This window comes from Siminovitchia sediminis (genome assembly GCF_042680885.1).
In the GTDB taxonomy this organism is placed as follows: Bacteria; Bacillota; Bacilli; order Bacillales; family Bacillaceae_C; genus Siminovitchia; species Siminovitchia sediminis.
Genome location: NZ_JBHUEO010000116.1, coordinates 1 through 57,671, shown reverse-complemented (window position 1 = coordinate 57,671; position 57,671 = coordinate 1). Strand labels below are relative to the sequence as shown.

Sequence of the window (57,671 nt, the reverse complement as noted above, 5' to 3'; positions counted from 1 at the left end):
AACATGAACTATATCTCCTTTCACTTCGGACGTGCCTATAAAGAAGCATATGCACGCCAGTGAAAGAGTAGACTTACAGCTGAAGTTCCAGAACGGCGCTCTATAGCGGGGTTATGGTTTTTCCTGAGTAATCTTTCTATGTCCGGCTGCCTTCTCAAGCCGGTTCATAATTGCATGTCCCATGCCTTCAACAGGAAAAACTTCTGAATAAATTAAATCAAGATCATATTCATCAAAGCTTCTCAATGCCTGATAAAGATCTTGGGCCACGGCGGATAAGTTGTTTCTGCTGCCGCAGACGGAGACAGCATCCGCACTGTAAAACGGAGCGGATTCTGAGGTAGCCAATATGCCGACTTTTAATCCTGATCCTCTTTTTTCATCTATCTTTCTCTGTATCCATTTATTATCACCATCCAATAAATATACCGGAGCAGCAGGAGCATAATGACGGTATTTCATTCCTGGTGATCTTGGCGCAGAATGCGCATGTTGAATCGCAGGATCCTGTTCCACTTGTCCCACTGTCTTTTCAATCTCTTCTTTCGCCAGCCCGCCGGGCCTTAATATGACAGGAACAGGGGACGTACAATCGAGAACAGTTGACTCCACTCCTACACCTGCCGGTCCGCCATCTACTACACCGGCAATCAAACCACGAAGATCATCCAGCACGTGATCAGCTGTCGTAGGACTGGGTCTTCCAGATTTGTTGGCGCTTGGTGCCGCGACAGGAACATTTGCCGCATCAATCAATGCTAAGGCTATCGGATGATCCGGCATCCTTACAGCAACGGTATCCAGACCTGCGGTTACAAGTGATGAGACTGCACCCGGCTTTTTTTTGAAAATTAATGTGAGCGGTCCCGGCCAAAATTCGCTGATTAATAATTCAGCTGTTTCCGGAACGTGATCTGTCAGGAGGCCGAGCTGGTTTCTTTTTGAAATATGGACTATGAGCGGATTATCCGCGGGCCTTCCTTTTGCAGCAAAAATTTTTGAAACAGCAGTATCGGATAAAGCATTGGCACCTAGTCCATAAACCGTTTCTGTAGGAAAAGCAACCACCTCTCCCTCACGCAGCAGTTTGGATGCTTCCACAAGTTGTGGATATTCCTCTTTGTTATTCACACAATTATCCACAGACCAATATTTTGTCTCCATCTTTTCCACCTCTTTTTTCCTAACTGCTCAACTTAATCCATAGTGCTTTTTTCATCAGTTATTCAATTAATCAAACATTTAATTAAGAGATTATCAACATACTGGGGATAAAGCAGTTAAAACTGTGGATAAAAATCCGCTTCTCTGTGAATAAAACATATCACAAAAACAAAAAATCTCCCCTTCGAGAGATTCATTGTTTTACAGCAAGCCACCAAATAATTCTTTTAAGAAAAATTTAACCTCTACTTCTTCCTCTTCTTCCCCAACAATAACAGGTTTCGTTTCAGGAAGCGGTTCATCCTTTATTTCTTCAGTCATGACCGTCTCGTCAAGTTGGCTGGCCTCTTCCTCTACTCCCTCTTTTACCGCAGTACTGTTTGAAAAGTCCAGGAAGCAAAGCGGTGGAAATAAAACACACCACCAATTGGCCCCTGTTCCTTCACCAAGCGTAATTAATACAGCTTCGTATGTCCCTGCAGGATATAAATATTGCCCATACAGTTTTGTCGGGAATTGGACATTGCCAAAATCAATGGTAACGGAGTAGTCCAGGCCTTTCTTTTCCAGTTCTTCCCTGGCGATACTTTCAAGCTCGGGCAGTCTTGAGGAGATTATTTCCCGCGCTTCTTCAAGAGAAGTTAACTGTTCCACCCATTCGTCTATTTTTTGTGTAACTGCATCACGGACAGCTCTTTTGACCTCTTGGTCTTTTTCACTGTCACTGTTGGCTAATATTCTTAACCGGATAGCTTCTTCCGGTATAACTACCATTTGTTCCGCAGCCGCTGATTCCGTCTCAGGAACATATACATTGACAACAGCCCCGAGGATCAGAATCAAAATGTATAAACTTGCGATATATGTTTGATAGAATTTTTGTTTGCTATATTTCCTCATATTCCCCACCTGTCCCTTCAATAGGACAGTATGGACAACAATCAGATTTTATAAACAAACGAAAAAATAGCCCTTGGAATTTGATCTATTGTACAATCGTTACAATCCGTTCTTTCCCATTGATATCCCTTATCACTTCAATCTTTGCATGCGGAAAGCCTGCCGAAAATATTTTTTGCACTTCTTCACCTTGACCATTCCCAATTTCAAAAGCTGCAACTGCCTGTTCCTTCAGAACGAATGGCAAGACTTGTGAAAACCGGCGATAAAAGTCCATCCCATCTTCTCCTCCAAATAGAGCAGAATGAGGCTCATGCCCGGAAACTACCTCTGACAAGTTTTCTCCTTCAGGGATATAAGGCGGATTGGACACGACCATATCCAGTTTAATCCCTCTATCCACAAACGGCTGGAGCAGATCCCCTAGCAGAAATACAATATCTGCACCCAACCGGCCGGCGTTATTCTTTGCGGTTTCGAGCGCCTTTTCTGACAGGTCTGTTGCATATACAGACAGTTCGGGTTTTTCCAGCTTTAAAGTTATTGCAATAGCACCGCTTCCCGTTCCAATGTCTGCCGCCTTTAAGCTTGAAAAAGACCCCTCGAATGACTTCTCCATTTTTCCCAGTAATGCAACAATCAGTTCCTCTGTCTCCGGCCGGGGAATCAAAACATCCGAATTAACCATAAAGGTTCTTCCAAAAAACTCTTCAGATCCGGTGATATGCTGTACAGGCTTTCCCTCTGCGTGTTCTTTTACAGATTTTTCAAATTGATTCCAGTCCGTACCGCTTAAAGGTTCCCTCAGTTTTGCCAGTAAGGCCGAGCGGCTCATATTTAACTGAGCCCTCAGAAGAATTTCCCCTGCATTGGAATCTCGTCCATATTCTTTTAAAAAAGAAGAAGCCCAGGAAAGGGCTTGAAAAATGGTATGCTGTTCAGCCAATTATTCTTCCACGCTTTCAAGCTTTTTGGATTGGTCTTCAACAATTAAGGCATCTATAATTTCATCCAGCCTGCCTTCCAGAATTTGATCCAGCTTCTGCAGTGTCAAACCGATCCGGTGGTCCGTTACACGGCTCTGCGGAAAATTGTATGTCCGAATTCTCTCTGAACGGTCACCCGTGCCGACAGCCGACTTGCGACTTGCATCATACTCTTCCTGTGCTTCTTGCTGGTACTTGTCGTAGATGCGGGCACGCAAGACTTTCATCGCTTTTTCTTTATTTTTGATTTGAGATTTCTCATCTTGGCATGAGACGACAATGCCTGTTGGAACATGGGTTAAGCGTACAGCAGACATCGTTGTGTTAACACTTTGCCCTCCCGGCCCGCTTGAAGCAAAAGTATCGACACGAATATCTTTTTCATGAATATCCACTTCCACCTCTTCAGCTTCAGGAAGAACTGCCACAGTGGCTGTGGATGTATGAATACGGCCGCCCGACTCCGTCTCCGGTACACGCTGTACCCGGTGTGCACCATTTTCATATTTTAATCTGGAAAATGCACCTTTTCCGTTAATCATAAAAATAATTTCTTTAAATCCGCCCAGCCCTGTGGAGTGCTCCTCGATGACTTCAGTTTTCCACCCCTGAGCCTCGGCATATCTGCTATACATACGGTATAAATCTCCGGCAAACAAAGCCGCTTCATCGCCTCCTGCAGCCCCCCGGATTTCCATAATGACGTTTTTATCATCGTTCGGATCTTTGGGAAGCAGCAGAATTTTTAGCCGTTCTTCCAGCTTCTCAATGCGGCTCTCCAATTCATCGATCTCATCCTTCACCATCTCGCGCATTTCCGGATCAAGCTTGTCATCCAGCATTTCCTTCGCGTCACTGTATTCTGATTTTACCTGTTTATACTCTCTGTAAACTTCCACCGTCTCGGCTATGGAAGACTGTTCTTTCGAATATTCCCTTAGCTTTTCAGAGTCGTTGACAACATCTGGATCGCTCAACAATTCATTTAATTTTTCATAGCGGTCTTCAACCGCCTGTAGTCTATCGAACAAAAGTCTTCACCTCAAGTATCCATTCATGCTCTTTTTATAGTACACCGTGCACTTTCTGCAAAGCAACTTTTTTATCAGAAACGCGGAGGGGGCTGCCTAGGGGCGACAAGCGCTGGCCGCCGACAAACGCCACATCCTGTGGCGTCGGTGGCACTAGGACGTCCTGTCCGTCGGAGGCAAAACCAGCGAAGGCGTAGTTTGCCTTCATTGGTTTTGTTGAAAGTGCCTCGAGCCCCTGCCGCCCCAGGCTCGACAACAGAAAAGCGGAGGCGCCTTGATTAGCCCCGACATGCATAAGACTGCCGCAGAAGAAAGCGGTCTTTGCCTTCGCTGGCGACCTCGAGCCGAGGACGGCGTTTATCATATACCCACAAGTTTTGTTTTCGTCTTTTTATTCACATTCTGGAAATTTTCCACTGCTGCCGGTTCATATATCCACATGTGGATAAGTATGGTGGAAACGCACAGTTCTGCAGGGATATATAAAATAAGTTCTCATCCTGTTGCCAATTGCTCCCCGTGATAAATAGCAGTCAACAAGAAGCCGATGTTGGTCAAAAAGCCTCCAGCAGACACAGCACTTATACTTCATACGTGTACAGCGAGAAACGCTTGCATCTTCATTTGGACAGGAGGAATATTTATCCTGAATTACCTCGGCAGGCAGCTTGTCTCCTCAGGTTAAAACATCTGGGGCTTCGCTGCACACGCCTTCCGGTCAGCCGCCGCCAAAATTATATAAAACAAAACCGGCTGCAAGCCGGTTTTTCAGTAATCGTTTATTTTCATTTCCTGAACTGCAGCCACATGTTCGCTTTTTCCGGGAGGAACTTCGTGATGCCGGCGGCATCTGGCTTCGTAAGCTTCCGATGCGCCTACCAATATGACGGGATCCTCATCACCCGCTGGTTTCCCATCTATGAGCCGCTGTGTCCTGCTTGCTGGTTCTCCGCATACAACACAAACCGCATGTAGCTTAGTCACATATTCCGCCATCGCCAATAATTGCGGCATGGAGCCGAACGGAGTTCCGCGAAAATCCTGATCCAGCCCTGCCATGATGACTCTGTGGCCGGAGTCAGCCAGTTGATTGGCCACAGTAACAATCTCTTCATCAAAAAATTGAACTTCGTCCACCGCCACGACGTCCACTTCCGCATGAACCCTATCCAGTATATCACGGGAACGATCTACAGGTTCTGCAATGGCTGAAAGGCCATTATGGGAAACAACTTCATTTACGCTATAACGGTCATCCAATCTGGGTTTAAATATCATTAAATGCTGCTTTGCATATTGAACTCTTCTGATTCTTCTTATCAGTTCTTCCGTTTTACCGGAAAACATACTTCCACAAATGATCTCTATTGACCCTTTTTGATTAGTCACATCCACAGATCCGCACCTCCGCGACAAAACGTTGCACTTCTTCAACAGTATGTATATCTTATCCACATCAGAGAAATAAAAAAACAGGCAAGCGCTCTTGCCCGTTTTTCCCGTAATTATTTAAGACCGTATTTTTTATTAAAGCGATCTACACGGCCATCTGCAGATGCAAATTTTTGACGGCCTGTATAGAATGGATGACATGCTGAACAAATTTCAACACGAATGTTTTCTTTGACAGATCCGCTCTCAAATTCGTTTCCACATGCACACTTAACCGTTGCTTTTTTATATTCCGGATGGATTCCAGCTTTCATTCCATTTCATCTCCTTAATGCCCTGAATCATTTGCTGAAACAGAGTTCAATATTACCACGCAGACTTGTCTGCAGTAACTTCAAAAAGCACATTTTTTATTATAACAAGGCTGCTTATAAAATGCAATTCCCAATATAGAAAACAAAATTATTATTTTGTTGACAGCACCTCAAAAAATTCTTCATTTGATTTAGTTTGCTTCAGCTTGCGTATAAATTTCTCCGCAAAATCAGGCGTGTCGGACATTGCCTTACGAAGTTTCCACATTTTCTCAAGCTGATCTTTCGGAATAAGAAGCTCTTCCTTCCTTGTCCCGGAACGCCGAATATCGATAGCGGGAAAAATTCTTCTTTCCGCCAGCGAACGGTCCAAATGCAGCTCAAGATTTCCTGTTCCTTTAAACTCTTCATAAATCACGTCGTCCATTCGGGAACCCGTATCCACAAGCGCCGTTGCCAAGATCGTTAAGCTTCCGCCTTCTTCTATGTTTCTTGCTGCACCAAAGAACCGTTTGGGACGGTGGAAGGCAGCAGGATCAATACCGCCCGAAAGCGTCCTTCCGCTTGGCGGAATCACGAGATTATACGCACGGGCAAGTCTCGTAATACTATCCATTAAAATAATGACATCTCGCTTATGTTCCACGAGCCGCATGGCCCGCTCCAGAACAAGTTCAGCCACTTTTATATGATTTTCCGGAACTTCATCAAAGGTTGAGCTTACCACCTCTGCATCTACCGAGCGCTCAATGTCTGTTACTTCCTCTGGCCGTTCATCAATCAACAGTACAATTAATTCAGCTTCGGGATGATTTGTCGTGATTGAGTTGGCAATGGACTTTAACAGCATGGTTTTACCGGCTTTTGGAGGGGCTACAATCAAGCCGCGCTGCCCAAAACCAACTGGGGAAATCAGGTCCATAATTCTGGTAGATATGTTAGATGGGGTTGTTTCCAATCTAATTTGCCTATCCGGATATAGAGGCGTTAAGGCAGGGAAATGCACCCGCTCTTTTGCACTTTCCGGGTCATCGCCGTTGACTGCTTCTACATGCAGCAATCCATAATATCGTTCATTTTCTTTAGGCGGCCGTACCTTCCCCGAAACTTTATCACCATTCCTCAAATCAAACCGGCGAATTTGCGAAGCCGAAATATAGATATCTTCGGAGCTTGCTGTATAATTAATCGGTCTTAAAAATCCAAAACCTTCCGACTGGATAATCTCCAGTACACCTTCCATGAAAAAAAAGCCTTCCTGCTCTGCACGAGCTTTTAAAATGGCAAAAATCAATTCTTTCTTTGTCAATTTACTGTAATAAGAAACTTTATATTCTCGAGCCAGTTCATATAATTCTTTCAGTTTCATATCTTCCAAAGAAGAAATGGTTAATGCAGCCATATTCACACCACACTTTATTATTTTATTGTACGTCCTTTTATACATGCATTGTTCTCACTTATGCTGTTCATCCTGCTATGTTCTTCTTGTTATAAATCCTCGTGAAGTTGAAAGAGTAAAGTATTTATGTTGAGAAAGTGGAAGGATTTTCATTGAGTGCCATTTCACTTGAAGAATAGGAAGAATGAATCCGTGTATAGCCCAAAAATTAATGATTGATAACCACCTGATAACCAGCACTAAGTTTAAAGCCGTCGCTTGATGGCGCATGACGACCCAACAGGAGACGCCCGGTTTCTAGTGGTCCGCCAGAATGATTCTTGAAGACCCCTCTTACAGCGAAAGGTCTAGGAATGTTGTCTTGAATGGTTCATAACAACCAAACCCTGCCCCAGGCCTGCCTGAAACAGTTGTCTAAAATAAAAGTCAGGAAGGAGGGACCGTGTCCCTCCTAAAAAATTAATTTTCTACAACCATATTGGGTTTTTTACTGAGACTGTGCCGTCCCTCTATAAAGCGGATCGTCCCTGATTTAGCCCGCAGGACCAGAGAATGTGTGGATCCATAAGACCCTTTAAACTGAACGCCTTTAAGCAATTCGCCGTCTGTAACTCCAGTCGCAGCGAAAATAGCATCATCGCCCTTCACCAAGTCTTCCATCCGGAACACTTGATGGATATCGATGTTCATTTTCTTGCAGCGTTCCATTTCCGCATCATTGGAAGGTACAAGCCTTCCTTGAAGTTCTCCGCCCAGACACTTCAGTGCTGCAGCAGCAATGACGCCCTCAGGGGCACCGCCTGTCCCAAACAAAATATCTACACCTGTATGGTCAAAAGCTGTATTGATGGCACCAGCTACATCGCCATTATCAATTAGCTTGATACGGGCGCCGGCTTCGCGCAGTTCCGCAATAATTGCATCATGACGCGGGCGATTCAATACTGTCGCTACTACGTCTTCTACATTTTTATTTTTGGCTTTTGCCACCGCTTTTAAATTGTCTGTCACAGAAGCATTGAGATCAATTTTCCCTACGGCCTCAGGTCCGACAGCAATTTTTTCCATATACATGTCAGGAGCATGAAGGAGTGTTCCCGTATCGGCAATTGCGATCACAGACAAAGCGTTCCATCCGCCGGAAGCCACAATGGATGTACCTTCCAATGGATCTACTGCCACATCTACTTTCGGTCCTTCGCCTGTACCCAGCTTTTCGCCAATATACAGCATGGGCGCCTCGTCCATTTCTCCTTCGCCGATTACCACTGTTCCCTGCATAGGAATGGTATCAAACACTTTACGCATGGCAGTGGTAGCTGCATCATCCGCTTCGTTTTTCATTCCACGGCCCATCCATCTTGCAGACTTCAATGCCGCTGCTTCCGTCACCCGAACGAGTTCCATTGACAAACTTCTTTCCATCGACTTTCCTCCCGTCATTGGCAACAATCCTGCTTGATTGCCCTGAGGTAAAAGTATACCATATTTCAGCCAATTACTGTATGGTCTTTTACAGAAAAATGGGAATGATGATCAAGAACTCTTTAATTGTTCAATCTCCTGGTCCGTCATTTTCTCCCGCCAAATGGTTGCCCCAAGTCCGTTCAATTTCTCTACTAAACCACTGTATCCCCTGTCGATGTGCTCCAGTCCCGTTACTTCGGTAATTCCTTCAGCCATCAGTCCGGCAATCACAAGAGCTGCACCCGCTCTTAAGTCGGATGCTTTTACTCTGGCCCCCTGAAGGACCTTAGAGCCATTTACAATGGCCGAGCTTCCCTCTACCTTAATGTTGGCGTTCATGCGCCTTAATTCATCAATATGTTTAAAACGGGCAGAATAAATAGTGTCCGTGACAATAGAAGATCCTTCAGCTCTTGTCAGCAAAGCTGTAAAAGGCTGCTGCAAATCAGTTGGGAAGCCTGGATATACAAGCGTTTTAACATCAACTGCCTTTAAATCTCCGCTCTTGCCAATAAACACCTGCTCATCGCCTATTTCCACCGGAACCCCCATTTCTCGAAGTTTGGCGGTCAGTGATTCAAGATGATGAGGTATGACATTATCAATTAATACGCCCTCACCAATCGCGGAACCTAAGATCATAAATGTCCCTGCTTCGATCCGGTCAGGAATAATCGTATGCTGGCATCCGTGCAAATGTTCCACTCCATCAATTCGAATAACATCCGTGCCGGCCCCTTTGATTTTGGCTCCCATGTTTGTAAGCAACGTAGCCACATCTATAATTTCTGGTTCCTTTGCAGCATTTTCAATTACTGTCCGCCCTTTGGCTTTTACTGCAGCCAGCATAATATTGATCGTGGCACCAACACTCACAACGTCCAGATAAATCCGGGCTCCCTGCAATTCATCCGCCCTTAAATAGAGTGCGCCCTGTTCATTGGTCACTTTCGCCCCCAAAGCTTCAAAACCTTTAATATGCTGATCGATTGGCCGAGGTCCCAGGTGGCATCCCCCCGGCAATCCGATAACCGCTTTTTTAAACCGTCCGAGCATAGCTCCCATCAAGTAGTAAGAAGCCCTGAGCTTCTTGACTTTTCCGTTTGGCAAAGGCATCGAAATCATCTGACTGGGATCTACATGCATCCGATCATTATGTAGAGTTACTTTCCCGCCAATTTCCTCCAATAAACTGCTCAACGTATCTACATCTGAAATATGGGGCAGACCCTCTATGATTACAGGGGAATCTGCCAAAATCGTAGCCGGAATCAGTGCAACTGCACTGTTTTTGGCTCCGCTCACTTTTATCGTTCCTTTTAACGGGTATCCGCCAGCAATCTTTAGCTTCTCCATTTTTGACTTCCTTTCAAGCCTTTAAGGTATAATTGTGGAAAAAATAGGCATTATACCTTTTATTATAAACAAAAGTTGGCGAAACATGTAGACTTCAGAGGATAATTATAAAATTGTTTTATTTGTTTTTCCTGGCTTCCCAGTCACGCATGAAAGATTCAATGCCCCAGTCCGTTAATGGATGTTTGAACAGCTGTATAAGCACTTTATATGGAAGGGTCGCAATATGTGCGCCGCTTAGTGCTGCTTCTGTCACATGCTGCGGATGCCGGACAGAGGCAGCAATGATTTGCGTATCAATATTGTGAATGGAGTAGATGTCTCGGATTTCACCAATGACATCAGCTCCGCTATGGCCAATATCATCCAAACGCCCCATGAATGGAGAAACGTACGCGGCACCTGCCCGTGCAGCAATAAGTGCCTGGTTAGCGGAAAAAATCAGTGTAACATTTGTTTTAATATTTTCTTTTGAAAGGATGTTTACAGCTTTCATCCCATCATGTGTCATAGGGATTTTGACTGTGATATTTGGAGCGATGGATGCCAGTTCCATTCCTTCTTTTACCATTCCATCTGTATCAAGCGCAATCACCTCAGCACTGACAGAGCCGGGTATGATTTCCGTAATTTCTTTTAGGCGATCTTGAAATGAAACTTCCTCCTTTGCCACCAATGAAGGATTGGTTGTTACTCCGTCAATCAGTCCAAATTCAACGGCTTTCTCTATTTCATTTAAATTGGCCGTATCAAGAAAAAATTTCATTTGGATACAACTCCTTTTCTTTTAGTTGACTGCAGATGTCATGATTAGTTTTGTCCGGTGGATCCCGGACCATGCAAAATCCGCTGTAAATGTAAATAAGTTGTTCCTCATTTTCCCCATTGACATGAAGAAAAACCGTCCATTCTTTTTTTCTATATAATATGGAGAAACCGCCATAAAACATCTGGCGGTTTCATTGCTTGATTTCATCAAAATACATGCGTTCCCGGCCCCGGTCCTGCTGAAGACCCGGAAACAGATGCATCGGATTTTTATGCTTTTCCTGAAGATCCGAATTCACGCATTTTTCCGATCACCGTTTCTTTAATAGCTTCTCTCGCGGGTCCCAAATACTTACGCGGATCATACATCTCGGGATTTTCAGCCAGAACCTCGCGTACGCGCTTTGCTGATGACATTTGATTTTCTGTATTTACATTAATTTTGGCTGTACCGAGGGAAATTGCCCTTTGAATATCTTTGGTCGGGATACCGGTGCCTCCGTGCAAAACAAGCGGTACACCCGTAAGCCTTTGTACTTCTTCCATTCGGTCAAAGCCCAATTTAGGCTCTCCTTTATAGGGCCCATGCACAGAACCCAAGGCAGGAGCAAAGCAATCAACATGTGTTTCCCTTACCAGGCGATCACATTCTTCCGGAATGGCATAAGAAGCTTCAGCATCATCAACAGTCAGGTCATCCTCCTGTCCGCCAATTCTGCCGAGCTCAGCTTCAACAGATACGCCAAACATATGAGCAAGCTCAACGACTTTCTTCGTCAACTCAATATTTTCATCAAGCGGCAAATGAGAACCATCTATCATGACCGAAGTGAATCCTGCATGAATTGCTTTCGCGCAGGATTCGAAACTTGAACCGTGGTCCAGATGAATGGCCACAGGAACAGTGACTTGATACTCCTCCATTAGCGCTTTTACCATTTGAACCACTAGTGTAAAGCCGCCCATATAACGGCCAGCCCCTTCAGATACCCCCAAAATAACTGGTGATTTTTCTTCCTGCGCTGCCTGCAGAATGGCCTGTGTAAATTCAAGATTGTTTAAATTGAATTGGCCAACCGCATATTTTCCTTCATTTGCTTTATGTAACATCTCTCTCATGGAAACTAAAGGCAAAGTCTTTTCCTCCTTCAAATGTGGGACTATGCCCATCAACGTCAATCTTTTGCAGTATCATCATACCAAATAATGAGATGCAATATCAACGATCCTTTACATTCTATGTTTATGTAGTCGTCCAGTCTGACGGCTGGAACAAGTACTTCCTAACAGCCGAACGGATTTCATCAATGTCAAACGGCTTCGAAAAATGTGCAAGCGCTCCCAGTTCTTTCGTCTTTTCTATTAAATCTTTTTCACCGTATGCAGTCATAATGATCACTTTTATATCTGCCTTTATTTCCTTCAGCTTACTCAATATTTCAAGACCGTCCATTCCCGGTATTTTCATATCCAGTAAAACAAGATCGGGATCATGCTTTTCGGTTACGTCCAAAGCCTGCAAACCATTAGCAGCTTGAAAAATCTCGTACCCTTCTTTTTGCAGAACTTCGTCCAATAAAGTTCGTATTCCGAATTGATCATCGACAATTAACACCTTTTCCATTTAGATCCTCCTTTGACTAGAGTAATCCATACCAACTACTTCAGATTCATATTTCAATAGGATGTTTTGATTTTAATAACTTAGTGATTGTTATTCGCTGTATAGAATACATTCTCCTTCTAAAGTTGTAACCCTTTACATTTTCTTTTGACAATAACTTGCTTTTTTTCCCAAGTTAGGACATCTTTATTACGAGTCTCATGTTTGGAAAGGAAGTCTATTATGTTGAAAATGCTATCGACCCAGCTGACCGGAATTTTTATGAAGATTAAAGATAAAGAAGAACTGGCCCTGGAAGACGGAGCAAGATTATTAGCGCAGGCTCACGCCGGCGAGGGAACCATTTATATTGAAGGATTCGATGAGATGGAGGGCGTTGTTCTGGATGCTTTGAAAGGGCCTGAACCGATGAGACAAACAGCCAGATACAGGGAGTTGGATGAGTTGACCCCTGCAGATCGTGTTTTGTTGTTTTCACGTTTTTCTGACAGTCCTAAAGCCTTAGATTTAGGCAGGAAACTTGCTGAACATCACACTCCATTTGTTTCTGTTTCAGCCGTAACCCGGGAAAAAAGTGAAGAATTATCCCAATTGGCGGATGTCCACATTGATACCCATGCCATTCGTCCGATTCTTCCGGCAGAAGACGGGAGCAGGGTTGTTTTCCCTTCGCTAATTACCGCGTTATTTATCTACCATGCCCTGAAAGTTACTGTGGATGAAATCCTGTCGGAATATGAGTAAAAACGGACTGTTGCTCCGGGCTGAAATGCCTGATTCTGATCCGACGGTACATTTACCTATGTATAATAAAAGTTATTATTTAATGGCAAAAGTATGGAGGAGCTCCTCTATTTGCTCTCAGGCTTCATCAGTATCATGTTCCTGGTGTGTTAGTCACGTGGATGCTTTGGTGATCTTGACCAAACGTTTGCCTTAAATTTATAACCGGCGAGTTTCGTTATCATCCGTAGTTCCGTTACCACAAGATTTGGGCGAGAACATGAAAAGCCGCGATCAACAGTTAGTTCAAAAGACTGGAATTATATCGGAAAAACAACGTCAATTAAACGAAAACCAGGCTCAGGAAAAAATTCATTTTCCTGAGCCTGGTCTGTTTCCAGCTGGAGGCGAGTTCCCCGGTATCCTTTTATTTTTTCAACGCAGCATGGATAAACCCTTTGAAAAGCGGTTGCGGTCTTGTAGGCCGTGATGTAAATTCAGGATGAAACTGGCTGGCGACAAACCAAGGATGGTCCGCTATTTCCACAATTTCAACCAGTCTTCCATCAGGGCTTGTACCGGAGAAAATAAAGCCTGCTTCTTCCAACTGTTGCCGGTAATCATTATTAAATTCGTAACGGTGGCGGTGGCGCTCATGGATGATATCTTTATCGTATAATTCATAGGCCTTTGTTCCTGTCTTCAGTTTGCACGGGTAATTGCCCAATCGAAGTGTTCCGCCAAGATCAACAATTTTATCTTGGTCCGGCAGCAGGTCAATCACCGGATGATTTGTTGCCGGGTTGATTTCTGATGAATGTGCCGTCTCAAGCCCTGCAACATTTCGTGCATATTCAATGGAGGCCAGCTGCATGCCCAGGCAGATTCCCAAGAATGGCACTTTATTTTCTCTTGCATATTTGATCGCAGCCAGTTTACCATCAACCCCACGATCTCCAAATCCTCCTGGTACAAGAATCCCGTCACAGTCGCTCAGCAATTCCTCCGTATTCTCATCATTTACCAGTTCAGCATTCAGCCATTTGACTTCAATGTCTGCATTATACACGTAACCTGCATGTTTTAGTGCTTCCACTACAGAGATGTAGGCATCAGGAAGTTCCACATATTTGCCTACCAGAGCAATTTTGGCTGTAAAGGATAAGTTCTTCACTTTTTCTACCAGTGCATGCCAATCAGTCATGTCTGCCTCAAATGAGACAATTTTTAAATGATCACAGACAATTTGGTCTAAATGCTGGTCTTGTAAAGCCAGCGGAACAGAATAAAGGGTATCTGCATCCATCATTTCAATCACAGCATGTTTTTCAATATCACAGAATAATGCAATCTTGTCTTTCATATCTTGGGAAATGGGCATTTCCGTACGAACAACAATGACATTAGGCTGGATTCCCAGACTCCTCAGCTCTTTTACACTGTGCTGTGTAGGTTTTGTCTTCATTTCTCCGGCAGCTTTGATATAAGGGACAAGTGTACAATGGATATACATCACGTTATCCCGGCCGACATCATTTTTCATCTGCCTGATGGCCTCAAGGAATGGCAGTGATTCAATGTCACCTACCGTACCGCCGATCTCCGTAATCACAACATCAGCATCTGTTTTTTCGGCTGCACGATAAATCCGGTCTTTGATTTCGTTGGTAATATGAGGAATAACTTGTACAGTCCCGCCGTTATAATCCCCCCGGCGTTCTTTTCTTATGACCTCGGAATATATTTTTCCAGTCGTCACGTTACTGTATTTATTCAGATTAATATCGATAAAGCGTTCATAATGTCCAAGATCTAAATCAGTCTCTGCCCCATCTTCTGTTACAAATACTTCACCATGCTGATATGGGCTCATTGTACCCGGATCTACATTCAAATAAGGGTCAAACTTTTGAATGGTGACATTTAAACCGCGATTTTTAAGTAAGCGACCGAGTGATGCAGCAGTAATTCCTTTCCCCAGCGAGGAAACAACACCACCAGTTACGAATATATATTTTGACACAACTTTTCCTCCTTCATCCTGTCCCTAGGATTCCACATCATTCTTCCAGATAACCAAAAATCAACAAAAAAATGCAAGCGTTCATTCGGCAAATCAAGACAATAGCCCTTTGACGAACTTACACCGCTCACAGAATATGAGGTATTTAACCTGTCAAAAAACATAAAAAACGCCCCGCTACAAAAGTAAGGGAGCGTTACGTATCGTAAATCAGTCCTTTTTCAAAGGAGCCCAAGTAAGATTCTACATATTGGATGGTAAGAAGTCAAGAATATTATTCTTCATCTTCTTCCTCGTCCTCCAAGTCTAATTCCTCATCATCTTCTTCCAATTCATAATCGCTGTCTAACAGTTCTTCATCGTCGTCCTCAAACTCTGCTTCCTCTTCCTGAAGAGCTTCAAGACTTTCATCCTCTTCCTCATCGAAACTTTCGTCCAAATCTTCTTCATACTCCAGATCATCATCGTCCATACCAAGAAGAAGTTCATCCTCTTCCAGCGCAGCCTTGGATTTTTTCTTTTTCTTCTTTGGTGCAGTAGGAATAATCACCTCTTCATCAACTTGATCAAATGGATACCACTCCCGGAGCCCCCATGTATTGTCACCTAGGGCCATAAAGCTTCCATCCACATTCAAGTCAGTATAAAACTGAAGAATTCTAGGGCGAATGTCGTCCTCGGACAACCCCAGCAATTTAGCAATTTCAGCTGTCAGTTCCTGGAATTGCATTCCTTGTTTTTTTTCAATTAATATCGTTTGCGCCAATTCAATAAAAGACATTTCCTGCAACTCTTCCTTGGATAATTCCTGAAGTCTCAATCCCTGCACAACCTTTCCGCCTATATTAAGAAAAGTGCCCGCGTCCCGCTTGATCCCTGCAAATACACCACTATATTCTGAGGAGGCCATTCATTAGCCGGCACAGAAAGCGCGGCTTAGACCTTGCCGGGGAGGACGCAGTTGCCGAACATTCATGATTTCGTGCTATTTATAGATACTCCACATTATAAACAAATATCTTTCCATTATGCCACTCTTTTATTCATTATTTATAAAAATTAAGTGAGAAGCAATGAATAAACGATTGACCTATGTACTTTTCCTTCAATTCAGCATCCTTGCGTAAAAAAACCACAGCTGCCCTGCTGCGGTTCATTCGGCCTATCTTATTCGGGAGGAGGCTCTTCCGTCTGTTTACTTTCAGATCCATTCATAAGGCGATAACCGAGATAAAACAACACAGCTGAGGCAGCAAGAAACGGAACCGCTCCAAGACGGCTTTGGTATAAAGCATAACTGACAGCCAGAGCAATCAAAAAGCCCAATACCTTCAGTCCGAATTTCATTTACCCACATCCAGTCAACAAACGTTATACAATCATTTTATCTGGATCTGCAAACAAATACCAGAAAAGCCAAGTTACCACTTACATGTTCCGCCTGTATTGTCCGCCGACTTCATACAGAGCATGAGTAATCTGCCCCAGGCTGGCTGTCCTCGTTGTTTTCATCAGTTCAGCAAAAATATTTTCTCCGCTGACTGCCGTTTCTTTTAACCTGCTTAAGGCTGCTTCCGCTTCCTTGGCATGTTTGCTTTGGAAAGAGCGTAAATTTCGAATCTGTGTTACTTTTTCCTCTTTTGCAGCGCGGGCCAATTCTAGATGATCCATTTCCTCTTCAGATAGAGGGTTCGGATTTACATACGTATTAACACCGATAATAGGAAGTTCTCCAGAATGTTTTAAAGTCTCGTAATACAGGGACTCCTCCTGTATTTTCCCCCTTTGATACTGGGTCTCCATCGCTCCTAGTACTCCGCCTCTGTCATTGAGGCGCTCAAACTCCTGAAGGACGGCTTCCTCCACCAAGTCTGTCAACTCCTCCACAATAAAAGATCCTTGCAGAGAGTTTTCATTTTTTGACAAACCGTGTTCTTTTGTAATAATCATCTGAATTGCCATTGCTCTCCTTACTGATTGCTCTGTCGGGGTGGTGATCGCCTCGTCGTAAGCATTGGTATGAAGTGAATTGCAATGATCCTGCAAAGCCATTAGTGCTTGAAGCGTTGTCCGGATATCGTTAAAATCCATCTCTTGTGCATGGAGGGACCTGCCTGATGTTTGAATATGATATTTCAGTTTCTGGCTGCGTTCGTTTGCACCGTATTTTTCACGCATCACAACTGCCCAAATCCTTCTGGCCACTCTTCCGATGACTGTATATTCCGGATCCAGACCGTTTGAAAAAAAGAAGGACAGGTTAGGAGCAAAATCATCGATATCCATTCCGCGGCTCAAATAGTATTCAACATATGTGAAACCATTGGCAAGCGTAAACGCAAGCTGTGAAATCGGATTAGCCCCTGCTTCGGCAATATGGTAACCGGATATAGACACGGAGTAATAATTTCTTACTTGATGATCGATGAAATACTGCTGAATGTCTCCCATCATTCTTAATGCAAACTCTGTAGAAAACACACACGTATTTTGTCCTTGATCTTCTTTTAAAATATCGGCCTGAACAGTACCCCGCACTGTTTTCAGAGTGTGGCTCTTTAACTCCTCAAATTCTTCACGGGTCAGCCCTCTGCCCAGCTCTTCCTGCTTTTTTTCCACCTGCTGGTCAATAGCTGTATTCATAAACATTGCCAAAATAATTGGAGCAGGGCCATTGATCGTCATGGAGACAGATGTGGACGGATCACACAGGTCAAAACCGGCATACAGTTTCTTCATATCATCAAGCGTACAGATACTGACACCGCTCTCTCCTATTTTTCCGTATATATCCGGCCGCTCATCAGGGTCTTCTCCATACAAAGTGACTGAATCAAAAGCCGTGCTTAGCCGTTTGGCTTTGTCATCTTTTGATAAGTAGTGGAACCTGCGGTTCGTACGCTCGGGTGTCCCTTCCCCGGCAAACTGTCTCTTCGGATCCTCTCCCTGCCGTTTAAAAGGAAATACACCTGCTGTATAAGGAAACGAGCCTGGTACATTTTCTTTATATACCCATTGTAAAATTTCACCGTAATCCTTGTAGGAAGGCAGGCTGACCTTCGGTATGGAAAGACCCGATAAGGTTTTTGTCTTTAATTCCGTTACAATTTCTTTACCTCTGATTTTTACAGCATAATGATCTTTTGCATAGCTCTCCTTTGTCCCCTCCCAATGTTCCAAAACTTTTTTGGAATAGGGGGTAAGTTGTGCCTCCGCCTCTTCTTTTATTTTCACAAGAACTTGAATCATTTCATTGTTTTCCCCTTCACTTTCAAGCGCCTCTATTGTGCCTTCTATCTGAAACAGCTTCCGGGCAGTCTGTACCTGGTTTGCAGTATGCTTTTGATACGTTCGTACAGTCTCAGCAATCTCCCGTAAATAATGCTGGCGTGAGGGGGGAATAATCACATTTTTTTGATTTTTCACTGCCTCTGTTTTGGGAAAAGACACCTTCCAGTCTGTGCCGCATTTCTTATTTATCAGCTCAATGAGAGCGGCAAATAAAGTATTTGTCCCTGGATCATTAAATTGATTGGCCATCGTTCCATACACAGGCATGGTGTCAATAGTCTGATGAAACAGCATATGGCTTCTTTGATATTGTTTCCTCACCTGGTTTAAGGCATCCTCCGAGCCTTTTTTCTCAAATTTGTTGATCGCGATGATGTCTGCAAAATCAATCATGTCTATTTTCTCAAGCTGTGTGGGAGCACCATATTCACTTGTCATTACATACAGGGCAATATCACTGACTTTCCTTATTTCCGCATCCCCCTGGCCTATGCCGCTTGTTTCAACAATAATCAGATCAGCACCTGCTGCTTGAACAATTTGTATGGCGTCGCGGATGGCAGCCGAAAGCTCGTTTCTTGACCCCCGGGTGGCAAGGCTTCTCATATAGACACGCGGAGAAAAGATCGCATTCATACGAATCCTGTCTCCCAGCAGAGCCCCGCCTGTCTTGAGCCGTGTTGGGTCAACCGATAAAACAGCCACCTTTTTTTCCGGAATTTCATGAAGAAACCTCCGGATTAATTCGTCTGTCAATGAACTTTTTCCTGCTCCCCCTGTACCGGTAATACCAAGAACAGGGGCCTCTTTGCCCATTGTAAGAATTCGCGAAAGAATCTCCTTATACCAGTCCATATGCTCTTCTTTTTTATTTTCCGCAAAAGTAATTAATTTGGCAGCCACAGCCATATTGCCTGTTGGAAGTTTGGCAACCTCTTGTTCAACCGAATCATCTACCGTGGAAAAGTCGCATTCCTGGAGCATTAGATTAATCATCCCCTGCAGGCCGAGCTTGCGCCCGTCTTCGGGAGAAAAGATGCGGGCGACCCCATAATTGTGAAGCTCTTTTCTTTCGCGCGGGATGATGACCCCGCCTCCGCCGCCATATATGCGAATATGCGGCGCCCCCTTTTTCTTCAGCAAGTCATACATATACTTAAAATACTCCATATGGCCGCCTTGATAGGAAGAAACGGCAATTCCCTGTACATCTTCCTGTATAGCGGCATGAACCACTTCTTCCACTGAACGGTTATGGCCCAGATGGATGACTTCTGCTCCGCTTGCCTGCAATATTCTTCGCATGATATTAATGGATGCATCATGTCCGTCAAACAGGCTGGAAGCGGTGATGAACCGGACCGGATATTGGGGCGTGTAGACTTCACTCACTTATTTCACCCTCCTATTTCCGCTAATCCTTTACTGCTTGATTCTGGAAAAAGCAAATCTGTCTGGAGTCGGATATATTCATCAATTGTATACGTCTTTTGAAGAGCCCAGCGGCGGAACCCCCACATTTGGCCTTGGACAAAGATCGTATGGGCCAGCATTTTCTGATGGTCCCTTGTAAGAGAAAGCTCTCCGTTTTCTGCACAGCGACGGATCAGCTGATCAAACATGCCGACCATTTCCAGCTCCTTCTTTAAGACATACGAACGCGCTTCATTGGATAATGATTTTACTTCCTGGTACATGACCAGCACTTCATCCTGCATTTCATCAACGATTCTAAAATAATGGGCAATCCCGAGTTTCAGGTCCTGTAAACTCCCTGTCTCCAGATCTATGCTGCTCAGTCTGTTCTGCACCCTCTCATATATGCTGTCGCAGACAAGAAATAGCACATCCTCCTTTGTCCGGATATACTCATACAACGTACCGATACTGAAACCGGCTGCCTTGGCAATTTCTCTTGTCGTTGTCCGGTGAAAGCCTTTTTGCTTAAATAGGCTTACCGCTCCGCGGATCATTTGACCGCGGCGCATTTCCACCAGCTTCTGATCTTTTACTGATGCCTGAATTTCCCTTTTGACTGCCAATTTAATTCACCTTCTCCATCTGCCCATGCGGGCTCATCCGTAGCAGGCATGCCTGCATGATCAAACCCGGCGTTTTTTCTTCATCTCTTAAACCCCTGTGTCATAACATTCTGGAAATCACCAGCCGCTGAATCTCCTGGGTTCCTTCATAAATTTGGGTAATTTTCGCATCACGCATATACCGTTCTACCGGGTATTCTTTTGTATAGCCGTAACCGCCAAATATTTGTACGGCATCGATGGTCACTTTCATGGCCGTATCCCCGGCCATTAGCTTGGACATGGCAGACGCTTTTCCGTATGGAAGCCCTTCGGACTCCAGCCATGCCGCCTGATAGGTGAGCAGCCTGGAAGCCTCGATAAGAGTTGCCATATCCGCCAGCTTGAATGAAACCCCCTGATTATCCATGATCGGTCTGCCGAATTGTTTTCTTTCTTTGGCATATGCCAAAGCTGCATCAAGGGCTCCTTGAGCAATTCCGACCGCCTGGGCGGCAATCCCGTTTCTACCGCCATCCAGGGTCATCATGGCAATTTTAAAACCATATCCTTCGTCTCCAAGAACATTTCCCACGGGAACTTTACAGTCCTCAAAGAGGATCTCAGTTGTGGGTGAAGACCGGATCCCCAGTTTTTTCTCCTTTTTACCGATGGAAAATCCCTCAAAATTTTTCTCTACAATAAAAGCCGTACAACTTCGTTTATCTTTAGGGTCAAGCAAGGCAAAAACAATATAAACATCGGCGATCCCGCCATTTGTGATAAATATTTTGGATCCGTTTAAAATGTAGTGCTCCCCATCTCGCTTAGCTGTTGTTTTCATCCCGCCTGCATCTGACCCGGAACCCGGCTCAGTGAGTCCATAAGCTCCAATCTTCGTTCCCTCAGCCATTGGTGTTAAATATTTTTCCTTCTGCTCTTCTGTACCGAATGCAAAAACCGGCCACCCGGCAAGCGATGTGTGGGCAGAAAGGGTAACCCCGGTGGATGCACACACACGGGACAATTCCTCAACCGCAATGCAGTATGCCAAATAATCGCTCCCGATGCCCCCATATTTTTCCGGCCAAGGGATACCAGTCAATCCCAGTTCTGCCATTCTCTCAAAAATAGTCATATCAAACCGCTCTTCCTCATCCCGTTCAGCTGCTGTTGGCTCTACCTCTTTATTTGCAAAGTCATGCACCATCTTTCTGATCATTTCATGCTCTTCACTTAATGAAAAGTTCATCGAGACCCCTCCCAGCCCGGATCTATTTCAGAAGCTGTCTGCTGATCACAATTCTTTGAATCTCACTTGTTCCTTCATATATTTCGGTCACTTTTGCATCTCTGAAAAAGCGTTCGACAGGAAATTCTTTTGTGTACCCATATCCCCCAAATATTTGTATGGCCTCTGTTGCATTCTCCATCGCTGCCCTTGATGCAAATAACTTGGCCATGGACACTTCCTTCACACAAGGTTTTCCTAAAGAGCACAATTCTGCCGCGCGATAAAGCAGAAGCCTGGCGCCTTCTGCAGCTGTGGCCATGTCAGCAAGCTTGAAGGCTATTCCTTGTTGTTCAGCGATCGGTTTGCCGAATTGTTTTCTCTCCTTTGCATATGCGGATGCCGCCTCATAGGCTGCTTCAGCAATTCCTAATGCCTGGGCTGCAATACCAATCCGTCCAATATTCAGATTGGCCATCGCCACGCTGAACCCTTTGCCTTCTTCTCCAAGGAGATGGTGCGCGGGTATTTTGACATCTTCGAAAATAAGTGGAACCGTTCTGGATCCATCGAGCCCCATCTTCTTCTCATCTTTTCCAATCCGGAAACCCGGTGTATCTTTTTCAAGGATAAACGCTGAGATTCCGCGGTGGCCTTTAGTGGGATCAGTAACCGCGAATACAATATAAACATCCGCTTCGCCGCCATTTGTAATAAACATTTTAGAGCCGTTGACGGTGTACTCGTCACCATGACGCACCGCTCTCGTTTGAATCGCACCAGCATCTGACCCGGCCCCGGACTCTGTCAGGCAAAAAGCTGCAAGCGATTGGCCTTTCGCAAGTCCAGGGACAAATTTCAGCTTCTGTTCTTCTGTTCCAAATTGTAGAATCGGATTGGTTCCTACAGAGGTATGCACAGACAAAATAACTCCTATCGTTGCACTGACTTTCGACAATTCATGAATGGCTATAATATAAGAGATAAAATCCATGCCCGCGCCGCCATACTGTTCAGGAGCTGTCATTCCCATCAGCCCCAGTTTTCCCATTTTGTTAATGATGTCACGGGGAAACTCGCCGGCTGACATTCTCTCAATATGCGGACGTATCTCGGATTCGGCAAAATCCCTGACCATGTTCCTCACCATGACCTGTTCTTCGGTAAATTGGAGATTCATGGGTTCCTCCTTATCGGAATTTGAGTATTTGTTTACCAACGCAAGTCATAAGGCGCGTACTTTTCACATGATTGGCCAACCATCCGCCCGCTATGTGTATTGATAAAATCCTCTTCCCGATTTTCTTCCGAGCCAGCCGGCCTTAACATATTTTCGCAACAGGGGACAGGGGCGGTATTTGTCATCGCCAAAACCTTCGTGGAGCGTCTCCATAATATAAAGGCATGTATCCAGTCCGATAAAGTCAGCAAGGGTCAGCGGTCCCATCGGATGGTTCATGCCCAGCTTCATTACTTCATCTACCGCTTCTTTGCTCGCTACTCCCTCATATACTGCGTAAATGGCTTCGTTAATCATCGGCATAAGTACCCGATTTGATACAAATCCCGGAAAATCATTTACTTCCACCGCTATTTTATTCAGTCGGCCGGTTATCTCTTTGACTGCCTTACATACTTCATCTGCTGTTGCCAGACCCCGAATAATTTCTACAAGTTTCATAACAGGAACCGGATTCATAAAATGCATACCGATGACTTTTTCCGGACGATTTGTTGCAGCTGCGATTTCTGTAATGGGAAGGGATGAAGTATTCGTTGCCAAAATGACATGCTCCGGGGCATAGCGATCCAGCTCTTTAAATATGTTCATTTTGACAGTACTATTTTCAGTGGCTGCTTCAATGACCATATCAGCATGTTCCGCATCCTTCAGATGAGTGGATGGAATCACCCGTGCAAGAATGGCATCTTTTTCTTCCTTACTCATTTTTTCTTTGCCGACTTGGCGCTCCAAGTTTTTACGGATGACAGCCAGCCCTTTTTCAACCATCGTGTCTTGAAGGTCATTCAGAAACACTTGAAATCCCGACTGGGCACATACTTGAGCAATTCCTGAGCCCATTTGCCCCGCTCCTACTACCATTACTGTTTCAATTTGCATTGCTTCCCCTCCAGCTCAATCATTTTTGGGAACTTCCAGCATAATGGCGTCGCCCTGGCCGCCCCCTGAACAGATGGAAGCAACACCAAGCCCTCCGCCTCGGCGCCTCAACTCGTAGGCAAGAGTCAGGATAATTCGCGCCCCGCTTGCGCCTATCGGGTGTCCCAAAGCAATAGCCCCGCCATTCACATTTATTTTTTCAGAGGGAACCCGGGAAATTTTACTGCTTATCAGGGCCACAGCAGCGAAGGCTTCATTTATTTCAAACAGATCGACCTCCTCTATTGTTTTTCCGCATTTTTTCAACAGTTCTTCAATCACGAGTCCAGGAGTTTTCGGAAAATCCTTTGCTTCTGCTGCCATCTCTGCATGGCCAAGGATAGTTGCGAGCGGTTTTCTCCTTTCACGAATTGCCCTTTCCTCGCTCATCAGGATAAGAGCTGCAGCCCCGTCATTGACTCCGGGAGCATTTCCCGCTGTAATGGTCCCATCCGGATCAAATACCGGCCTCAGTGCTGCCAGCTTTTCTCTGGTTGTATCACTCCTTGGGCCCTCATCCTGATCCACTATAACGGACTCCCCTTTTTGCTGCGGGACTTCCACCGGAACCATCTCTTCAGCCAGCAGTTCCTTCGCCCTCAGCGCCCTTACATGGCTTCTTAGGGCCCAGTCGTCCTGGGACTCTCTTGTAATCTCGAACTCCTTCGCACGATCATTTCCGTAGGTCCCCATATGGACACCTGAGAATGAACAAGTCAGTCCGTCATAAGTCATTCCGTCAACGACCGAAGCGTTACCCATCTTATAGCCCCATCTCGCTTTCGGGAGTATATACGGTGCATTGGACATGGACTCCATTCCGCCGGCCGCGATCACTTCTTCGTCTCCTGACCGAATGACTTGATCTCCCAGAGTAACAGCCCGCATGCCCGAAGCACATACTTTATTAATGGTTTCCGTTTTTACATTCCATGGAATCCCTGCCTTTTTCGCCGCCTGCCTCGATGGAATTTGTCCCTGTCCTCCCTGTAAAACTGTGCCTAGTATCACTTCCTGAACATCTTGCGGCTTCACACCGGAACGGCTTAACGCTTCTTTTACCGCAATTCCTCCGAGGTCCGAAGCGCTCAATACACGTAGTCCGCCTCCAAACTTTCCAAACGGAGTTCTTGCCCCTTCCAGAATGACTGTTCTTCTCATTCATCCCTCTCCTCGTATTATATATTTCAAGAACAAAAATTTGCTCCTTGATAACTGTATGATAGAGTTTTTTCTGTTTCCATACCGGCCGGTTTGCCAAGCCACTGATCTTATACCCAAGGCACAACGAAGCTGCTTGCCATTAACTGAAGTGTCCAATTCTTAGCAGGCGACGGAAAGGAATCGGGGCCCCGGCTGCGAATGCTTAGAATCGATTAGTCCGGGATATCATATGTTGCAGGTGGAGCTTCCAGGCTTTTCTTTCAGCTCACCTGCATCCATCATCGATCAACTGTGCGCTTGCAGTACAACAATTGTACGGGTCACAGTTCCGAAATACCAACATAAAAAAGCCCTTGTCATGACTTGAGAAAAACTTATGAGTCTGGTGGATGTGCTACTACGCAACCACCAACTCTACACGCCAGAAAGAAGCGTATAGTCCAAAAGACAAAATGCTTTTGAATCCTTTCAGCCATATATGAACATGTTTCTTCAATTGGGCGGGTTAGTTTTAGTGCGCCATTTTTTTGATAAAAAAAGTACTGACAGCTATTTCTTTTTTCATTTTTTCATTGACTTATCACCACAAGTCTTTCGGCAAATATTTTTACAGTCAGCATAACTTTTTAAGCGCTTACAAACACTGATTGACCGCTCGCTCAGTGAACCGATTCAGCAAGAGGCGCTCCTTATATGAGCACCTCCAAGTATTCTATGAAACTTCCACTTTTCCAAATACAGACCTTTCCAAAACTTCCGCAACATCGTACGTGTGTACTCTGCTTTCTGCTTCTTTCGCTTTTGTGCCATCACTGAGCATGGTCAAGCAGTATGGGCATCCGGAAGTGATAACTGATGGATCAACTGCAAGGGCCTGCTCTGTTCTGGCCACATTGATCCGAATTCCTGTATCCTCCTCCATCCACATCAAGCCTCCACCCGCTCCGCAGCACATCCCATTGTCCCTGTTTCTCTCCATTTCTACCAACTTTACACCCGGGATCGATGTAAGAATTTCCCTGGGCGGGTCATACACATCGTTATAGCGGCCAAGATAGCAAGAATCATGGAAAGTAATTTTTTCATTCACTTCATACTTTGGCTCCAAACGGCCTTCTTTAACAAGCTGGTCAAGCAACTCAGTATGGTGGTACACTTCCGCTTCCAAACCAAAATCAGGATATTCGTTTTTAAATATATTATAGGCATGCGGATCTATGGTCACAATTTTTTTAATGTTGTTTTTCTCAAACTCTTTTATATTGGCAGCGGCCAGTTCCTGAAAAAGAAACTCATTGCCGAGACGGCGCGGTGTGTCTCCTGAATTTTTCTCCTTGTTCCCGAGAATGGCAAATGACACTCCGGCTTTATTCAGCAGCTTTGCAAAAGACAGGGCAATTTTTTGGCTTCTACTGTCAAATGCCCCCATCGAGCCGACCCATAAAAGATACTCGAATTCCTCACCGGCTTTTTTCATCTCTTTGACTGTCGGCACGTGGATATCCTCTCGAAGATCTCTCCAGTTTTCTTTTTCTTTACGGTTCAGGCCCCAAGGATTTCCCTGTCTTTCAATACTCTGCATCGCCCGCTGGGCATCAGGATTCATTTTCCCTTCCGTCAGTACGAGATAACGGCGCATATCGATGATATGGCTTACATGCTTATTCATGACAGGGCATTGGTCCTCGCAGTTTCGGCAAGTCGTACAGGCCCACAGCTCCTCTTGCGTAATGATATCTCCAATCATTCTGGGTTCATAGTCAGCAGCTGCTGCCGCTTCTGAAGCACCGTTATCACTGCTTGTTTTGGCCATTTGGTTGCCCACTGTATTCGCAAAGGCATAGGAAGGAACCCACGGCTGCTTTCTAGTAACCGACGCACCATAGTTTGTTAAATGATTGCGGAGTTTAATCATGATATCCATCGGAGAGAGCATTTTCCCTGTACCGGTCGCCGGGCACATATTCGTACAGCGCCCGCACTCAACACAGGCATACAGGTCCACAAGCTGGAATTGAGTAAATTCACTTATTTTGCCGACACCAAATGTTTCAGCTGTCTCATCTTCAAAATCAATGGGCTTCAGCTTTTTCCCGCCATCCGGCGGCTCCAGGTAAACATTGGCCGGGCCTGCAATTAAATGAGCATGCTTCGATTGGGGTACATACACGAGGAAAGCCAATAATATCAGCAAATGCAGCCACCATGCCACATAAAACATGACCCCTGCAGCAAATGGGCTCATCCATCCGAATGCCGCCGCAATGCCTGAAGCTGCCGGCTCTGCCCATGTCAGCGGCTCTTGCTGCCAAATAAGGGCCATACCGTTTCCGAATAGGACTGAGAGCATAAGCCCTCCGATAAATAACAGAACAAGCCCTGCATAAAAGCCCCGTTTTAATCTGACAAGCTTTTCAATATACCGCCTGTAAAACGCCCATGCCACCGCAAACAAGATAATAAGAGTCACGATTTCCTGAAAAAATTTAAACCCGGGATACAGCGGACCGAGGGGTATATGGGATCCCGGAACAAGACCTTTCCAAATAAAATCGACCGCCCCGAATTGCACAAGGATGAATCCGTAAAAAAACATGACATGAATGATTCCGCTCTTTCGATCCTTGAGCAGCTTTTTTTGCCCGAACACATAGGTCCATATGTTTTTCAGCCGTGCTTTTATGTCTTGGTCAAATTCTTCTTTTTTTCCCAGTTTAATAAAATGAATACGGGTTCTGACCACATAGGCAAACAAATATATGCCGTATGCGGTTACAAGAAGAAATGCCATCCAATTCAGCCATAAACCAGCATGCATATCCTGTCCGCTCCCTTCTGCTTTGTTATAACAGTATATGACTTTTCAGAAAGTTATTAACTTCATTTTATATAATGAATGAGCATTCAGTCAAGATTGAAGGGGATGGAATAAAAAAAGCTGCCCTATGGACAGGACAGTAAAAATAGGTATGATTGAAACATAACAGACCCGTTTAAGGGTTTACTGGCTCATTTCAGGACGATTTCTTCCAATAGTGCCTCCACGCATTCCATGACCCCCCGTAAAATCGTTTCCCCAACTTCAGAGGAGGGTCTGGCCGATACAATTTCCTTTCCTGTCTGAGTAAAAGCCACCGCAAGCCCGTCATCCGCCACAGTGGACCTGGTATATTTCCTCAAAGCTTTTTCCTTCGCTTCCAGACCTGTTGCCAGCGCTTCAATCAGGACGCTTTCATCTGCATGGCCATTGATGACAAGCCATGTATGTACATAATGCAAATGCCGGTCTGCCGTCAAAACAAATATGATCGAATGATCACCTGTCCCAAACGTTTTACTAATTGAATAAATCCGTTCTGCCTGAATAATCATTTCTATTGCCTGGGGATCCTGTTCATTGGCAGACAAGCCATTTTTGACCTTGAATCTCTTTTTCCAGCCAACCCCTGAACCATTTGGTGCAGAGAGGATCGTTTTCAGAAAAAACGGGGATTCAAGTCTGACAGTTTCTTTATCCTTTCTGATATGGCCTTCCTTCAGAGCGCCGCCGGCTTTTTTTATCTCCGGAACCAATACCATGTTAGGCTTAGGTACCTCCGGATGCGGAAGCTTTTCAATCTCTGTATGGTACACGCTCCGAATAAGAGACTCATTCAGCACTTCTTCCGGACTTCCTGTTTGCACCACCTGCCCATTGCTTAATAATAGCAGACGGTCACAATAAAGTGAGGCTAAATTCAAGTCATGAAAGACGGTAATAACCGTTAACCCCTTTTCTCTGGTCCATATCTTTAGCTGGTCGAGAAGATTTTTTTGGTGGGAAAGGTCCAAGTGATTGGTCGGCTCATCCAGCAAAAGGATCTCCGGCTCTTGTGCAAGCGCCTGGGATAAGAATGCCCGCTGCCGCTCTCCACCGGACAAATCCTGTATAGAAGCATCCTGAAACACCTGTACTTTTGTCAGTTCCATCGCTTCCTGAACGACTGATTCATCCTTTTGGGTCCAAGAATGAAAGAGCCCCCGCTGATGGGCATACCTTCCAAGTTCTACAGTTTCTTTCACAGTGAACGGGAACACTTCCGACGATGCCTGAGGCAAGACAGCCATCATTTTGGCAAGATCCTTAGAAGAAAAAGCCTGAAGCGGACGACCCGCCACCGTAATTTTCCCAGTTTTGAATGGAACGAGACGGCTGATCATTTTCAGCAAGGTTGATTTCCCGCTGCCGTTTGGTCCCAGTATCCCAAACATTTCCCCTCGCTCTACAGTAAACGATATGTCTTTTAATATATTCTGTTCCGAATAACCTCCGGAAAGATGTTCCACTTGAAGCATCAGCCACCACTTCTTTCCTTGCGTCTTCTCAATAATATATATGCAAATACCGGTGCACCGATCAAGGCAGTGATCACACCAATCGGCAATTCTGCCGGTTCAATGATCGTTCTTGCTGTCAAATCTGTCAAAATGAGAAAACCTGCCCCCACCAGCATCGAAAGCGGAAGCAAATGCTTATGGTCCGGCCCCCATAACAACCTTGCAAGATGTGGAATAACAAGACCTACAAAACCGATGGTCCCCGAGACAGCCACCGCAGCACCTGTAATCATGGAACCCGCTCCCAGCACTGCAAACTTTCTTGCAGCAACATTGACGCCAAGATATTGAGCCCGTTCCTCGCCAAAAGCAATAGCGTTCAGCTCACGGGTATTCAAGAGCAACACCATGCTTCCGGCAAGCAAAAAAGGCAAAATAATCCGGACATAGCTCCACCCTCTCATCGCTACACTTCCCAGCAGCCAGCCGATAATTTGGCGCAGTTCCTCTCCTGATAAAGCGATCATCAACGAAATGAGCGCACCGAGAAATGAACTAAAAATAATACCAGTTAAAATAATTGTTTCCACTTTCATCGATCTGTCAACGCTTCTGGCAAAAGAAATGACGATCAGGATTGTAACAAAAGCTGACAGTATGCTGAGCAGCGGCAGTGTATATAATCCGGCTCCCGGCAGTGAAAGCTGGTAAAATAATGTAAACACCGCACCGACAGATGCTCCGGAGGATACTCCCAACGTATACGGATCGGCCAGCGGATTTCGAAGCAGCCCCTGAAATGCGGCTCCGGCGATGGCAAGTGAGGCTCCTACAAGCCCTGCCAGCACTACCCGCGGCAGACGGATATTGAAAACAATATTCAGGTACATCGGATCAGGCTCATAGCCACGCGATCCTGAAAGAAATTTTCCTCCCATCATATAGAAAATATCTCCTGCCGGCACCCTGACAGCTCCGATGGAGATGCCGGCAAAAATAGCGGCAATCAAAAAAATGATTGCCGCAAAATAAGCGATGAGAACTTTACTTATCGAATATTTCCGGATAAACAGATTTTGCAAGAGCCTCTACTCCTTCAACAATCCGCGGTCCGGGGCGGCTTGTCAGGGCTTCGTCCACCATAAAGACTTGTTCTTCTTTGACAGCTGTAATATCCTGCCATCCTTTCCGATCGAGTACTTGCTGCACCGGATTTTCGACATATGTATAATTGACAATGATGACATCCGGGTTAATTTCCATAATGGCCTCTTCGTTCATCATTGGCCAGCCCTCTTCTTCCACAGCGTTGTTCGCATGGATGGTTTCTAGCATTTGGTCCATAAATGTATTTTGTCCCACTGCGTAAATTTCAGGCGCCGGGGAAATTTCCAAGAAGACGGACTTTTTGTCTTCCTCTTTAATCCCTGCCGCTTTCTCTTTTATGTCGTCGAGCTTGCTCCTCATGTCTTCTGCAACTGTTGCTGCATCCTCAGTCCGGCCTGTTGCTTTCCCGATGAATTCAATGGTTTCATACACTTCATCAAAGTTTTGTGCATCCTTGACAATCAGAACTGGAATGCCGCTGTCCTTCAGTTGCTGTAAACCGGAATCCCACCTGTCACCTGCAGAAGCGTGCGACAAAACAAGATCAGGCTCCAGGGAAAGGATTTTTTCAATATTCAGCTCCAATCCTGCCACCTGTTCCTTATCCTTCACTTCTTCAGGATATTGGTCATGCTCGGAAACCGCTACTACCTCATCTCCTGCACCGACTGCATACAAAATTTCCGTATTGCTGGGTATAAGAGAAACTATTTTTTCAGGTTTTTCCTCAATCGTTACCTCCTGATTTGCTGCATCCGTCAATGTTACCGGAAATCTGCTGTCTGCAGTTTGCTCGGTCTTCGGATCAACTGTCTTTTGCTCTTCATTGGCACCTTCCTGATTACCGCAGGCTGCAAGCCATCCTGCCAGCAAAAGTACTGCCAACAATGAATAAAACTTTTTCATGCTGTAAATCCTCCTATATAAAAATAAAAACATCCCCTGTGCGCAGGAGATGAGTATATAAAGGCATGACGTGATAAACAGACACAATCCTATTGTGCTGTTTTCGGCCGCCACCCTTCCCCATCCGCGCAGGTCCTGGTGCTGGAATCCGGCAGGTCTCCTGGCTCATGATCATCACGTACTGCCCCTTCCCATGCCTTTTGCACAGTGGTTATTGCAGAACGCTCCCAATTACAGTGGCGGGACCGCGTTGGATTTTCACCAACTTCCCTTTTCAGCTTTTCCCCGCGAAATATTCATTCATACGGGTAAAAAGCAACCGAATCCATACATATACATGATTTGTACATCCATTGACATTATACACGATTTATTCCAACTTCACAGCTTTTTCAACCTAATTTGGGGAATGCTAATCAAACGTCTATTTCTTTCTAAACTTTCGCCCGGGGGGAATCGTTATTGAAGTGGCTCGCTGGATTCACTATCGTCATAATCATATTATATATTGCCGCTTCTGTAGACTTTTTTCTTGGAAGACTTCTGCATAAGAAAAAAAGCAGCCCGCCTGACTATCCGATAAGAAATGGGGAACTGCAGTTAATCACTACCGGTCCTGACCTTTTCTCCAACTATTTTGATGACCTGTACAAGGCAAAGGAAAGCATTCATGTTTTGTTTTATATTGTCAAAAACGATCACTTCAGCGAACTGTTTTTCGAAGCGTTAATGGACCAGGCACATAAAGGTATTAAAGTGCGGCTTCTGCTTGATTGGTTCGGCAGCCGGAAAATAAAGAAAAAAGTCATTAAAAAAGCTCGCGGTGCAGGAATTGAGGTAGTGTATGGACATCGTCCGCGCCTTCCTTTTCTCTTCTTTTCCCTTCAGCAGCGAAACCATCGAAAGGTCACCATTATGGACGGAAAGGTGGGATATGTGGGCGGGTTTAATGTCGGAAAAGAGTATATCAATTTGGATCCGGTATTAACTCCCTGGAGGGATTATCATCTCCGTGTTGAAGGAGAAGGTGTGGCTGATTTACAGAAAGAGTTCCTGTTGGACTGGAAAAGGGCGACAGGTAAAGACCACCTGGAAGATCCTGATCTATTTCCCCCTTTGGAAACAGGAAGGATGTCTCATCGCTTTTTACCAACACAAGGGATAGAGGCGGAAAAAGAAATTCTCCGGTTAATCAATGAGGCTGAAAAAAGCATTTTTATCGGTACACCCTACTTCATCCCTCCAGATGCAGTATTTTCAGGTCTGGTACGTGCCATTGAAAGAGGTGTAACTGTCACCGTTCTGGTACCAAACATGTCGGATCACCCGCTTGTCAAAGAAGCTTCGCTTCATTATTTGCGTATCATTCTTGCAGGAGGCGGCAGTGTCTATCAATATGAAACCGGCTTTTTTCATGCAAAAGTGCTGTTAATCGACCAAAAAGTGTGTGATATTGGAACAGCAAACTTTGATTGCAGAAGTTTTCATATTAATTTTGAAATCAATTGCTTTGTGTATGATCCAGAATTTATTTGTGAAACGGAAAAGGTTTTACAGGCAGATATCAGCCGGTCGAGCCGGCTGTTCTTGGAAGATTTGGCGGATCCGCCTTTTGCAGTCCGAATAAAAGAATGGGCAGGGATGGTTTTCAAAAAATTTCTTTGACTCTGTCCTGCAGTTCCAACCATCATTGCTGCCGTTTTTCACTTTTAAAAAACCCGGCGCAAGAAAGATCATCGTCTCTCTTACGCCGAGCTTTTTGATTTCAGTTGTATTGGTGGATGCGCAAAGCCAGGCATCCGCTTCGTTTTACCACTGATCCCGAAAAACTACATTTTTTCCGGAGCAGATACACCGACAAGCTTCAAAGCATTTTTCAGCGTGATTCTTACCGCCTTTACAAGCGCCAGACGAGCTTTTGTTTCTTCCACCTGTGCTTCGTTCAACACTTTTTCGGCATTATAATAACTATGAAATGCTGAAGCCAAATCAAAAATATAGTTCGTAATCCGGTGCGGAATTCTTTTTTCTGCCGCTTCTGCAATGACTTGAGGAAAATCACCGAGTTTCTTTAGAAGATCGGTCGCTTTTTCACTGGTCAAAGATGCGACATCCATCTCTTCATCAAAAGTAATTCCCTTGTCTTCAGCGGAACGTAAAATGCTGCAAATGCGTGCATGAGCATATTGAGCATAATAGACAGGATTATCATTAGATTCAGCGACAGCCAGATCCAGGTCGAAGTCCATATGTGTATCTGAGCTTCTCATGGCAAAGAAATATCTCACTGCATCAAGGCCCACCATTTCTATCAAATCGTTCATAGTTACGGCCTTTCCGGACCGCTTGCTCATTTTCACCCGCTCTCCGTCTTTATACAATTGAACGAGCTGGATAATTTCTACTTCCAGACGAGCAGGGTCATAACCAAGCGCTTCAATTGCCGCCTTCATTCTTGGGATATAGCCGTGATGATCTGCTCCCCAAATATTAATCAGCTTATCAAATCCGCGCTTAATTTTATCCAGGTGATAGGCAATATCTGGTGTAATGTACGTATAACTTCCATCTTTTTTAATCAATACACGGTCTTTATCATCACCAAAATCTGTGGAACGGAACCATGTTGCCCCATCCTCTTCATAAATATGGCCTCTTTCCCGGAGCAGCTCCAAAGTTTCTTTCACCTTGCCGCTTTCATAAAGAGATGTTTCCGAATACCACACATCAAAAGATACCCGGAACTGTTCCAGTACTTTTTTCAGTTTGTCCAGTTCATAATCCAATCCGTAACGACGGAAAAATGCAAAGCGTTCATCCTCATTTTCGCGGACAAACTTATCACCGTATTTTTCAGCCAACTTTTTCCCGATATCAATAATGTCCACCCCATGGTAGCCATCCTCAGGCATAGGCTTGTCAATGCCCACGGCCTGGAAATACCGCGCCTCTACTGAGCGGGCAAGGTTATTGATCTGGTTTCCGGCATCATTAATATAATATTCTCTTGAAACCTCGTATCCTGCTTTATCGAGAATGTTGCACAGTGCATCCCCTACAGCGGCACCCCGTGCATGACCCAAGTGAAGATCGCCTGTCGGATTGGCAGAAACAAATTCCACTTGAATTTTTTGTCCTTTTCCGGCGTTCGAGCGCCCGTAGTCATCCCCTGCTTTCAAAATTGCCGGGACCAGGTCTGTCAAATAGCTGTTATCCATATAAAAATTAATAAACCCCGGTCCGGCGATATCAATTTTTTCTATGGAAGCCCGTGATGTATCCAAGTGATCTTTGATCTCTTCTGCAATTGCCCGCGGGGCTTTTTTTGCAATTCGGGCAAGCTGCATAGCCATATTTGTGGAATAGTCCCCATGGGACTTATCCTTCGGAGTTTCGAGGACGACGGCAGGAATTTCATCTTCGTTCGCAAGACCCGCCTTGAAAATTGCCTGTTTGATCTCATGTTTTAATTTTTCTTGTACTTGTTCAACAACATTCATAGATTCCCTTTATCCTCCCAATACTGTATTTTCATATCGTACTTCCCTGCATGCGTGCCTTGCATATATAAATCATATCCGAGATGGATGGTACCTTCGCAGGTATGATCCAGCTCGTGGATCGCCAGTTTATTCGTAAACGTAGACAGTAAAAGGGATCCGTACTCACTCTCATGAGAACCGTCCTTTTGTTCATTCAGCCGGAATTTCATACGCATATGAATCATCCCTTTTCTGAAAATGGCTGCTTCTTTTTCACCCACTTTTACTAGCGTATGGACGGTTCCTTCCTCCTGAACCTCATCATATTTGAGATAAGCCGTACCTCTCTTGCGATAATAACGACCGAACAGAATCATTTCAAACGTTTCTTCTTCACCATCCAGCTGAAAGTTCGTCGTGAGGTGAATTTTGACTGGAGTTTGGACATCCGCTGTCAATTCCGCCACACCCTTTGTATGTAATATAACCTATTCATTATAGAAAAATTTTAGAGGAAAGTCTATGCAAGCGCCATGTTCAATCCTTCCTGTTCAATTATAAATAGCTGACTTCAAAAAATTGATGCAGGCCCTGTGAATAAATTCCTGTCATTTCTCTCATACTGTTAATTAAGATTGCTAGAATGGAGGGAGTAAGGATGGAAACAGTCACAGGCACAAAGAGAAAATGGCGGGCACTCCGCATGATTTCTGTGTTGAGCATTTTGGCTGCCGGAGCTGCGGCTGTATTATTGTTGTCATTTTGGCTGTGGATTAAAATCCTCGGGCCGCCGCCATTATCCATTCCGCAATCCACTTTATACTATGCATCGGACGGATCGGTCATTGGTGAAAGCAACAGCGGCGAAAAGCGGTATTGGGTTTCGCTGAATGAAGTGCCTTCCCATATGAAAGAGGCGATCATTGCGATAGAGGACCGCACTTTTTACCATCATTACGGCTTTGATATAAAAAGAATCGGGGGCGCTGTTGCGGCAAACATCAAAGCCATGGGCAAAGTTCAGGGAGCCAGCACGATTACCCAGCAGTACGCCCGGAATCTGTTTTTGACATTGGAAAAAACTTGGTCCAGAAAAATAGTGGAGGCCTTCTATACTATACGGCTGGAAGCAAATTATGAGAAAGATGATATTCTGGAGGGCTATATCAATACCATCTCCTTTGGCCATGGAGCACATGGCATTGAGGCCGCCAGCCAATTTTATTTCGGAAAAAGCGCAAAAGATCTTTCCCTGGCGGAAGCTTCCTTGCTTGCAGGCGTTCCCAAGGGTCCCGGTATCTATTCTCCTCTCGTTTCAGAAGAAAAAGCAAAATCCAGACAAAAGCTTGTTTTACGTGCTATGGAGGAAACGGGTGTAATTTCCAAAGCCGAGGCAGAGGCGGCTGAACAAGAAAAGCTAACATTTATCGGAAAACACCCGCACCACCAGGCAGAAATAGCTCCTTATTTTTATGATACTGTCAAAAAAGAGCTGAAAGAAAAAGCAGGGATTGATGAGAGAATTATTGCACTTGGAGGATTGAGAGTTTATACGTCCCTTGATCCGGCACAACAGGAAATTGCAGAACAGGTGATTAGCGAAACGATATCGGCATCCTCCGGCATTCAGGCCGGATTTGCTGCAATGGATCCCGAAACCGGATATGTAACGGCCCTTGTCGGCGGAAGAAATTACAGAGAGAGCCCTTTTAACAGAGCTACCCAGGCGGTACGGCAGCCCGGCTCAACGATCAAGCCTTTGCTCTACTATGCTGCATTAGAACAGGGGTTTACTCCATCAACCATGCTGCGGAGCGAGCCGACAACCTTCAGATTCGATAATGGCCAGGCTGATTATACGCCGCATAACTATAACAACCAATATGCAAATGAAGAAATCACTATGGCGCAAGCGCTGGCATTATCCGACAATATCTATGCCGTTAAAACTCATCTTTTTCTTGGGCAAGATACTCTGTCAGACATGGCGCGCAGACTTGGGTTTACTACGAAGATGAAAGAAGTTCCTTCCCTTGCCTTAGGAACTTCAGGGGTAAAGGTCATTGATCTGCTAAATGCCTACAGCATCATTGCCAACGGAGGCAAAAAAGTCGAGCCGGTCTTCATACGGCGCGTAGAAGACTCCAGAGGAAAAGTGATCTATGAATCACCCAAATCCAGGGAGCAGGTTCTGGATCCCGGACTGTCTTTTGTATTAAGCCATATGATGACAGGCATGTTTGATAAAAAATTGAATGGATATGCAGCGGTTACCGGTGCTTCCGTCATCAACCAGATGAGCAGGGAATATGCCGGGAAGTCCGGCTCTACCAACTCTGACAGCTGGATGGCAGGTTTTACTCCAAAAATGGCTTCCGTCGTATGGACAGGCTATGACAAAGGGAAAGAAATCACTTTAACTGAAGAAAAACTATATGCAAAAAACATTTGGATCCGGTTCATGGAGCGTGCATTGGAAAAACAGGATGAAAAGGGCCATGCCTTTTCCCCTCCATCCAACGTTATTGCTGTTCCGGTAGATCCTGCGAACGGCAAAAAAGCAACGAACTCCTGCCCGGTTTTCCGCCTTACCTATTTTGTTAAAGGGACAGAGCCGAAGGAATTTTGTACAGATCATACGCACGAACATCAAAAGGATTCCTCAGACCAAAAAGAAAAGAAAAAACGCTGGTGGCAGCGGATATTTTAGCCTATACAAAGAAGGGCTCCTCACCTGGGTGGGGCCCTTTTCCATTTTTAAATCGAATAATTTTTTATGGCTGAATTCCACGAAATCCATGGTTCCTTAATTATTGTAAACGACAGGGTTGTTGTCTCGTTCATTAACTTTTGTCCCCTTTCCGTGAGGGAGGCGGGGGTGGCACCACTGTTGCGCAGCTTCCCCATACGAAGTGTGGGTACAATTTCCGGGACGAGCCCAACGTTTGCGTGACTGTTCCGTCAGGATGTGCAACATGACGGGAACGAATACGTCGATTGCATGACCATTAACACGGATGAGCGACATAACGGAAACGAATACGTCGTTTGCATGACCGTTCAGCACGGACGAGAGCCCAGACGGGGACGAACCCGGCTAGACTTTGGAAATGCATCCTCACACTTGTTCTATGCAGGATAACGCGATTGCGTCTTACTAGGGTTCAACAAACGAAAGTGTGAAGAATTCATCCTTTTGCCGGAAGCAGCATAAAAGGCAGCCCCCATTTCTCCTGCTGTTCCTCTCACTTGTTTACCCTTAACTTGCCCTCCCGCTAAACTGGCTTCTATAAAGATCCGCATAAAAACCATTCAATTTCATCAGTTCATCATGTGGACCTTTTTCAATAATATCCCCATCTTTTAAGACCAAAATGATATCTGCATCCCTAATCGTGGATAGACGGTGGGCAATGACGAAACTTGTACGGCCGGCCATCAGTGCATTCATCGCCTGTTGAATATTCATTTCTGTCCGGGTATCGACACTGCTTGTCGCTTCGTCTAATATTAAAATTTTTGGATCCGATAAAATAGCTCTTGCAATCGTGATCAGCTGGCGTTGGCCCTGGGAAAGATTTGATGCATCCTCGCCAAGAACCGTATCATACCCTTTAGACAGTGTTCGGATGAATTCATCTGCATAGGCATTTTTCGCAGCCTGAATGACTTCCTCCTCGCTGGCACCTTCGCGTCCATAGGCAATATTGTCCCTGATTGTTCCGTTGAACAGCCATGTATCCTGAAGAACCATAGCAAACAAAGATCTTACCTGCTCGCGGGTCAAACTGCTGATATCGTGGCCATCTATCAAAATACGGCCGCTGTCGAGTTCGTAAAATCTCATTAATAGATTGATAATGGTTGTTTTACCGGCTCCTGTTGGGCCGACGATTGCAATCATCTGGCCGGGCTCCACTTCAAGATTCAAATCTTTGATAATCGGCTGATCTTTTTCATAGCCAAAACGGACATTCTCAAAGGTAATTCTTCCCTGCAGCTGTTCCAGATCTACTGGAGACGGCTCCTCTTTCCTCTCCTCATCTTCATCAAGCAGGTGAAACACTCTTTCAGCCGATGCCAGTGCGGTCTGAATCATGTTGGCAATCCCAGCGGCCTGTGTCATCGGATGTGTAAGCTGTTGGGAATATTGAATAAATGCCTGAACATCCCCAATCCTGATACTGCCGTTCAACACAAGCAGTCCTCCAATGATGCTGACGAAGACATAACCGAGGTTTCCCACAAAGTTCATGAGCGGCATCATGATGCCGCTTATAAATTGAGCTCTCCAGCCTGCTTGATAGAGCCGGTCGTTGATTTCGTCAAATTCTTTAATCGCTGTTTTTTCATGCCCAAAAGCTTTGACGACCTGATGACCGGAAAACATTTCTTCAATATGCCCATTGACATTCCCCAATTCCTTCTGCTGGTTTATAAAATGTTTTTGGGAAAAAGCTGCGACAAACCGGATAACCAAAGCACTCAAGGGAAACGTGATCAATACAACGAGTGTCAGCACCGGACTGATGATAAGCATCATGATGATCGTACCAATAATGGCAATAAAAGAAGTGATCAGCTGTGACAGCGCCTGCTGGATCGAATTGTTAATATTATCAATGTCGTTAATCGCCCTGCTTAAGATGTCCCCGTGAGGGTGACGGTCATAGTAGCTCAGTGGCATCCGAGCCAATTTCTCATAAACTTCACTTCTCATTTCAGCCGTTGTTTTTTGTGAAACTCCGGCCATTAAATACTGCTGCACATACGAAAAGGCTGCTGAAATCACATAAAGAACCAATAATATCAGCAGAAGATTTTGCAGAAAGTTGAAGTCAATGCCTGTGCCGGTAGTAATGCTGGAAAAAATGGACGTGGTGGCATCCCCCAGCAGCTTCGGTGTGATTACATTAAAAAGTGTAGAGAAAACGGCAGCAGACGTTACCAGTATAAGCTGGTATTTACGCGGCTTTAAATAGCCGGCCAATCTTTTAAGTGTTTTTTTAAATTCTTTTGGTTTTTCAACCGGCGCGATCCCATGCCTTCCGCCCCCCGGCCTGTAGCCGGCTCGGCCACGGTGCTGGCTCATGCTCCTTCCTCCTCTGCATGCTGAGAAGCTACAATTTCCTGATAAATGCGGTTTTGTCCCACCAGTTCCTGATGAGTGCCGATCCCGGCTACTTCTCCTTCCTCAAGAACGATGATCTGATCTGCGTCCATCACAGTACTTACCCGCTGGGCGACTACAATCACTGTCGCATCCTTTGTCACCTTGTTCAGCTCTGCTCTTAACGCTGCATCTGTTTTAGTATCCAAGGCGGAGAAACTGTCATCAAATAAATAGATTTCCGGTTTTCTGATCAACGCTCGGGCGATAGACAGTCTCTGCTTTTGGCCTCCCGACAGGTTCGCTCCTCCCTGCTCGATCATGAAGCGGATTCCTTCTTCTTTTTCCCTTATAAATTCTGAAGCCTGGGCAATATCAAGTGCTTCCCAGATTTCGTTTTCAGTAGCCGTTTTGTTCCCATACCGCAAATTTTCCAGCAGTGTTCCACTGAATAAAAAAGCTTTTTGAGGAACGTAGCCCATTTTTGCTCTCAATTCCTGCTGGGACATCTCCCGGACATCTACACCGTCCACGTAAACTGCTCCGCTCCCGACATCGTAAAACCTCGGTATCAGTTGAAGCAGAGTGGATTTTCCGGATCCGGTACTTCCAATAATCGCAGTTGTCTCGCCTTTTTTGGCTGTGAAAGAAATCCGGTGAAGAACCGGTTTTTCTGCACCCTCATATCTGAACGTTACCTCTTTAAACTCAACATTTCCCTCACCTTGGCAGGCCTTTGGCTGCTCTGGATCAAATATGTCATTTTCCATATTGAGCACTTCAATGATTCTATCCATTGAAGCTTTCGCACGAGGTATCATAATAAAGCCGAAAGACAGCATGATCAGTGACATTAAGATCATCATGGAGTACTGCAAAAAAGCCATCAAGTTCCCGACCTGCATAATTCCCTGATCAATGCGCACCGCTCCAAACCAAACGATGGCAATGTTTGTAAAATTCATGACAATCATCATCACGGGAAACATCACGGCCATCATTTTATTAACTTGTATTCCTGTATTGCGAAAATCCATATTCGCAGCATCAAAACGCTTTCTCTCACGGATTGCACGATTAAAGGCACGTATGACACGGACCCCTGTCAAGTTCTCGCGGACAATCAGATTCAATCGGTCTGTCTTTTTTTGTAAAGACACAAATAAAGGTATGGCTTTTCTGGAAATGATAAAAATTAAAAGCGCCAGCAACGGCAAGGCTCCTAAAAAAACCGAGGATAACCCCGGTTCCCTCGTCACCGCCATAATGATACCGCCGACCAGCATCAACGGGGCCCTTGTCATCATACGCAGCATCATATTTAAGACATCTTGGACTTGTTTCACATCATTCGTTGACCTGGTGATTAATGAAGCTGTACCAACTTTTTCAAACGTCTGCAGGGAAAAACTTTCTACATTCACAAATAAACTCCGTCTAATATCTCTCCCGAACCCCTGGGCAGTTTTAGAGGCAAAAAATGAGACCCCTGTCATGAGGATTATGGCTATAAAAGCTAAAAGCAGCATAAGACCGCCCGTCCTTAAAATGTAGGGCATATCTCCATTCACAATTCCAATATCCACCACATTTGCCATTAAAGTAGGGAGCAGCAGCTCCAGCATAATCCCCCCGAGCGTTAAGAGAACCACTGCTGTTATATGCAGACCATACGGTTTAAGAGGCTTCATCACTTTCATTTCACTTCCCGCATTTGTTTGTTCTCATCATAACTTTTATCGAAAGCAAAAACTACTTTTTTTAGAAATGATATTACGGTAAACAGCAAAAAACTTGAGGTGTGCGGCCTCAAGTTTTTTTGATTTGGAACTTTCGCTTTTCTACTGTCCAGCTACGGCCGCCATCGGCTCGAGGTCGCTTCAGTCTGGCCAGAGAAGGCAAAAAACGCCTTCTCCAGCCAGACCTCCAGCGCTTGTCGCCGATAATCGGGCGGCCTCCGCTTTTCTTGTCCAGCTACGGCCGCCATCGGCTCGAGGTCGCTTCAGTCTGGCCAGAGAAGGCAAAAAACGCCTTCTCCAGCCAGCCCTCCAGCGCTTGTCGCCGATAATCGGGCGGTCTCCGCTTTTCTTGTCCAGCTGCTGCGCCTAGCTCCTCGAGGTCATAAGCCCACCACAGCCGAAGGCAAACTACGCCTTCTTCTGTGCTTGTCTTATGCTTGTCGGGGCTGAGCAAGGAGCCTCCGCTTTTCTTGTGTCCCAGTTTGCATTTGTGCAAACTATATCCAGTTTACTGACTTTCCCATTAATCGGCAAGGGACCCTTGTTCCTTTGTCATAGATTGTTCAAAATTACACTTCATCCATTATTTTTCAAATGATTCTTTTAACTCAGCACTTGAACGCTCCCACATTCCCTTGTCATGGTCTTTCAGGAAATCTGCAAGAACTTTACGGGATTTAGCATCCATATGATCGACAATGACCATTCCCTTCATTGCCTTGTCCATATGGTTGACATGTTCCGGCATGGATTTAAATCCTCGGCGTGCCGGACGATTTATTAATAGTTCACAGGCTCCGATACCTGCATAATACGGGCCTTCTTCCTTAATATCAACCGCGACCCAAATAACCCAGTATTTTTTTGCTCCGTCTTCGGGAAACTCATTTCTGTCCTTGACATATTTTACTCCGCGCTCCGTCTTGCTGCGGGCATGCATCGCTTGCTCTTCGATCCACGCCTCCCCTGCCTCTGCATCCAGCAGTACAGGTGTGATGTTTTCCAAGCTTAGAGACCCCACACCATATCCTTTATGACCCATGGTTGGGTCATCTTTGATAATATTAAATTCCAGCTTTCTCTTTTTTTCTGCCATGCATAAGTTACCTCCTTTTTTTCTATCTCAATAACATGACAATTATACTTTGTATGCTGTTCACAAAGAACGGGACAACCGTATTTAAGATCGGACTGATCGTATAACGCGACAATGGCGTGATAACCAAGATCAAAAAGATTAGGGATCCGTACTGTTCATACCTCGTCATTTTAGCCCTGAGCGAAGGAGAGACCAGATCCTCAACAATCCGATAACCATCCAGAGGCGGTACGGGGAGCAGATTAAAAACAAACAGCAGTACATTCAGCCAAATGAATAAATTAAAAAACTGTGTGACAAAAATCGGGAGCTCCGCCGACAGTCCGGAAACCATGAGCACAACAAGAATAGCTGTCCCCAGAAAAGCCAGAACAAAATTACTGATTGGTCCCATGAGAGAAACCAAGATGCCGGCAAGTCTCGGATTTTTAAAATGGTAGCGATTCACAGGTACAGGCCGTGCCCAGCCGAATCCTGCAATAAAAATCAGAAGCGTTCCAATCGGATCCAGATGCTGGATGGGATTCAGGGTAAGCCTCCCTTGTTCTTTTGCAGTGGTGTCCCCAAATTTGTACGCTGTATAGGCGTGTGCAAATTCATGCACCGTAAAAGCTATTAATAATACAGCAGCTACAAGCGGTATTTGTTCTAAAGGAAACGCAAGAAATCTCTCCACATATCCAGCCCCTTTTGATCACTTATTTCTATTGGTTCATTATACAAGATATTTATATATTCCTCATTGTTCTTGCGCCAACAGAAAAAAATGCATACACTTTTTATGTACGATATTTACAAGGAGGATCAGAGTATGCCAATTATTACTGTACAAATGCTGGAAGGACGTTCAGATGACCAGAAAAAGGCACTGGTGGAAAAGGTGACAGACGCTGTTGTTGACACAACAGGAGCATCCAAAGAAGCAGTCACAGTCGTGATCGAAGAAATGGCTAAAAACCATTTCGCCGTTGCCGGAAAAAGAGCCAGCGATCAGTAATTTATTTGCAGCCGGCAGAGGCGTATGAGACCGGACTGTAAGGTTATACGCTAAAAAAGTTTATACATTCGGTGTTTTCACACTTTAAGCCGGCTATTACATAAACTTTTTTAACAGCCTGCTATAGCAGACGTTTCTATACGCCCCCACCCGGTTTCAGGCCATGACACCTCTTAAAGTTTAAAGTGCAGGGACCTGCTTACTGACAATGGCGCATGTTCTGCTCATCATCCGGAAAGACAGCTTACTCGCTACACGTGCGAATCAGCTGTCTTTCTCAATTTGTCTATGTATATGTATGCTTGGTCGATTTCCTCCAGGGAATAATTTTGTTTCCTTTTCAGTTCCGCTACTTTTGCAATGACTTCGTCTTGAGGTAAATCTTCAAAATATAAAATGGTGGAAACCAGCTCTAAAAAACGGGAGCTCTGTTCATTCATGTACGTCAGGCATTCTTTTAGCTGGGGGATCGCAATGGATTCGGATTCAAAAAACTCATGTCCGGACGGTGTGATCGAATAACGATACTGACTGTAGCCGCCTTTATCCTCTTTTACTTCTTTTACAAAACCAATATTGCACAATTCTTCAACTCTTAATGTTAGTTCCTCTGAGTAAGGGCCGTAAAAATGAAATTCAAATTTTTCCTGAAAGGGAAATTTCATTTTCTTTGCGATAAACACCATCTTCTGGAGCTTTTTTCTGCCCACAATTTCTCCGGCCAAGGCAAACACACTCATTAACTTTTGATGATCATACAGCATAATAGTTGCTCAACCCCCACTATCAATTAAAATTTTCTCAAAACAGACAGGATCTGTTGCTTTAGCTCTGTATTACCCGATGGGTCTATCAGCAAATCCTTGGGGTAATATAATTTATGATCGGTTCTTCTTTTTCCGGAAATAGCCTGAACAACGGTAGATTCCCTTGACAGTTCAGATAGTTCTCCATTCGGCATGAGCAGATGAATGGGCAGCCGCTCTTCTTCCTCCCCCGGCCGATAAAAATCATACGGCAAGTCTGACGAAGAATCAACAGCTAAATAATATTCAGGATCTATATCGGCTTTTCGGAATAAATCTTCAAGTTCCCTCAACGTTTTATAATGTTGAGCAGGATCAAATTCCACATATTTAAATAAGTCCCGGTCCATAAAGCGCCTTGATAAATCACGCAAAATAGGATCATCTTCCTCTTCCCACATGTGGAAGTAGTAGAGAATCACCGGCTCATCCAACTTTAAGTAGTCCTGCAGTGTCACATCCCCTTCGAAGAGTGAACGAAAATGGACAGGCTCCTGTTTAAATGGATAATCCTCCTGAAACAACGCTTTGACTCGCTGAAGGATTTTGGTCAAAATCACTTCTGCACTCCGAGTAACAGGATGAAAATAGACCTGCCAGTACATTTGATAACGGCTCATGATATAGTCTTCGACAGCATGCATACCGCTGGATTTAAATACAACATGGTCTTCTTTCGGCCTCATGACACGCATGATCCGCTGCATATCAAAATGACCGTAGCTGACACCTGTAAAATATGCATCTCTTTGCAAGTAGTCCATTCGATCCGCATCAATCTGGCTTGAGATCAAGCTTACAACAAGCTTGTCATTGTACGTCTTTCCAATCACTTCTGCCACTCTTCGCGGGAAATCAGCTCCAGCCGACCGAAGGACACGGTTCACTTCTGTATCTTCCAAAATAATTTTCTTTGTAAATTGCTCATGATCCAAATCAAATACTTTTTCAAAGGAGTGGGAAAATGGACCATGCCCCAAATCATGAAGGAGTGCCGCACAAAGGGAGAGCAGCCTTTCGCCGTCGTCCCACTCGGGATGGCCTTCAAACACTTCATCAATAATCTGCCTGATAATCTCATATACACCAAGCGAATGGCTGAATCGGCTGTGTTCCGCACCGTGAAAGGTCAAATACGTGGTTCCAAGCTGTTTAATCCGGCGGAGCCGTTGAAATTCTCTCGTGCCAATGAGATCCCAGATCAGTTTATCACGAACGTGGACATAGCCATGGACAGGATCTTTAAATACTTTTTCCTCGCTTAATTTGAAACTGGAATCCAACATCAGCTTCCCTCTCACTTTCTATCATGTTTCTATTATAGCGGTAACTTTTGTCAAAGGAAAGGGAAGGAAAAGGAACTAAAAAACAGTCATTACGGTTGATCTTTTATGAAAAACTATCAATTTATTGCCATATTGGTATAAAAAATGAATGATTTGTACATGCTTGGAGTAAGAACTTGTAAATAAGGGAGTTGAATGAAATGAAAACACGCCAGGATGCCTGGACGGAGGAAAACGATTTGCTATTGGCGGAAACTGTACTGCGCCACGTTCGTGAAGGAAGTACACAGTTAAATGCATTCGAAGAAGTGGGGGACAAATTGAACAGGACATCTGCTGCCTGCGGATTTAGATGGAATGCCGTTGTTCGCCAGCAATATGAGAAAGCGCTGGATCTAGCGAAAAAACAGCGAAAACAAAGACAACGCCTGCTCGGAAAAGACCAGGGCGGGAAGAAAAAGCTGCTGTATCAGCCGCCGGTCCCATCATTGGAAGAAATCCAGGCTCCGCTGAGTAACAGCGGTGACGAAATGTTGGATTTGCCATCCAGCCTTAACACAGCAGGCGAAAATATGGAACTGGCTTCGGAAGTGGCCGTTCCGTCTTCTCTGCCAGAAAATCAGAGTACCAGTCAACTAAACTTGGGCCAGGTGATTGCCTATTTACAGCAGCTGCATCACTCTGAATTCCATGCGGACATTTTAAAGAGTGAGAATGAGAGATTGAAAAGAGAAATCAAAGATCTATCGGCTGAAAATACACAGCTCAAAGCCAGAATTGAAGAGCTGGAAGATTCTTCTGTTACCATGCAGGAAGACTATGAGACCATGATGAAGATTTTGAATCGTGCAAGGAAACTGGTCCTATTTGATGAGGATGATCGCCAGGCCTCTACATTTAAAATGGATAAAAACGGAAACCTGGAGAAAATGGCAGAGTGATAAGGAAAAGCGAAGGTGCCCGTTTAGCGGCGTACAAACTGGAGACCTTCGCAATGAGATAAAGGAAACACGACGACGCAGGAGCCAATGTTGACAGGAGGGCCAAGTTTGCCAGTCGCTGGGCGCTGCAGCAAAGCAAATCTGACTAAATCAGAATAAACCATTCTGATGCACACTTCCACAGCTCCACTTAAGAGCTGGGGGAAGTTTATATAAACAAGGCCCGGACTATGAATCCGGGCCTTCTCCTTATAATAGTACTCTTTTATTACGATCAATGATCCGCTCATAATACTTGGCGTACCATTCGAGCTCCTCTCCCTGAAGCTGGCTTGAATAAATTCTTTCGCTTACACTTTTCAAAGCTGTATACAACCGAACCATCATGTCTTGAATCGATAGGCGTTCCCCCAACAGTTCCGACAGGGAAGCCATGACTTCCGGACGCACTTGAGGGTAAATAATAGTTTCAGATTCGGCAGATCTCGCCTGTTTATAAAATTCCCGAATGAGGGCCGCCCTTTCTTGTCCGCTCCCATTTATACAAAGGTAAATTTGGACAGCTACTCCCCTTCTGATTCTTCTTTGGGAAATCCCTGCAAACTTTTTACCGCCAATACTTAAGTCATAACTACCGGGACAATAGGACCCGACAATTTCGCGAGCCGCAATAGGTTGGTGAATATCTCCGAACATCATGCGGACCAGTTCCAACATCGTGTCATACCCCCGATTGATATCAATTCCTTTTTCGGTATCGGGAAAAATGAGAGAAATATTAAGTACCCCTTCGTCAAGCAAAACTGCAAGACCGCCTGAATTTCGGACAATCCAATCCACCCGATTAGCCTCTAAAAATTGAAGACCTTCGTGAAGCGCCGGCAGCTTTGTATCCTGTATACCCAGCACCACCGTCTTAAAATGAACCCAGGTTCTTGCAATTGCCGGAGAGCTTCCATTTCCTACAGATTGGCAAAGCGTATCGTCCATTGCAAAGGATTGAAGTGCATGAAAGTTCATATGTGGGGTGGACTGATCGATGATCCGCCATGTTTCTTGATGTAAGAGTGATTGTTTTCCATCCATTGACCCGATCCTCTTTTTCTCTAAATTATTTTACCTGTAATGATTGCATCGCCGTGATCAAGGCGAGATGATACACATCGTCCTCGCTGCATCCTCGGGAAAGGTCATTCACCGGGGCCTTTAAACCTTGTAAAATAGGACCCACAGCTTCATATTCCCCTAAGCGCTGTGCAATTTTATAACCAATGTTCCCTGCCTCCAGACCAGGAAAAACAAATACGGTAGCATCCCCTTGAATACTGGAATCCGGGGCTTTTTTTCGCGCTACCGAAGGCACAAAGGCTGCATCAAATTGAAATTCACCGTCCAGCAACAGTTCCGGAAATCGTTCTTTCGCCAATTTAACAGCTTCCGAGACCTTTTGAGTTTCCTCCGAAACAGCTGATCCTTTCGTGGAGAAGCTAAGCATGGCGACTCTTGGCTCAATGTTAAACATCTGAGCAGTTTTGGCGCTTTCTACAGCAATTTCAGCAAGATCCCGGCTGTCCGGGGCGATATTAATGGCACAGTCAGCAAATATATACTTTTCTTCACCCTTGATCATTAAAAAAGCACCGGATGTTTTACCTATCCCTTCTTTCATTTTAATGATCTGTAATGCAGGGCGCACAGTCTCTGCAGTTGAATGAACAGCTCCGCTTACGAGGCCATCCGCCTTCTTGAGATACACAAGCATCGTCCCAAAGTAATTGGGGTCCAGGAGCTGTTCAGCTGCTTCACTCTCAGTCATTTTTCCTTTTCTTCGCTCAACAAGCGCCTGAATCATTTCGTCCATGCCGACATAAATATTTGGATCATAGATCTCCATTTTATCCAATGAAATCTTCAATTCATGAGCCTTCCCCTGAACATCTTCTATGTTGCCGATCAGTACAGGCGTCAAAACCCCTTCTTCTGCCAGTCTTCCAGCTGCTGTAAGAATTCGGGAATCCATGGCTTCCGGAAAGACAATTTTTCGATTCCATCCCAATACCTTAGTTTTCAGCTCCTGAAACAAACCATCCAAACCGGCCACCTCCAAGGTTGAAATTGATTTATGAAAATTATCTCATATTCCTCTTCTTCATCACAGCATTTACCTTTCGTGTCATCTTTATTAACAATACGGTTGAAAAGGGAGGTTATGGAGAAACTGTGCTATAGTAGTAACAGAACCATTTTGTATAGGAGTGATTGCTGTGAGTGAACCGGTACAAACACTGGATGGCTGGTATGCCCTTCATGATTTTCGGACAATCAACTGGGCAGCATGGAAGCTGCTGACGAAAGATGAGCAGCAAACAGCTATTCATGAATTTAAGCAATACCTTGCAAAGCTCGAGGATACACAAGAAAGAAAAGAAGGAAGCCACGCTCTTTATACGATTGTCGGACAAAAAGCGGACATGATGCTGATGATTATGCGTCCAACCATGGCTGAACTGAATGAATTGGAAAATGAATTTAATAAGCTGATGATTGCGGATTATACATTTCCTGCCTATTCTTATGTTTCTGTAGTGGAACTAAGCAGCTACTTGGCTGGGGACTCCGATGAAGACCCATACGAAAACCCTTATGTTCGTTCACGCTTGTATCCCATTCTTCCAAAAACAGAATATATTTGCTTCTACCCGATGGACAAGCGCCGAGAAGGAAACGATAACTGGTACATGCTTCCTATGGAACAAAGAAAAGACCTGATGTACAGCCACGGCATGATCGGCCGTCAATACGCAGGCAAAGTAAAGCAAATAATTACCGGCTCTGTCGGGTTCGATGACTATGAATGGGGAGTTACCCTTTTTGCCGATGATGTACTCCAGTTTAAAAAACTGATTTACGAAATGCGCTTTGATGAGGTCAGTGCCCGATACGCAGAATTCGGTGAATTCTTTGTCGGCCATCTGCTGGAAGACAGCGGTATCGATCGATTTTTACATGTATAACGAAAAGCGGAGGGCGGCCGATTAGGGGCGACTAGCGCTGGAGAAAAAAACAGTGAAGGTGTTTTTTACCTTCATTGGTTTTTTTGAAGCGACCTCGAGCCACTGCCGACCGCAGCTGGACACTCGAAAAGCGGAGGGCGGGCGACTAGCGCTGGAGAAAAAAACAGTGAAGGTGTTTTTTACCTTCATTGGTTTTTTTGAAGCGACCTCGAGCAGACGATGAAGAAGGCAGTTGCCTTCAGCAGCGTCTGACCTATGAACTCAAGCCGCCTCAGCTACCCAGAAAAACAATATTATTTTTGTTCCCTCCTTGTCAGGAGGGTTTTTCATTTACTCCTGACGGGCATGAATTCTTCTATTTTTGCATAAGCATCAACAATAGAATGTATCCATGATCTATAAGGAGGAAACGCTGTGGCACATCCAAATAACCAACCACCCCCCGGATATTATCCGCAGGGTTCCATGCCGTATATACAGCCGCCCCCGTTTTATGGAATGCCTATGCCTTCCGGACAGCAGCAGCCGATGCACCCGCCCCCGGGAGTGGCGCCGGCCAAAGGAAGCGGTAATGTCCCGGGAAGGCTGCCTGCCGAGGAGTCCTATATTGAAAACATTCTTCGGTTAAACAAAGGAAAGCTTGTAGAGGTTTATACAACCTATGAACATAACACCGAATGGAATGCAAAAATTTTCAAAGGTGTCATCGAGGCGGCGGGACGCGATTATGTAATATTGAGTGATCCGCAAACAGGGAACCGGGTCCTCATCCCAATGGTAAACGTAGATTTTGTGATCTTCCAAGAACCGATAGACTATGAATATCATTTTCCCGGCCCCTCAGCAAGGTGAACTGTTCACTTCCCCCCCCCAGCTGCAAATAAAAGGAAAACCTCACTTTAAGCGAAGTGAGGTTTAATTGCTATAAATATTTCACCGCAAATACGATCAGCAGCACCCAGGCGACTAGAAAAGCCACACCGCCAATGGGAGTAATCGCTCCTAAAATTTTAATTCCAGACAGCGTAAGGGCATAGAGACTTCCGGAAAATATGATAATACCAATCAGCATCAGCCATCCCGACCAGTTTAGCAGAGAGCTTGCCGATACATGGCCGGAAAGCAATCCAATCGCAATAATACCCAAAGCGTGGTACATCTGATATTTAACTGCAGTTTCCCATGTATCCAGATATTTGGGTTCCACTTTCCCTTCCAAACCATGTGCACCAAAAGCTCCAAGCCCGACTGCAAGCAAGGCGTTTATCGCCCCGATAATGATAAACAATTTCATCTTTCCACCCTCTTTTGTTAAAAATCAAAAATGGACATATCGCTGTCCAGATCCTGATCTTCTTTTTCGTCCACAGAAGTAAATCGCTTCACAGACTCCTGCTTACTAAGAACCTTCACTGGCTGCGTCTGTTCCTTTTCGATGGCTTCCCTTGTATCTAATGATAATTCTGCAAGCGCTTTGACTGCAAATAAATGCCCGTGCCTTTCTTCATGATTTTTTGCATGTTTTGCCTTTTGAAGTTCAGATTCCATCTTAGCAATAAGAGACTCATATGTAATATACATACAGCATGCTCCAGCCTTTCTTTTATCATCCTCAATGCAATTATAAGCATAGTAGTTATAAGGACAAAAATCAAAGAAGAATGATCTTATACGTCTGGAATCTGCCAGTCAATCGGGTTTTTCCCTAATTCCAGCAGACGTTTATTGGTTTTAGAAAATGGACGGCTCCCGAAAAAGCCTCTGTTTGCCGAAAATGGGCTTGGATGCGGCGACTTGATAATTGTATGCTTTTCAGTATCGATCAGCCGGATTTTTTCCTCGGCAGGTTTCCCCCATAAGATAAAAATAACAGGCGTTTCCTTTGCATTCACTAAAGAGATCACTTGATCTGTAAATATTTCCCACCCTTTTCCACGATGTGAATGCGCTTGCCCTGCCCTCACAGTCAGCACAGTGTTCAACAGCAGAACCCCTTCTTCGGCCCATTTTGCGAGATAACCGTTATTTGGAATGCTGCAGCCCACGTCATCTTTTAACTCTTTTAAAATATTTTTAAGGGATGGCGGAACTTTTACGCCAGGTCTGACTGAAAAGCTCAGACCGTGTGCCTGACCGGGTCCATGATATGGATCCTGCCCCAGCATAACAGCTTTTACCTTATCGTACGGAGTAAATTTTAAAGCATTAAATATATCATGCATAGGAGGATAGATTGTTCTTTCTGCATATTCTTTTTTCAAAAACTCCCTCAGCTGAAGGTAATAAGGTTTCTGGAACTCTTCTTCCAAAAGAGGCCACCAATCATTATCCAGTATTTTCTTTCCCATTGATCCCACTCTCCTTCTTCAATAAGCTCAATTAATCTTTCACCTTTCAAAAAGAGATTCAAACATCCCATGTTTAATGTGCAGCGGGCAGGATATATATACACTAGCACATCTGATGGGATACAAACGAATCAGATGGATTAAAGGAGGAATATCATGAATACTGTAAAAATCTGCGAAAATGGTGTGCAGGCAAAAGACATCATTCATGACTTAATGGCACAAGGTTATGAAAAAGACGATATCTATCTATTTGCGCACGGCGAAGAGCGTGAGAAAGACTTGACGGATGCATTGGATACTAGTGCAGTGGGTATGTCTGAGCAAGGACTGGTAGATTCCGTTAAAAATATTTTTAATAAAAGAGGAGACGAGCTTCGCACAGAATTTGAAGCTGTGGGGCTAAGTAAAGAAGAAGCCGAGAAATATGAAAAAGTATTGGACGGCGGTGCACTTGTCTTAGTGGCTGCAAAACATTAATATCCATCATTAAAAATCCCCCTGCCAGGGGGATTTTTTAGCGTTCCTTTGAGATAAATAGCCTTCTGGATTTGACAATCCAAATGACAAAGGCAGCCGCAAGCAGCAGCAGGTACCCTTCTACAACAAAAATACTGATGATCCCCTTCTGATACAAAGCTGCCGGAAAATCAAGCACTGCATGGATAAGAATAGCATAAAACAAAAATCTCTTTTTACCTGTTTTAATTCCATACAGGACGAGGATAGAAAGTCCGATATGGATCGTTAAAGCACCAAGCCGCTCGAATCCGGCAAAAAGGTGCATGTATGCAGGCAAAGCAGTCAACTGTTCATATAAGGGCGCCATGGCTGCCGCTGTTTCACCCGTAAAAAGAGAATGGTACGCTCCTTGATTAATCATAACTGCCAGCACAAGAGTAATTACACTATTGATGCCTACGATCATTATCGCTTCAATCCCACCGTGCCCCAGTCCAAATGTCAAGCCATCCTTCCATTCCCTATACTTTTTCAATGCATATTTCATCATCATCCATCTGCCTGTCTCTTCGAAGATTCCTGCCATAAATCCCCCATACAGCATGAAAAGCCAGACATTTTCCAGGAGGGCTTTGGTTGAATCATTGACCATGAGGAAATAACTGTGCACCAATCCTTCCAGAATTTGAGCAAACACAATAAAAGTCAATACACCGATGAATAAAACTTTAAATGAGATCTGAAACTTCTTTTTAAAAATAATACATAAAATAATCGGCGTCCCTGCTGAAATGAGCAGAGAGATGGCAATGGCAGCAATCGTAAATGATGAAACCAAGAAACTCTCTCCTTTCTTTTAACAGGGACGTCAACCGATAAGAGAATGATAGATTTTACGTGCTTCATTCAGATCTTTTGTTCCATGAATCAATGCGCGGCCATCTTTAAAGAAGACGGCTCTTGCCTCTTCTTTTTGAACGGAAATGAGAAATGGGTTTCCCCCAACTTTCAGACCGGCGGACTGCCACTGCTGTACCAATTGTTCCAGCGGAAGGCCCTCACCGGAAGCAGGCCTGATTTGAACCGTGTCACGGCCACAAAGCACGGCGACTTTCATTTCCTGATCGGATTGCAGATATGGGTAAGACGGCTCTTCCCCGCAGGACAAACAACCGCTTTCCTTTAAAGCGCCCGCCTTTAAAGACAAGTATTCATTTTCCCATAAGTCAAAGGAAACATACGTTTTTCTTACAGCCTCCCCACGGCCTGAAAGGATTTTCAAAGCTTCAGCTCCCTGATGGGCGGTAACCATTTGGACGGCAGGTGCAATGATACCGACTGTATCGCATGTCTGCCCTTGGAGCGGCAGTCTTTTGATTACACATTGAAGACACGGTGTGACACCGGGAATAATTGTAAAAGCCATGCCAAAACTCCCGACACAAGCACCAAACAAATAGGGTATGTTATATTTATGGGCCAGGTCATTCAATAAGAAACGGGTTTCAAAGTTATCGGTTCCATCGACTAAAAGATCAACATCCTTGATCAGGTTTTCCATAAGAGCGGCATCTGCCTGTGCAACAACCGCCTCCACTTCCATACAGCTGTTAATGTCTTGAAGTTTCTCTTTAGCCGCTTCAGCCTTTGGCCATTTCTCCAATGCATCCTTTTCAGTAAAAAGATGCTGCCGCTGCAAATTGCTTAGATCTACATAATCCCTGTCAATCAGTGTCAGTTTCCTTACACCAGCCCTTGCCAGAAGCTCAGACGTATGGGTTCCAAGCGCACCAACTCCGACAATCAGCGCATGTTTCTTGCCAATCTCCTCTTGTCCTTCAGGGCCAATATGCTGAAAGAGCATCTGCCGTGAATACCGTTCCATTTGCGGATCCATCTGTATCAACCTCCACTGACTGGAGGAATCAAAGCAATAACATCGCCTTTTTTAATGACCCTGTCATCTTTTGAAAACTCTTCATTTACGGCCACCATAATTCCGTCCAGGCTTCCCAATGAGGTATCATTTTCCAGGAGTTCACGCAGCTCTGCAACTGTTTTTCCTGCGGCTTCCACTTCTAAAGAGCTTTTTCCCACATCCTCTTTAAGCTGGGCAAATAACATCACCTTATTCAAGTAAATCACTCTCCTCCGGTTTTCCCGCAGTGTATTCTTTTGTTCCCTGCTGATTTCCAATCCACTTTTCCCCGTCTTCCCAATGTTCTTTTTTCCAAATCGGAACAAGTTCTTTAACCCTTTCAATCGCATAGCGGTTCGCTTCATACGCATCAGGACGATGCGGTGAAGATACCGCAATCGCAATGGCAATGTCGGTTATTTCCAGCCGGCCAATCCGATGAATCATCGTTGCCTGCTTTACGGCTGGCCACTTCTGTTTGATTTCATCAATGATTTGCTCCATTTTCTTTAATGCCATCGATTCATATGCTTCATATTCAAGGTAAAGCGTTTTCTTTCCATGCGTCAATTCCCGGACAGTACCGACAAACACGGTCACAGCCCCTGCTTCTCTTCGGACAACCTGCTGATATATTTCATCTATTTTTATTGGATCCCTCGTAATGGTACATCCCATGCTTTTCTCTCCCCTCCGCTTTCTTTACCGCTGCGATGTAATCATCCCTTGTATTCATGTTCCAGAACGCGTCCGTTTCTTTTTCTATCTCAAAAAACTCTGTATTCACCTGGTCCAGCAATGCTTTCACTGACCTTTTGCCATCCCTTAGCGTACGCTTGACTGCATCGGCAATCTTTGCATGATAAGCCCCAAATAAAGGGTGTATTTGACCATCCTGAGCAGGGATCACCGCCTCCCTGCCGTTCTTTTGTAACAGCGTGATTAGTTTGACGCCGAGTTCAGCTGACGCAAACGGCATATCGCAGGCCACAATTAAGCAAGGGCCTGACTCTGCTGCCTTTAAGCCGGTGTAAATCCCCGCCAGCGGACCCTGTCCTTTAAATTCAAGATCATCTTCCAGGATAAGAGCATCTAATGTTTTGTAGGAGCCCGGGTGATTTGCGATGACAATCAGCTTCTCGGATATCGGCCTCATTTCAAAAGCAATGCGGTCAATTACACGGGTCCCGCCTACTTTCATCAACGCTTTGTTTTGTCCCATCCGGCTTGATTTTCCTCCGGCTAAAATGATCGTAACCAAGGCACTGGCACTCCTGAAAATATGTATTTATGAAGATTTGTTATTATTATAACAGAAATTGGAGATCTCTTGGGACATGACAACAGTCGGAAACGTTTTTCATCGCAATGCCTCAGGCGCATCTACTGACGGCATTTGCTCATTCATCCGGAGATTTCCGTTTCATTATCCACAGAACATACTGGTTCTAGTCCTTCATAAGTCAATCCTTTGGCAGCGTTTTGCCTATTTTCGGAATCGGCCTTCAAATATCCGGACATCTTTCCATACAATAAATTATATGTGAACAAAGTACCCAACCGGCCTTAAATCCTATCTTTCGTATTCGAAGTGATTTTTTAGTAAAATGATGTTATGTCCACTAGTTGAAGGAGGCCAATGGTTTTGGAAAAAATAAACGTTCAGCAGGTTCAGCATATGATTAATCAGTTTGCGGGCGAAAATATCTTTATTCATCTGGAAACAACCAACGGGGCATATGCCTCACATAAAGATGAATCATTTTTTTCATCAGGTGCCTATATCCGAAACGCGGAAATCTGTTACGAGCATGGAAAAATTGTTGGTTCGGGCCCGTACAGGGTTGGGCTGAAAATGCCGTTTGGATGGGTGTACGCAGAAGGCCTGACTCATTTTGAAATAGACGAACAAGACAGCTTACTTTTGGCAGGACTTGATTTTGAAGGCAAGCTTGCCGTTGCCTTACAATTAAGCAAAACCCCTTTTAATTAATATATAAAGCAGGGAGCCGGGCTCCGCGCATGAACTATCGGCAGGATACAGTCAAGATAGATGTGTACCTTTTTTTAAAAAAAAATTAGACAGAGACTTTTGAAGGAGCTGAAGCCAATGGAAAAGGAACGGCATGTATTAGTGATTTTCCCTCATCCGGATGATGAAGCTTTTGGAGTCTCCGGAACAATGATGAAACATATCGAAAGCGGCACGCCAGTGACATATGCATGCCTAACGCTTGGAGAGATGGCGCGTAATCTGGGAAATCCCCCCTTTGCCACACGGGAGTCCTTACCACAGATCAGAAAAGCTGAACTTGAAAAAGCAGCTGAAATCATGGGAATTACGGATTTACGGCTGATGGGATATCGTGACAAAACATTGGAGTTTGAAAATGATGAGGAACTGGCCAATATGGTCTTTCAATTGATAGAAGAGCTAAACCCTTCCCTCATTATTTCCTTTTATCCCGGCTATTCTGTCCACCCTGACCACGAAGCAACAGCGCGGGCAGTGATCCGTGCGGTTCGCAGGCTGCCTAAGGAAAACAGGCCGAATCTTCATCTCGTGGCATTTTCCAATGACCATAAAGAAAAGCTCGGCGTACCCCATATCGTTCACGACATCACAGACGTATGGGAGAGAAAAATTAAAGTGTTAAAAGCTCATGTATCCCAAACCGGCTGGATGATGGATGAAATGCTCGAAAGTGTGGCAGCAAAAAACCCCGACTGGACAGAACGGATGCTGCGAGAACGGTTTTGGACATATGACTGGGATAATGACCAAGTTCAATAAGAAAATCAAGCTCCTTGTACAAGTGCCCGCTACGCTTGCATCCAGTACACCGATACGCCGCGGTGCTAAACCATCCTGTTCGCCGGCCGGCCGCCTCAGGCAGCCACATTGCGGCTTTGGCCGCACCAGTATATCCTGTACATCGGAGCCGGTCATCGGATCGTTACACATTTAAATATCTAAAAGCCTGAGAAAGCTCAGGCTCAGGCTGTCGAGAAACCCTCGACAGCCTTTTTAATTATTTATAATATTTGTTCTTTCACCGTTTTAATTTGTTAAAATAAAAATAACAAAATATGGCGGTGATAAAGTTGCTCCATACAAAAT

General features: G+C 44.7%; 54 protein-coding genes and 1 riboswitch (1 of these 55 running past the window's edge). Of the genes, 10 read left to right on the top strand and 44 right to left on the bottom strand.

Annotated features, from left to right (window positions below):
- The 13 genes from ACFSCZ_RS18825 to ACFSCZ_RS18765 all read right to left on the bottom strand — a co-directional run.
- Positions 1 to 5 carry the beginning of a manganese efflux pump MntP gene (locus ACFSCZ_RS18825; RefSeq protein ID WP_380776433.1) on the bottom strand. 544 nt of this gene lie to the left of the window's left edge, so 5 of the gene's 549 nt are visible here — the first part of the coding sequence; it begins with the start codon at positions 3 to 5; its stop codon lies beyond the left edge, outside the window.
- A 106-nt stretch (positions 6 to 111) separates the two neighbouring features.
- Positions 112 to 1,164, bottom strand: a complete 1,053-nt coding sequence (locus ACFSCZ_RS18820; protein WP_380776430.1) for an L-threonylcarbamoyladenylate synthase — start codon at positions 1,162 to 1,164, stop codon at positions 112 to 114.
- 201 nt (positions 1,165 to 1,365) lie between these two features.
- A complete protein-coding gene (gene spoIIR / locus ACFSCZ_RS18815) occupies positions 1,366 to 2,064 on the bottom strand; it encodes a stage II sporulation protein R (protein ID WP_380776427.1) in 699 nt (232 codons plus the stop codon).
- Positions 2,065 to 2,149: 85 nt separating this feature from the next.
- Positions 2,150 to 3,010, bottom strand: a complete 861-nt coding sequence (gene prmC, locus ACFSCZ_RS18810; RefSeq protein WP_380776424.1) for a peptide chain release factor N(5)-glutamine methyltransferase — start codon at positions 3,008 to 3,010, stop codon at positions 2,150 to 2,152.
- Positions 3,011 to 4,081 (bottom strand): peptide chain release factor 1, encoded by a 1,071-nt coding sequence (gene prfA, locus ACFSCZ_RS18805; protein WP_380776421.1) that lies wholly within the window; start codon positions 4,079 to 4,081, stop codon positions 3,011 to 3,013.
- Between the two features lie 768 nt (positions 4,082 to 4,849).
- Complete coding sequence (locus tag ACFSCZ_RS18800; protein WP_380776418.1) at positions 4,850 to 5,476, bottom strand: thymidine kinase; 627 nt, start codon at positions 5,474 to 5,476, stop codon at positions 4,850 to 4,852.
- A 110-nt stretch (positions 5,477 to 5,586) separates the two neighbouring features.
- Positions 5,587 to 5,787 (bottom strand): 50S ribosomal protein L31, encoded by a 201-nt coding sequence (rpmE, locus tag ACFSCZ_RS18795; protein ID WP_018708415.1) that lies wholly within the window; start codon positions 5,785 to 5,787, stop codon positions 5,587 to 5,589.
- Between the two features lie 151 nt (positions 5,788 to 5,938).
- The gene (rho, locus tag ACFSCZ_RS18790) at positions 5,939 to 7,189 is read right to left on the bottom strand and encodes a transcription termination factor Rho (RefSeq protein WP_380776413.1); all 1,251 of its coding nucleotides are present in this window, start codon (positions 7,187 to 7,189) and stop codon (positions 5,939 to 5,941) included.
- A gap of 459 nt (positions 7,190 to 7,648) precedes the next feature.
- Positions 7,649 to 8,614 (bottom strand): class II fructose-bisphosphatase, encoded by a 966-nt coding sequence (gene glpX, locus ACFSCZ_RS18785; protein ID WP_380776410.1) that lies wholly within the window; start codon positions 8,612 to 8,614, stop codon positions 7,649 to 7,651.
- A 111-nt stretch (positions 8,615 to 8,725) separates the two neighbouring features.
- A complete protein-coding gene (locus tag ACFSCZ_RS18780) occupies positions 8,726 to 10,012 on the bottom strand; it encodes a UDP-N-acetylglucosamine 1-carboxyvinyltransferase (RefSeq protein ID WP_380776407.1) in 1,287 nt (428 codons plus the stop codon).
- Between the two features lie 118 nt (positions 10,013 to 10,130).
- Positions 10,131 to 10,778 (bottom strand): fructose-6-phosphate aldolase, encoded by a 648-nt coding sequence (fsa, locus tag ACFSCZ_RS18775; RefSeq protein ID WP_380776404.1) that lies wholly within the window; start codon positions 10,776 to 10,778, stop codon positions 10,131 to 10,133.
- A gap of 272 nt (positions 10,779 to 11,050) precedes the next feature.
- Positions 11,051 to 11,914, bottom strand: a complete 864-nt coding sequence (gene fba, locus ACFSCZ_RS18770; RefSeq protein ID WP_380776401.1) for a class II fructose-1,6-bisphosphate aldolase — start codon at positions 11,912 to 11,914, stop codon at positions 11,051 to 11,053.
- A gap of 109 nt (positions 11,915 to 12,023) precedes the next feature.
- Positions 12,024 to 12,404 (bottom strand): response regulator, encoded by a 381-nt coding sequence (locus ACFSCZ_RS18765; RefSeq protein ID WP_380776398.1) that lies wholly within the window; start codon positions 12,402 to 12,404, stop codon positions 12,024 to 12,026.
- A gap of 222 nt (positions 12,405 to 12,626) precedes the next feature.
- On the opposite strand from ACFSCZ_RS18765, the gene ACFSCZ_RS18760 reads away from it, so the two are divergent.
- Entirely contained in the window at positions 12,627 to 13,148 is a 522-nt protein-coding gene (locus ACFSCZ_RS18760; RefSeq protein WP_380776395.1) for a DUF2529 domain-containing protein, read from the top strand.
- 406 nt (positions 13,149 to 13,554) lie between these two features.
- On the opposite strand, the gene ACFSCZ_RS18755 is transcribed toward ACFSCZ_RS18760, so the two are convergent.
- The 13 genes from ACFSCZ_RS18755 to ACFSCZ_RS18695 form a co-directional block, all read right to left on the bottom strand.
- Positions 13,555 to 15,150 (bottom strand): CTP synthase, encoded by a 1,596-nt coding sequence (locus ACFSCZ_RS18755; protein ID WP_380776392.1) that lies wholly within the window; start codon positions 15,148 to 15,150, stop codon positions 13,555 to 13,557.
- Between the two features lie 274 nt (positions 15,151 to 15,424).
- The gene (gene rpoE / locus ACFSCZ_RS18750) at positions 15,425 to 15,979 is read right to left on the bottom strand and encodes a DNA-directed RNA polymerase subunit delta (protein WP_380776389.1); all 555 of its coding nucleotides are present in this window, start codon (positions 15,977 to 15,979) and stop codon (positions 15,425 to 15,427) included.
- A gap of 338 nt (positions 15,980 to 16,317) precedes the next feature.
- A complete protein-coding gene (locus ACFSCZ_RS18745; RefSeq protein ID WP_380776386.1) occupies positions 16,318 to 16,497 on the bottom strand; it encodes a hypothetical protein in 180 nt (59 codons plus the stop codon).
- A gap of 81 nt (positions 16,498 to 16,578) precedes the next feature.
- Positions 16,579 to 19,833, bottom strand: a complete 3,255-nt coding sequence (gene icmF / locus ACFSCZ_RS18740; protein ID WP_380776383.1) for a fused isobutyryl-CoA mutase/GTPase IcmF — start codon at positions 19,831 to 19,833, stop codon at positions 16,579 to 16,581.
- A gap of 5 nt (positions 19,834 to 19,838) precedes the next feature.
- Positions 19,839 to 20,483 carry a TetR/AcrR family transcriptional regulator gene (locus ACFSCZ_RS18735; RefSeq protein ID WP_380776380.1) on the bottom strand — a complete coding sequence of 215 codons (645 nt, stop codon included), beginning with the start codon at positions 20,481 to 20,483 and terminating at the stop codon, positions 19,839 to 19,841.
- A gap of 100 nt (positions 20,484 to 20,583) precedes the next feature.
- The gene (locus ACFSCZ_RS18730) at positions 20,584 to 21,714 is read right to left on the bottom strand and encodes an acyl-CoA dehydrogenase (protein ID WP_380776377.1); all 1,131 of its coding nucleotides are present in this window, start codon (positions 21,712 to 21,714) and stop codon (positions 20,584 to 20,586) included.
- A 22-nt stretch (positions 21,715 to 21,736) separates the two neighbouring features.
- On the bottom strand, positions 21,737 to 22,873 hold the full coding sequence (locus ACFSCZ_RS18725) for an acyl-CoA dehydrogenase (protein WP_380776375.1): 1,137 nt from the start codon (positions 22,871 to 22,873) through the stop codon (positions 21,737 to 21,739).
- A 90-nt stretch (positions 22,874 to 22,963) separates the two neighbouring features.
- A complete protein-coding gene (locus ACFSCZ_RS18720) occupies positions 22,964 to 23,815 on the bottom strand; it encodes a 3-hydroxybutyryl-CoA dehydrogenase (RefSeq protein ID WP_380776373.1) in 852 nt (283 codons plus the stop codon).
- Positions 23,816 to 23,830: 15 nt separating this feature from the next.
- Positions 23,831 to 25,015, bottom strand: coding sequence for an acetyl-CoA C-acetyltransferase (locus ACFSCZ_RS18715; RefSeq protein ID WP_380776370.1), 1,185 nt, complete (start codon positions 25,013 to 25,015; stop codon positions 23,831 to 23,833).
- A gap of 715 nt (positions 25,016 to 25,730) precedes the next feature.
- Positions 25,731 to 27,836: a (Fe-S)-binding protein gene (locus ACFSCZ_RS18710; RefSeq protein ID WP_380776367.1), complete on the bottom strand. Its 2,106-nt coding sequence runs from the start codon at positions 27,834 to 27,836 to the stop codon at positions 25,731 to 25,733.
- 191 nt (positions 27,837 to 28,027) lie between these two features.
- Complete coding sequence (locus ACFSCZ_RS18705) at positions 28,028 to 29,353, bottom strand: ABC transporter ATP-binding protein (RefSeq protein ID WP_380776364.1); 1,326 nt, start codon at positions 29,351 to 29,353, stop codon at positions 28,028 to 28,030.
- Positions 29,353 to 30,417: a FecCD family ABC transporter permease gene (locus ACFSCZ_RS18700; protein ID WP_380776360.1), complete on the bottom strand. Its 1,065-nt coding sequence runs from the start codon at positions 30,415 to 30,417 to the stop codon at positions 29,353 to 29,355. Before ACFSCZ_RS18700 ends, ACFSCZ_RS18705 begins: the two co-directional genes overlap by 1 nt.
- Positions 30,380 to 31,348, bottom strand: coding sequence for a helical backbone metal receptor (locus tag ACFSCZ_RS18695; RefSeq protein WP_380776358.1), 969 nt, complete (start codon positions 31,346 to 31,348; stop codon positions 30,380 to 30,382). The genes ACFSCZ_RS18700 and ACFSCZ_RS18695 overlap by 38 nt, the downstream gene beginning before the upstream one ends.
- 133 nt (positions 31,349 to 31,481) lie before the next feature.
- Positions 31,482 to 31,687, bottom strand: a riboswitch (cobalamin riboswitch).
- A 123-nt stretch (positions 31,688 to 31,810) separates the two neighbouring features.
- Between ACFSCZ_RS18695 and cls the strand changes: the two genes are divergently transcribed.
- On the top strand, positions 31,811 to 33,013 hold the full coding sequence (cls, locus tag ACFSCZ_RS18690; protein ID WP_380776355.1) for a cardiolipin synthase: 1,203 nt from the start codon (positions 31,811 to 31,813) through the stop codon (positions 33,011 to 33,013).
- Between the two features lie 164 nt (positions 33,014 to 33,177).
- Here cls and argS read toward each other — a convergent pair whose 3' ends face one another.
- Both argS and ACFSCZ_RS18680 read right to left on the bottom strand, forming a co-directional pair.
- Entirely contained in the window at positions 33,178 to 34,848 is a 1,671-nt protein-coding gene (argS, locus tag ACFSCZ_RS18685) for an arginine--tRNA ligase (RefSeq protein ID WP_380776352.1), read from the bottom strand.
- Positions 34,845 to 35,297, bottom strand: coding sequence for a YwiB family protein (locus ACFSCZ_RS18680; protein WP_380776349.1), 453 nt, complete (start codon positions 35,295 to 35,297; stop codon positions 34,845 to 34,847). The genes argS and ACFSCZ_RS18680 overlap by 4 nt, the downstream gene beginning before the upstream one ends.
- A gap of 191 nt (positions 35,298 to 35,488) precedes the next feature.
- Here ACFSCZ_RS18680 and ACFSCZ_RS18675 point away from each other — a divergent pair, with 191 nt between their 5' ends.
- Entirely contained in the window at positions 35,489 to 37,540 is a 2,052-nt protein-coding gene (locus ACFSCZ_RS18675) for a transglycosylase domain-containing protein (protein ID WP_380776346.1), read from the top strand.
- A gap of 549 nt (positions 37,541 to 38,089) precedes the next feature.
- Here ACFSCZ_RS18675 and ACFSCZ_RS18670 read toward each other — a convergent pair.
- The 4 genes from ACFSCZ_RS18670 to ACFSCZ_RS18655 all read right to left on the bottom strand — a co-directional run bounded on the left by ACFSCZ_RS18670 (position 38,090) and on the right by ACFSCZ_RS18655 (position 43,454).
- Positions 38,090 to 39,922, bottom strand: a complete 1,833-nt coding sequence (locus ACFSCZ_RS18670) for an ABC transporter ATP-binding protein (protein ID WP_380776344.1) — start codon at positions 39,920 to 39,922, stop codon at positions 38,090 to 38,092.
- Positions 39,919 to 41,640, bottom strand: coding sequence for an ABC transporter ATP-binding protein (locus ACFSCZ_RS18665; RefSeq protein WP_380776340.1), 1,722 nt, complete (start codon positions 41,638 to 41,640; stop codon positions 39,919 to 39,921). Before ACFSCZ_RS18665 ends, ACFSCZ_RS18670 begins: the two co-directional genes overlap by 4 nt.
- Positions 41,641 to 42,262: 622 nt before the next feature.
- A complete protein-coding gene (locus ACFSCZ_RS18660) occupies positions 42,263 to 42,775 on the bottom strand; it encodes a YwhD family protein (protein ID WP_380776337.1) in 513 nt (170 codons plus the stop codon).
- A 22-nt stretch (positions 42,776 to 42,797) separates the two neighbouring features.
- Positions 42,798 to 43,454, bottom strand: coding sequence for a site-2 protease family protein (locus ACFSCZ_RS18655; RefSeq protein ID WP_380776334.1), 657 nt, complete (start codon positions 43,452 to 43,454; stop codon positions 42,798 to 42,800).
- 105 nt (positions 43,455 to 43,559) lie between these two features.
- On the opposite strand from ACFSCZ_RS18655, the gene ACFSCZ_RS18650 reads away from it, so the two are divergent.
- Complete coding sequence (locus ACFSCZ_RS18650) at positions 43,560 to 43,775, top strand: 2-hydroxymuconate tautomerase (RefSeq protein WP_380776496.1); 216 nt, start codon at positions 43,560 to 43,562, stop codon at positions 43,773 to 43,775.
- Positions 43,776 to 44,026: 251 nt separating this feature from the next.
- Here the strand turns inward: ACFSCZ_RS18650 and ACFSCZ_RS18645 are convergent, their stop codons facing one another.
- Both ACFSCZ_RS18645 and ACFSCZ_RS18640 read right to left on the bottom strand, forming a co-directional pair.
- Entirely contained in the window at positions 44,027 to 44,539 is a 513-nt protein-coding gene (locus ACFSCZ_RS18645; protein WP_380776331.1) for a YwgA family protein, read from the bottom strand.
- A 26-nt stretch (positions 44,540 to 44,565) separates the two neighbouring features.
- Positions 44,566 to 45,867, bottom strand: coding sequence for an HD domain-containing protein (locus ACFSCZ_RS18640; protein WP_380776328.1), 1,302 nt, complete (start codon positions 45,865 to 45,867; stop codon positions 44,566 to 44,568).
- A gap of 200 nt (positions 45,868 to 46,067) precedes the next feature.
- On the opposite strand from ACFSCZ_RS18640, the gene ACFSCZ_RS18635 reads away from it, so the two are divergent.
- Positions 46,068 to 46,808 carry an RsfA family transcriptional regulator gene (locus ACFSCZ_RS18635; protein ID WP_380776326.1) on the top strand — a complete coding sequence of 247 codons (741 nt, stop codon included), beginning with the start codon at positions 46,068 to 46,070 and terminating at the stop codon, positions 46,806 to 46,808.
- A 249-nt stretch (positions 46,809 to 47,057) separates the two neighbouring features.
- On the opposite strand, the gene lipL is transcribed toward ACFSCZ_RS18635, so the two are convergent.
- Together lipL and pta are read right to left on the bottom strand one after the other, a co-directional pair.
- A complete protein-coding gene (lipL, locus tag ACFSCZ_RS18630; RefSeq protein WP_380776323.1) occupies positions 47,058 to 47,894 on the bottom strand; it encodes an octanoyl-[GcvH]:protein N-octanoyltransferase in 837 nt (278 codons plus the stop codon).
- Positions 47,895 to 47,919: 25 nt separating this feature from the next.
- Positions 47,920 to 48,900, bottom strand: coding sequence for a phosphate acetyltransferase (pta, locus tag ACFSCZ_RS18625; protein ID WP_380776320.1), 981 nt, complete (start codon positions 48,898 to 48,900; stop codon positions 47,920 to 47,922).
- A 172-nt stretch (positions 48,901 to 49,072) separates the two neighbouring features.
- On the opposite strand from pta, the gene hemQ reads away from it, so the two are divergent.
- Together hemQ and gerQ are read left to right on the top strand one after the other, a co-directional pair.
- Positions 49,073 to 49,822, top strand: coding sequence for a hydrogen peroxide-dependent heme synthase (hemQ, locus tag ACFSCZ_RS18620; RefSeq protein ID WP_380776317.1), 750 nt, complete (start codon positions 49,073 to 49,075; stop codon positions 49,820 to 49,822).
- A 414-nt stretch (positions 49,823 to 50,236) separates the two neighbouring features.
- Entirely contained in the window at positions 50,237 to 50,674 is a 438-nt protein-coding gene (gerQ, locus tag ACFSCZ_RS18615) for a spore coat protein GerQ (protein ID WP_380776314.1), read from the top strand.
- A 70-nt stretch (positions 50,675 to 50,744) separates the two neighbouring features.
- On the opposite strand, the gene ACFSCZ_RS18610 is transcribed toward gerQ, so the two are convergent.
- From ACFSCZ_RS18610 to ACFSCZ_RS18600, 3 genes are all read right to left on the bottom strand, one after another.
- Entirely contained in the window at positions 50,745 to 51,116 is a 372-nt protein-coding gene (locus ACFSCZ_RS18610) for a DUF423 domain-containing protein (RefSeq protein ID WP_380776311.1), read from the bottom strand.
- Between the two features lie 17 nt (positions 51,117 to 51,133).
- Complete coding sequence (locus ACFSCZ_RS18605) at positions 51,134 to 51,403, bottom strand: DUF5327 family protein (protein ID WP_380776308.1); 270 nt, start codon at positions 51,401 to 51,403, stop codon at positions 51,134 to 51,136.
- A gap of 86 nt (positions 51,404 to 51,489) precedes the next feature.
- A complete protein-coding gene (locus ACFSCZ_RS18600) occupies positions 51,490 to 52,170 on the bottom strand; it encodes a uracil-DNA glycosylase (RefSeq protein ID WP_380776305.1) in 681 nt (226 codons plus the stop codon).
- 156 nt (positions 52,171 to 52,326) lie between these two features.
- Between ACFSCZ_RS18600 and ACFSCZ_RS18595 the strand changes: the two genes are divergently transcribed.
- Positions 52,327 to 52,650: a YflT domain-containing protein gene (locus ACFSCZ_RS18595; protein WP_380776302.1), complete on the top strand. Its 324-nt coding sequence runs from the start codon at positions 52,327 to 52,329 to the stop codon at positions 52,648 to 52,650.
- Positions 52,651 to 52,687: 37 nt separating this feature from the next.
- Here ACFSCZ_RS18595 and ACFSCZ_RS18590 read toward each other — a convergent pair whose 3' ends face one another.
- Genes ACFSCZ_RS18590 through mobA form a run of 5 tightly spaced genes read right to left on the bottom strand, consistent with a single transcriptional unit; the run spans position 52,688 to position 55,811 of the window.
- Entirely contained in the window at positions 52,688 to 53,470 is a 783-nt protein-coding gene (locus tag ACFSCZ_RS18590) for a YhfC family intramembrane metalloprotease (RefSeq protein ID WP_380776299.1), read from the bottom strand.
- A 30-nt stretch (positions 53,471 to 53,500) separates the two neighbouring features.
- Positions 53,501 to 54,529: a ThiF family adenylyltransferase gene (locus tag ACFSCZ_RS18585; protein WP_380776296.1), complete on the bottom strand. Its 1,029-nt coding sequence runs from the start codon at positions 54,527 to 54,529 to the stop codon at positions 53,501 to 53,503.
- Between the two features lie 5 nt (positions 54,530 to 54,534).
- Positions 54,535 to 54,759 (bottom strand): molybdopterin converting factor subunit 1, encoded by a 225-nt coding sequence (gene moaD / locus ACFSCZ_RS18580; protein WP_380776493.1) that lies wholly within the window; start codon positions 54,757 to 54,759, stop codon positions 54,535 to 54,537.
- Between the two features lies 1 nt (position 54,760).
- Entirely contained in the window at positions 54,761 to 55,228 is a 468-nt protein-coding gene (locus tag ACFSCZ_RS18575; protein WP_380776293.1) for a molybdenum cofactor biosynthesis protein MoaE, read from the bottom strand.
- Positions 55,188 to 55,811, bottom strand: coding sequence for a molybdenum cofactor guanylyltransferase (gene mobA, locus ACFSCZ_RS18570; protein ID WP_380776290.1), 624 nt, complete (start codon positions 55,809 to 55,811; stop codon positions 55,188 to 55,190). The genes ACFSCZ_RS18575 and mobA overlap by 41 nt, the downstream gene beginning before the upstream one ends.
- Positions 55,812 to 56,189: 378 nt before the next feature.
- Here mobA and ACFSCZ_RS18565 point away from each other — a divergent pair, with 378 nt between their 5' ends.
- Together ACFSCZ_RS18565 and bshB2 are read left to right on the top strand one after the other, a co-directional pair.
- Entirely contained in the window at positions 56,190 to 56,543 is a 354-nt protein-coding gene (locus ACFSCZ_RS18565; protein ID WP_380776287.1) for a YojF family protein, read from the top strand.
- Between the two features lie 117 nt (positions 56,544 to 56,660).
- Positions 56,661 to 57,344, top strand: a complete 684-nt coding sequence (gene bshB2 / locus ACFSCZ_RS18560) for a bacillithiol biosynthesis deacetylase BshB2 (RefSeq protein ID WP_380776284.1) — start codon at positions 56,661 to 56,663, stop codon at positions 57,342 to 57,344.
- Positions 57,345 to 57,671 lie beyond the last annotated feature (327 nt).

What these genes read in the sequence shown, in the direction of transcription:
- ACFSCZ_RS18675 (WP_380776346.1), top strand. Translation starts at nt 35,489, where the DNA reads ATGGAAACAGTCACAGGCACAAAGAGAAAATGGCGGGCACTCCGCATG.
- argS (WP_380776352.1), bottom strand. Translation starts at nt 34,848, where the DNA reads ATGAATGTTGTTGAACAAGTACAAGAAAAATTAAAACATGAGATCAAA.
- ACFSCZ_RS18820 (WP_380776430.1), bottom strand. Translation starts at nt 1,164, where the DNA reads ATGGAGACAAAATATTGGTCTGTGGATAATTGTGTGAATAACAAAGAG.
- rho (WP_380776413.1), bottom strand. Translation starts at nt 7,189, where the DNA reads ATGGCTGCATTAACCATTTCTTCTTTGGAAGATATGAAACTGAAAGAA.
- ACFSCZ_RS18730 (WP_380776377.1), bottom strand. Translation starts at nt 21,714, where the DNA reads ATGAACTTTTCATTAAGTGAAGAGCATGAAATGATCAGAAAGATGGTG.
- ACFSCZ_RS18670 (WP_380776344.1), bottom strand. Translation starts at nt 39,922, where the DNA reads ATGAGCCAGCACCGTGGCCGAGCCGGCTACAGGCCGGGGGGCGGAAGG.
- ACFSCZ_RS18575 (WP_380776293.1), bottom strand. Translation starts at nt 55,228, where the DNA reads ATGGGATGTACCATTACGAGGGATCCAATAAAAATAGATGAAATATAT.
- ACFSCZ_RS18760 (WP_380776395.1), top strand. Translation starts at nt 12,627, where the DNA reads ATGTTGAAAATGCTATCGACCCAGCTGACCGGAATTTTTATGAAGATT.
- ACFSCZ_RS18595 (WP_380776302.1), top strand. Translation starts at nt 52,327, where the DNA reads ATGAATACTGTAAAAATCTGCGAAAATGGTGTGCAGGCAAAAGACATC.
- lipL (WP_380776323.1), bottom strand. Translation starts at nt 47,894, where the DNA reads ATGGATGGAAAACAATCACTCTTACATCAAGAAACATGGCGGATCATC.
- ACFSCZ_RS18720 (WP_380776373.1), bottom strand. Translation starts at nt 23,815, where the DNA reads ATGCAAATTGAAACAGTAATGGTAGTAGGAGCGGGGCAAATGGGCTCA.
- ACFSCZ_RS18710 (WP_380776367.1), bottom strand. Translation starts at nt 27,836, where the DNA reads ATGCATGCTGGTTTATGGCTGAATTGGATGGCATTTCTTCTTGTAACC.
- spoIIR (WP_380776427.1), bottom strand. Translation starts at nt 2,064, where the DNA reads ATGAGGAAATATAGCAAACAAAAATTCTATCAAACATATATCGCAAGT.
- glpX (WP_380776410.1), bottom strand. Translation starts at nt 8,614, where the DNA reads ATGGAAAGAAGTTTGTCAATGGAACTCGTTCGGGTGACGGAAGCAGCG.
- ACFSCZ_RS18565 (WP_380776287.1), top strand. Translation starts at nt 56,190, where the DNA reads ATGGTTTTGGAAAAAATAAACGTTCAGCAGGTTCAGCATATGATTAAT.
- ACFSCZ_RS18585 (WP_380776296.1), bottom strand. Translation starts at nt 54,529, where the DNA reads ATGGATCCGCAAATGGAACGGTATTCACGGCAGATGCTCTTTCAGCAT.
- ACFSCZ_RS18640 (WP_380776328.1), bottom strand. Translation starts at nt 45,867, where the DNA reads ATGTTGGATTCCAGTTTCAAATTAAGCGAGGAAAAAGTATTTAAAGAT.
- ACFSCZ_RS18660 (WP_380776337.1), bottom strand. Translation starts at nt 42,775, where the DNA reads ATGGCAGAAAAAAAGAGAAAGCTGGAATTTAATATTATCAAAGATGAC.
- ACFSCZ_RS18725 (WP_380776375.1), bottom strand. Translation starts at nt 22,873, where the DNA reads ATGAATCTCCAATTTACCGAAGAACAGGTCATGGTGAGGAACATGGTC.
- ACFSCZ_RS18765 (WP_380776398.1), bottom strand. Translation starts at nt 12,404, where the DNA reads ATGGAAAAGGTGTTAATTGTCGATGATCAATTCGGAATACGAACTTTA.
- bshB2 (WP_380776284.1), top strand. Translation starts at nt 56,661, where the DNA reads ATGGAAAAGGAACGGCATGTATTAGTGATTTTCCCTCATCCGGATGAT.
- fsa (WP_380776404.1), bottom strand. Translation starts at nt 10,778, where the DNA reads ATGAAATTTTTTCTTGATACGGCCAATTTAAATGAAATAGAGAAAGCC.
- ACFSCZ_RS18745 (WP_380776386.1), bottom strand. Translation starts at nt 16,497, where the DNA reads ATGAAATTCGGACTGAAGGTATTGGGCTTTTTGATTGCTCTGGCTGTC.
- ACFSCZ_RS18600 (WP_380776305.1), bottom strand. Translation starts at nt 52,170, where the DNA reads ATGGGAAAGAAAATACTGGATAATGATTGGTGGCCTCTTTTGGAAGAA.
- rpmE (WP_018708415.1), bottom strand. Translation starts at nt 5,787, where the DNA reads ATGAAAGCTGGAATCCATCCGGAATATAAAAAAGCAACGGTTAAGTGT.
- ACFSCZ_RS18695 (WP_380776358.1), bottom strand. Translation starts at nt 31,348, where the DNA reads ATGAAAAAGTTTTATTCATTGTTGGCAGTACTTTTGCTGGCAGGATGG.
- ACFSCZ_RS18780 (WP_380776407.1), bottom strand. Translation starts at nt 10,012, where the DNA reads ATGGAGAAGCTAAAGATTGCTGGCGGATACCCGTTAAAAGGAACGATA.
- ACFSCZ_RS18705 (WP_380776364.1), bottom strand. Translation starts at nt 29,353, where the DNA reads ATGCTTCAAGTGGAACATCTTTCCGGAGGTTATTCGGAACAGAATATA.
- ACFSCZ_RS18650 (WP_380776496.1), top strand. Translation starts at nt 43,560, where the DNA reads ATGTACGATATTTACAAGGAGGATCAGAGTATGCCAATTATTACTGTA.
- ACFSCZ_RS18635 (WP_380776326.1), top strand. Translation starts at nt 46,068, where the DNA reads ATGAAAACACGCCAGGATGCCTGGACGGAGGAAAACGATTTGCTATTG.
- ACFSCZ_RS18645 (WP_380776331.1), bottom strand. Translation starts at nt 44,539, where the DNA reads ATGCTGTATGATCATCAAAAGTTAATGAGTGTGTTTGCCTTGGCCGGA.
- ACFSCZ_RS18610 (WP_380776311.1), bottom strand. Translation starts at nt 51,116, where the DNA reads ATGAAATTGTTTATCATTATCGGGGCGATAAACGCCTTGCTTGCAGTC.
- ACFSCZ_RS18605 (WP_380776308.1), bottom strand. Translation starts at nt 51,403, where the DNA reads ATGTATATTACATATGAGTCTCTTATTGCTAAGATGGAATCTGAACTT.
- ACFSCZ_RS18715 (WP_380776370.1), bottom strand. Translation starts at nt 25,015, where the DNA reads ATGAGAAGAACAGTCATTCTGGAAGGGGCAAGAACTCCGTTTGGAAAG.
- ACFSCZ_RS18665 (WP_380776340.1), bottom strand. Translation starts at nt 41,640, where the DNA reads ATGAAAGTGATGAAGCCTCTTAAACCGTATGGTCTGCATATAACAGCA.